This is a genomic window from Acrocarpospora macrocephala, from assembly GCF_009687865.1.
Lineage (GTDB): Bacteria > Actinomycetota > Actinomycetes > Streptosporangiales > Streptosporangiaceae > Acrocarpospora > Acrocarpospora macrocephala.
The window spans coordinates 1-49119 of the sequence record NZ_BLAE01000025.1; the positions used below are offsets into that span (position 1 = coordinate 1).

Annotated in this window: 42 protein-coding genes; 16 read left to right on the plus strand and 26 right to left on the minus strand. The window is 69.3% G+C overall.

Annotation, left to right across the window (positions count from 1 at the left end):
• The first annotated feature begins 557 nt into the window (after window positions 1-557).
• Window positions 558-1112, plus strand: a complete 555-nt coding sequence (locus Amac_RS21910) for a calcium-binding protein (RefSeq protein ID WP_155356262.1) — start codon at window positions 558-560, stop codon at window positions 1110-1112.
• 224 nt (window positions 1113-1336) lie between these two features.
• Window positions 1337-1603 carry a GTP-binding protein gene (locus Amac_RS21915; protein WP_218041218.1) on the plus strand — a complete coding sequence of 89 codons (267 nt, stop codon included), beginning with the start codon at window positions 1337-1339 and terminating at the stop codon, window positions 1601-1603.
• Window positions 1604-1657: 54 nt separating this feature from the next.
• Here the strand turns inward: Amac_RS21915 and Amac_RS21920 are convergent, their stop codons facing one another.
• Genes Amac_RS21920 through Amac_RS21950 form a run of 6 tightly spaced genes read right to left on the minus strand, consistent with a single transcriptional unit; the run spans window position 1658 to window position 8295 of the window.
• Window positions 1658-3118: a benzaldehyde dehydrogenase gene (locus Amac_RS21920; RefSeq protein WP_155356263.1), complete on the minus strand. Its 1461-nt coding sequence runs from the start codon at window positions 3116-3118 to the stop codon at window positions 1658-1660.
• A gap of 16 nt (window positions 3119-3134) precedes the next feature.
• Complete coding sequence (locus Amac_RS56310) at window positions 3135-5102, minus strand: thiamine pyrophosphate-dependent enzyme (RefSeq protein ID WP_246268571.1); 1968 nt, start codon at window positions 5100-5102, stop codon at window positions 3135-3137.
• A complete protein-coding gene (locus tag Amac_RS21935; protein WP_155356264.1) occupies window positions 5099-5857 on the minus strand; it encodes an ABC transporter ATP-binding protein in 759 nt (252 codons plus the stop codon). The genes Amac_RS56310 and Amac_RS21935 overlap by 4 nt, the downstream gene beginning before the upstream one ends.
• Window positions 5850-6587, minus strand: coding sequence for an ABC transporter permease (locus tag Amac_RS21940; protein WP_155356265.1), 738 nt, complete (start codon window positions 6585-6587; stop codon window positions 5850-5852). Before Amac_RS21940 ends, Amac_RS21935 begins: the two co-directional genes overlap by 8 nt.
• The gene (locus Amac_RS21945; RefSeq protein WP_218041219.1) at window positions 6584-7360 is read right to left on the minus strand and encodes an ABC transporter permease; all 777 of its coding nucleotides are present in this window, start codon (window positions 7358-7360) and stop codon (window positions 6584-6586) included. The genes Amac_RS21940 and Amac_RS21945 overlap by 4 nt, the downstream gene beginning before the upstream one ends.
• On the minus strand, window positions 7357-8295 hold the full coding sequence (locus Amac_RS21950) for an ABC transporter substrate-binding protein (protein WP_155356266.1): 939 nt from the start codon (window positions 8293-8295) through the stop codon (window positions 7357-7359). Before Amac_RS21950 ends, Amac_RS21945 begins: the two co-directional genes overlap by 4 nt.
• 154 nt (window positions 8296-8449) lie before the next feature.
• Here Amac_RS21950 and Amac_RS21955 point away from each other — a divergent pair, with 154 nt between their 5' ends.
• The gene (locus Amac_RS21955; protein WP_155356267.1) at window positions 8450-9229 is read left to right on the plus strand and encodes an IclR family transcriptional regulator; all 780 of its coding nucleotides are present in this window, start codon (window positions 8450-8452) and stop codon (window positions 9227-9229) included.
• A gap of 32 nt (window positions 9230-9261) precedes the next feature.
• On the plus strand, window positions 9262-10254 hold the full coding sequence (locus Amac_RS21960; protein ID WP_246268572.1) for a LacI family DNA-binding transcriptional regulator: 993 nt from the start codon (window positions 9262-9264) through the stop codon (window positions 10252-10254).
• Here the strand turns inward: Amac_RS21960 and Amac_RS21965 are convergent.
• Complete coding sequence (locus Amac_RS21965) at window positions 10251-11513, minus strand: MFS transporter (RefSeq protein WP_155356268.1); 1263 nt, start codon at window positions 11511-11513, stop codon at window positions 10251-10253. The two genes, Amac_RS21960 and Amac_RS21965, sit on opposite strands and share 4 nt — an antisense overlap.
• A 79-nt stretch (window positions 11514-11592) precedes the next feature.
• Here Amac_RS21965 and Amac_RS21970 point away from each other — a divergent pair, with 79 nt between their 5' ends.
• Together Amac_RS21970 and Amac_RS21975 are read left to right on the plus strand one after the other, a co-directional pair.
• Window positions 11593-12573 carry an ArsR/SmtB family transcription factor gene (locus tag Amac_RS21970; RefSeq protein WP_218041220.1) on the plus strand — a complete coding sequence of 327 codons (981 nt, stop codon included), beginning with the start codon at window positions 11593-11595 and terminating at the stop codon, window positions 12571-12573.
• A 3-nt stretch (window positions 12574-12576) separates the two neighbouring features.
• Entirely contained in the window at window positions 12577-12885 is a 309-nt protein-coding gene (locus Amac_RS21975) for a hypothetical protein (RefSeq protein WP_155356269.1), read from the plus strand.
• On the opposite strand, the gene Amac_RS21980 is transcribed toward Amac_RS21975, so the two are convergent.
• From Amac_RS21980 to Amac_RS22000, 5 genes are all read right to left on the minus strand, one after another.
• Window positions 12875-13684 carry a carbohydrate ABC transporter permease gene (locus Amac_RS21980; protein WP_246268573.1) on the minus strand — a complete coding sequence of 270 codons (810 nt, stop codon included), beginning with the start codon at window positions 13682-13684 and terminating at the stop codon, window positions 12875-12877. The genes Amac_RS21975 and Amac_RS21980 overlap by 11 nt on opposite strands.
• The gene (locus Amac_RS21985; RefSeq protein WP_155356271.1) at window positions 13681-14574 is read right to left on the minus strand and encodes an ABC transporter permease subunit; all 894 of its coding nucleotides are present in this window, start codon (window positions 14572-14574) and stop codon (window positions 13681-13683) included. The genes Amac_RS21980 and Amac_RS21985 overlap by 4 nt, the downstream gene beginning before the upstream one ends.
• 45 nt (window positions 14575-14619) lie before the next feature.
• Window positions 14620-15906, minus strand: coding sequence for an ABC transporter substrate-binding protein (locus Amac_RS21990; protein ID WP_155356272.1), 1287 nt, complete (start codon window positions 15904-15906; stop codon window positions 14620-14622).
• 117 nt (window positions 15907-16023) lie between these two features.
• Window positions 16024-16806, minus strand: a complete 783-nt coding sequence (locus Amac_RS21995) for an AMP-binding protein (RefSeq protein WP_155356273.1) — start codon at window positions 16804-16806, stop codon at window positions 16024-16026.
• 423 nt (window positions 16807-17229) lie between these two features.
• Entirely contained in the window at window positions 17230-19635 is a 2406-nt protein-coding gene (locus Amac_RS22000) for an ATP-binding protein (RefSeq protein WP_155356274.1), read from the minus strand.
• A 179-nt stretch (window positions 19636-19814) separates the two neighbouring features.
• Between Amac_RS22000 and Amac_RS22005 the strand changes: the two genes are divergently transcribed.
• Window positions 19815-21752, plus strand: a complete 1938-nt coding sequence (locus tag Amac_RS22005) for an ABC transporter ATP-binding protein (protein WP_155356275.1) — start codon at window positions 19815-19817, stop codon at window positions 21750-21752.
• A gap of 99 nt (window positions 21753-21851) precedes the next feature.
• Here Amac_RS22005 and Amac_RS22010 read toward each other — a convergent pair whose 3' ends face one another.
• From Amac_RS22010 to Amac_RS22020, 3 genes are all read right to left on the minus strand, one after another.
• Window positions 21852-23270: a peptidoglycan D,D-transpeptidase FtsI family protein gene (locus Amac_RS22010; RefSeq protein WP_170322589.1), complete on the minus strand. Its 1419-nt coding sequence runs from the start codon at window positions 23268-23270 to the stop codon at window positions 21852-21854.
• Window positions 23271-23351: 81 nt separating this feature from the next.
• Complete coding sequence (locus tag Amac_RS22015; RefSeq protein WP_155356277.1) at window positions 23352-23729, minus strand: MerR family transcriptional regulator; 378 nt, start codon at window positions 23727-23729, stop codon at window positions 23352-23354.
• Window positions 23730-23928: 199 nt separating this feature from the next.
• On the minus strand, window positions 23929-24582 hold the full coding sequence (locus Amac_RS22020; protein ID WP_155356278.1) for a TetR/AcrR family transcriptional regulator: 654 nt from the start codon (window positions 24580-24582) through the stop codon (window positions 23929-23931).
• A 67-nt stretch (window positions 24583-24649) separates the two neighbouring features.
• Here Amac_RS22020 and Amac_RS22025 point away from each other — a divergent pair, with 67 nt between their 5' ends.
• On the plus strand, window positions 24650-25942 hold the full coding sequence (locus tag Amac_RS22025; protein ID WP_155356279.1) for a GH1 family beta-glucosidase: 1293 nt from the start codon (window positions 24650-24652) through the stop codon (window positions 25940-25942).
• A 171-nt stretch (window positions 25943-26113) separates the two neighbouring features.
• Here the strand turns inward: Amac_RS22025 and Amac_RS22030 are convergent, their stop codons facing one another.
• Complete coding sequence (locus Amac_RS22030) at window positions 26114-26404, minus strand: hypothetical protein (RefSeq protein WP_155356280.1); 291 nt, start codon at window positions 26402-26404, stop codon at window positions 26114-26116.
• Between the two features lie 94 nt (window positions 26405-26498).
• Between Amac_RS22030 and Amac_RS22035 the strand changes: the two genes are divergently transcribed.
• Window positions 26499-26975 (plus strand): hypothetical protein, encoded by a 477-nt coding sequence (locus Amac_RS22035; protein ID WP_155356281.1) that lies wholly within the window; start codon window positions 26499-26501, stop codon window positions 26973-26975.
• Here the strand turns inward: Amac_RS22035 and Amac_RS22040 are convergent.
• Window positions 26962-29001, minus strand: coding sequence for a hypothetical protein (locus Amac_RS22040; RefSeq protein WP_155356282.1), 2040 nt, complete (start codon window positions 28999-29001; stop codon window positions 26962-26964). The genes Amac_RS22035 and Amac_RS22040 overlap by 14 nt on opposite strands.
• Before the next feature lie 205 nt (window positions 29002-29206).
• Here Amac_RS22040 and Amac_RS22045 point away from each other — a divergent pair, with 205 nt between their 5' ends.
• Window positions 29207-29740 (plus strand): hypothetical protein, encoded by a 534-nt coding sequence (locus Amac_RS22045; protein ID WP_155356283.1) that lies wholly within the window; start codon window positions 29207-29209, stop codon window positions 29738-29740.
• Window positions 29741-29762: 22 nt separating this feature from the next.
• On the opposite strand, the gene Amac_RS22050 is transcribed toward Amac_RS22045, so the two are convergent.
• On the minus strand, window positions 29763-30647 hold the full coding sequence (locus Amac_RS22050; protein WP_155356284.1) for a coiled-coil domain-containing protein: 885 nt from the start codon (window positions 30645-30647) through the stop codon (window positions 29763-29765).
• 219 nt (window positions 30648-30866) lie between these two features.
• Between Amac_RS22050 and Amac_RS22055 the strand changes: the two genes are divergently transcribed.
• Window positions 30867-32303, plus strand: coding sequence for an aldehyde dehydrogenase (locus Amac_RS22055; RefSeq protein WP_155356285.1), 1437 nt, complete (start codon window positions 30867-30869; stop codon window positions 32301-32303).
• A gap of 104 nt (window positions 32304-32407) precedes the next feature.
• On the opposite strand, the gene Amac_RS22060 is transcribed toward Amac_RS22055, so the two are convergent.
• Window positions 32408-33142 (minus strand): alpha/beta hydrolase, encoded by a 735-nt coding sequence (locus Amac_RS22060; protein ID WP_155356378.1) that lies wholly within the window; start codon window positions 33140-33142, stop codon window positions 32408-32410.
• A 208-nt stretch (window positions 33143-33350) separates the two neighbouring features.
• Here Amac_RS22060 and typA point away from each other — a divergent pair, with 208 nt between their 5' ends.
• Both typA and Amac_RS22070 read left to right on the plus strand, forming a co-directional pair.
• Entirely contained in the window at window positions 33351-35204 is a 1854-nt protein-coding gene (gene typA, locus Amac_RS22065; protein ID WP_155356286.1) for a translational GTPase TypA, read from the plus strand.
• Window positions 35205-35364: 160 nt separating this feature from the next.
• On the plus strand, window positions 35365-35976 hold the full coding sequence (locus Amac_RS22070; RefSeq protein WP_155356287.1) for a superoxide dismutase family protein: 612 nt from the start codon (window positions 35365-35367) through the stop codon (window positions 35974-35976).
• 177 nt (window positions 35977-36153) lie between these two features.
• On the opposite strand, the gene Amac_RS22075 is transcribed toward Amac_RS22070, so the two are convergent.
• From Amac_RS22075 to Amac_RS22085, 3 genes are all read right to left on the minus strand, one after another.
• Window positions 36154-36777: a DUF2461 domain-containing protein gene (locus Amac_RS22075; protein WP_170322590.1), complete on the minus strand. Its 624-nt coding sequence runs from the start codon at window positions 36775-36777 to the stop codon at window positions 36154-36156.
• A gap of 71 nt (window positions 36778-36848) precedes the next feature.
• The gene (locus tag Amac_RS22080) at window positions 36849-37658 is read right to left on the minus strand and encodes a polysaccharide deacetylase family protein (RefSeq protein WP_373869828.1); all 810 of its coding nucleotides are present in this window, start codon (window positions 37656-37658) and stop codon (window positions 36849-36851) included.
• A gap of 39 nt (window positions 37659-37697) precedes the next feature.
• Window positions 37698-38003, minus strand: coding sequence for a hypothetical protein (locus Amac_RS22085; protein ID WP_155356289.1), 306 nt, complete (start codon window positions 38001-38003; stop codon window positions 37698-37700).
• Between the two features lie 218 nt (window positions 38004-38221).
• Between Amac_RS22085 and Amac_RS22090 the strand changes: the two genes are divergently transcribed.
• Together Amac_RS22090 and Amac_RS22095 are read left to right on the plus strand one after the other, a co-directional pair.
• Window positions 38222-39046 carry a DMT family transporter gene (locus Amac_RS22090; protein ID WP_246268576.1) on the plus strand — a complete coding sequence of 275 codons (825 nt, stop codon included), beginning with the start codon at window positions 38222-38224 and terminating at the stop codon, window positions 39044-39046.
• A gap of 17 nt (window positions 39047-39063) precedes the next feature.
• Window positions 39064-40005: an anti-sigma factor RsbA family regulatory protein gene (locus Amac_RS22095; RefSeq protein WP_170322591.1), complete on the plus strand. Its 942-nt coding sequence runs from the start codon at window positions 39064-39066 to the stop codon at window positions 40003-40005.
• Window positions 40006-40029: 24 nt separating this feature from the next.
• Here the strand turns inward: Amac_RS22095 and Amac_RS22100 are convergent, their stop codons facing one another.
• Entirely contained in the window at window positions 40030-40623 is a 594-nt protein-coding gene (locus Amac_RS22100) for a sigma-70 family RNA polymerase sigma factor (RefSeq protein ID WP_155346215.1), read from the minus strand.
• Between the two features lie 254 nt (window positions 40624-40877).
• Between Amac_RS22100 and Amac_RS22105 the strand changes: the two genes are divergently transcribed.
• Window positions 40878-41948 carry a PLP-dependent cysteine synthase family protein gene (locus Amac_RS22105; RefSeq protein WP_155356292.1) on the plus strand — a complete coding sequence of 357 codons (1071 nt, stop codon included), beginning with the start codon at window positions 40878-40880 and terminating at the stop codon, window positions 41946-41948.
• Here the strand turns inward: Amac_RS22105 and Amac_RS22110 are convergent.
• The 3 genes from Amac_RS22110 to Amac_RS22120 form a co-directional block, all read right to left on the minus strand.
• A complete protein-coding gene (locus Amac_RS22110; RefSeq protein WP_155356293.1) occupies window positions 41926-43728 on the minus strand; it encodes a tetratricopeptide repeat protein in 1803 nt (600 codons plus the stop codon). The genes Amac_RS22105 and Amac_RS22110 overlap by 23 nt on opposite strands.
• Before the next feature lie 269 nt (window positions 43729-43997).
• Complete coding sequence (gene ftsY / locus Amac_RS22115) at window positions 43998-45143, minus strand: signal recognition particle-docking protein FtsY (RefSeq protein WP_155356294.1); 1146 nt, start codon at window positions 45141-45143, stop codon at window positions 43998-44000.
• Window positions 45144-45238: 95 nt separating this feature from the next.
• Entirely contained in the window at window positions 45239-48664 is a 3426-nt protein-coding gene (locus Amac_RS22120; protein WP_155356295.1) for a chromosome segregation SMC family protein, read from the minus strand.
• Window positions 48665-49119 lie beyond the last annotated feature (455 nt).

Sequence of the window (49119 nt, forward strand, 5' to 3'; positions counted from 1 at the left end):
CCTTGATTTGTTTCCGGGGCTGCGCCCCGCCCCCCGGGGGTTGCCCGCTCCGGGGGCTCCGCCCCGCCCTTCGGCCAGCGCAAACCCGGACACCACATCCGTAAGGACCACCCACCCCCAGGGCTCCGCCCCGCCCTTCGGCCAGCGCAAACGCGGACACCCATCCGTGAGGACCACCCACCCCGAAGGCTCCGCCCCGCCCTTTGGCCAGCGCAAACGCGTTCGACACGTCCGTGGCTGCGATCAGGCTTTGTCTTCAAGGGACCGGTGCGAAGTACACGGCGGGGTGCCCGGAGCACCGCTGCCGCTGGATGTCGTGAGACCGGCGACTGCGTACCTTCGCCCGCGACGCTAACTCGGTAAGAACTACCGATTCGCCCATGGCCCGCAGACGCGACTCTCTTTACAGAAGGACACAAACCAAGCGACCCGCCATTGATGGGGATCCACCCTCACCGACGGCGTGAGCGTGTGTCGCCACGAGCCTTTCCGGCCTCGCGCGGGCGACCGCGACCAAGGTAGCCAAACTTTCAACTATCACGCACAGGAGATTCATCATGAACATTTCCATGTCCGCCAAGCGCGCGTTGGCGCTGTCGGTGGGGCTGCTTGCCCTTCCCCTGACGGTGCTCAGCGCCACCCCGGCGCACGCCACCACCGGGGTGTCACTCGCCGGTGGCGGCAAGCTCATCGTCAGCGCGAGCGACGTCGACAACGACGTCACCGTGAGTGTCGATGGCCGATTCATCGTCGTCAGGAACTCCAAGGACAACCTCACGGCGAACTCCGGCTGCGTGAAGCTCGACGCCAACACCGTGCGCTGCCCCGGTGAGGGAATCACCAACCTCCAGATCTCCACGGGGAACGGCAGCGACAGGGTCGCCAACGAGACGGCACTGCCGTCCAAGGTCTTCCTGAACGGAAGCGTCGACATCTTCTTCGGGGGCTCGGCCCGTGACACCGTCTTCGGGGACGACGGCACCGACTTCATCTTCGGCAACGGGGGCAGCGACATCCTCGTGGGCGGGGCCGGCAACGACAGCGCCAATGGCAATGACGGCACCGACTTCTGCTCGGCCGAGTCGGAGACCAACTGCGAGGGCGACGCGTAACTCTCAGGGCCATCCCACGGCGGGATGGCCCTTTTCCGAAAATCGGTTCGCCTTCCGGGCGTGTCGCTGGCCAGCCCCTTCCGCCAAGGCACGCTCCTGGGAGGAGGACACCATGCAAACGGCATGACCTGCTCCTCGTGTCGTCGTACGCCCGGCTTCGGCTCTCCTGATCGCGCCATTCTTTCCGCTTGAGATCCCCTTGCTAGCCGAGGAAGGCCACGGCCGTGCTGTCCAGAAACATCGGCATCCTCGCCCACGTCGACGCCGGTACGACCACCGTCGCCGAACGATCCCTCTACGCCACCGGCACCACGTACAAACAGGGCGAAGTCCACGACGGCACCACCATCACCGACTTCGACCCGCAGGAACACGACCGCGGCATCGCGATCTTCGCTCACAGGACGACAGCAACGGCGCAGTGGTTCTCACCAACCCATGGGCCGGAGGCGAGGCCACCCCGTGATCAGCGGCCACGCCTCAGAACCTAGCCCGCCATCGACTGCCGACCGGCCCCAAGTCCAAGGCCGACCGGTAACTGCCGGTCAGAACGGATAGCCGGCGATGTCGCCCTGCATGGTCAGCCACTGGGTGTGGGTGAAGGCGTCGGCGTTGGCGTGGACGCCGCCGAAGCGGGAGCCGGTGCCGGAGGCGGCGACGCCGCCGAAGGGGGCCACGGCTTCGTCGTCTACGGTTTGGTCGTTGATGTGGACGATGCCGGAGGGGATGCGTTCGGCCAGGTCGACGGCCTTCATGACGTCGCGGCTGAGGATGCCGAGGGACAGGCCGTACTCGCTGTTGCCGGCTAGGGCGGCGGCTTCGTCGGGGGTGCTGAAGGGCATGATGGGGGCGACCGGGCCGAAGACCTCGTTGGCGTAGGCGGGGCTGTCGGTGGTGACTCCGGTGAGGACGGTCGGGCGGTAGAAGAGGCCCTCGTAGGTGCCGCCGGCGGCCAGGCGGGCGCCGGCGTCGACGCTGCCGGTGACCAGGGCGTGGACCTTGTCGCGCTGGCCGGCGGAGATCAGCGGGCCGAGGGCGACGCGCTCGGTGGCCGGGTCGCCGACCGGGAGGTGGTCGGCCTTCTCGGCGAGGCGGGCCACGTACTCGTCGGCGATCGAGGCGTGCACGAGGTGGCGGCCGGTGGTCATGCAGATCTGGCCCTGGTGCAGGAAGGAACCCCAGGCTCCGGCGGAGGCGGCCAGGTCCAGGTCGGCGTCCTCCAGCACGATCAGCGCCGAGTTGCCGCCCAGTTCCAGGTGGGCGCGCTTGAGCAGGCGTCCGCAGGCTTCGCCGACCTTGCGTCCGGCGGCGGTGGAGCCGGTGAACGAGATCACCGGCACGTCGGGGTGAGCGACCAGGGCTTCGCCCGCTTCGGGTCCGCCGGGCAGGACGTGCAGCAGGCCTGCCGGGAGTCCCGCCTCCTCGAAGACCCGGGCGATGGCGACGCCGCCGCAGACGGCGGTGCGCGGATCGGGTTTGAGTACGACGGCGTTGCCGAGCGCGAGCGCGGGGGCGACCGAGCGGGTGCCGAGGATGAGCGGGAAGTTGAACGGAGCGATCACGCCGACCACGCCGACCGGGATGCGCCGGGCCAGGCTCATCCGGCGTTTGGCGGTCGGGATGATCTCGCCGATCGGGGCCGAGGCGAGCGCGGCGGCCTCGTAGCACTCCTGCGAGGCGACATGGGTTTCCACACCCGCCTTGGGCGGGATCGACCCGGCCTCCCGGATGATCCAATGGTGGATGTCCTCGGCGTGCTGCTCGAACAGGTGGCCCGCCCGGCGGAGCACGGCGGCGCGCTCCTCGAAGTTGGTGGCCGCCCACTCTCGCTGCGCGGCCTTGGCCACGGCCACGGCCGCCGCGATGTCCTCGGCGTCCGCGATGCCGGTCCGGCCGATCTCGTGGCCGGTGGCGGGCTCGACGACGGCCGCGTCACCCGCGCGGGAGTTCGCCCAGCCACCGCTGAAAACTTGGCCGGTCCAGATCTTGGGGTCCATGAGCGACATGTGATCCTCCACAGGGTCAGGGGTGGAATTCGGTGTCGGGAACCACGGCCACGTCGAGCAGCAGGGGCTCCTCCCGAGAGTGCAGCGTGGGCACGATCTCGTCCAGCGCCGCCACCAGCGCGTCGTAGCCGGTCACCCGGCGCGCCTGGCAGCCAAAGGACTTGGCCAGACCGGCAAGGCTGACCTCGTCGAACGGGACCCAGGGCGCTTTGCCCCGCCCGCTGCGTTCGGCCAGCCGGTCCAGCACGGCGTACCTGCCGTTGGCGAGAACGACAAAGAGCGCGCCGACCCGGTAGTGGGCGGCGCTCCACAATGCCTGGATGCCGTAAATGGCGGACCCATCGCCGACAACCGCGACGATCGGCCGGTCCGGGAGCGCCATCCGCAGGCCGACAGCCGCCGGAAGGGCGAATCCAAGCCCGCCCATCGCCGCCGACAGGAAGCCCAGCGGTCGGCGCGCGGGCAGCAAACGATGCAGGTCAGGCCGCGACGAAGGGGTCTCCTCGACCACGATCGTCTCGGGCGGCAGCCGTTTCGCCAACTCCCGGAGCACATGCGAGGCCCGCAACGGCACAGGAGACAAACCATCCAAAGCCGCATCCGACACACTCGGCCCACTTGAACCGACTGCGACGGATGTGCGCCCTTCCATGGCCATGGACGTGCGCGATGCCCGGGATATATCCGACGTGCCCGAGTCGGCCGCACCTCGCCCGCTTGAGTCGACCGCAGCGGATGTGCGCCCTTCCCCAGCCATGGACGAGGACGATGCCTGGGACATATCCAACGTGCCCAAGTCGGTCACACCCGGCCCACTTGAGTCGACCGCTACAGATGCGCGCGCTTCCCCGGCCATGGAGGTGGACGATGCTAGGGACATATCCGAAGTACCCGAGTCGGCCGCACCCCGCCCGCTTGAGTCGACCGCAGCGAATGTGCACCCTTCCCCAGCCATGGACGTGCGCGAGCCCTGGAACATGTCCGAAATTTCGGTAGATGCGGGTCGTACCAGAGCAGTGAGGCGGGCGCAGGCGCGGGCGGGGTCGGCGAGGAGAGCGAAGGCGGCGGGGCTTCGGTGGGCCTCGGCGGGGTCGTCGGTGATGATCGCGACTTTGGTGCCCGGTTCGACCAGCGGACCCGGTTCGTACGGATACTGCCGGAACACCGGAGCCCCCACCGCCAGCACGACATCATGCGCCGAGAGCGCGACCCGCAACCGCGTACGATCAGCGGGCAGAATCCCCGCGAACCGGGGATGATCCTGCGGAAACCCGGCCCGAGCCCCAAAGGACTCCTGCCAGACCGGACACCCCAGCAACTCGGCCAATCCCACCAAACCATCCCACGCGGCCTCCGAATCGGCCCCCGCACCGACCACGAGCACCGGCGACACGGCCTCGGCCAGCAACGTCACGAGCGGGACGAGATCATCGTCATCCACCCCGCTTCCCCGCACCAGCACCGCGGGCGCCGCCGGCGGAAGCTCATCGGCGGGCGCGTCCCAGTCGTCCATCGGCACGATGACCAGCGCGGGACCCCGCCCGGTCACGGCCTCATGCCGGGCCCGCGCGATCGCCCCAGGAACGTCCTGCGCCCGCACCGGCTGATTCGTCCAGACCGGATAGTCCCCGGCCAGCCCCTCCAGCCGCCCGGTCAGGAACGGCTCCAACGCCAGATGCCGCCGATCCTGCTGCCCGACCACGACCACGAGCGGCGCCCGGTTCACCCGCGCGGTCGCCAGTGCCCCGACCGCGTTCCCCAGCCCTGCCGTCGTGTGCAGCAACACCAGTGCCGGAGCCTCGTGCGCGATCGCCCAGCCGGTGGCCATCCCGACCACGGACCCCTCATGCAACGCCAGCACGAACCGGAGATCATCCGGCCACCCGCCCAGCAGCGGCACCTCGGTCGACCCCGGATTGGCGAACACCGTGGTCAGCCCGGTCCGCCGCAGCACCTCGAACGTCGCCTCGCGAACCGTGGTCATCGCGCCCCCTTCGCCCGCTGGATCTGCGCGTACACATGCCCGCGCAGGTCCGCGAACCGGGGCAGCGCCCGGGTGGTCAGCTGATCCCGCTCGGCCGGTAGGTCGATCTTGAGATCCTCCAGCACCACGGTCGGCGACGAGGACAGCACCACCACCCGCTGCCCCAGATAGACGGCCTCATCGATGTCATGCGTCACGAACAAGGTGGTCGTGCCCAGCCGCTGCCACAGCGCCAGGATCAGATCCTCCAGTTCCGCCCTGGTCTGCGCGTCCACGGCCGCGAACGGCTCATCCATGAGCAGCACCTGCGGCTCGTACGCGATGGCCCGCGCGATCGCCACCCGCTGCTGCATGCCACCGGACAGCTGCCACGGATACGCCCCCGGCACATCGCCCAAACCCACCGCCGCCAGCGAATCGAAGACCAGCCGCTCCCGGAAAATCCGGGCAATCCGGCGCTCCTTCAGCGGCAACTCGACGTTCTCCCGCACGGTCAGCCACGGAAACAGACTCCGCCCGTACTCCTGGAAGACGACCGCCATGTTCGGCGGCGGCCCGCTGACGCGCTCGCCCGCCACGGACACCGTGCCCGCGGTGGCGGGCAGCAGCCCGGCGACGCAGCGCAGCAGCGTAGTTTTGCCGCAGCCGGACGGCCCGACCACGCAGACCAGCTCACCCCGGTCCAGCGAGAACGTGAGATCCCTGACCGCCTCCCGGCCGCCGTACTCCTTCTTCAAACCGGTGATTTCAAGCACGGTTGCTCCAATGCCAGAACAGGATCCGGCGTTCGAGCCACCGGAAGGCCGTGGACAGCGCGAAGCCCAGCAGGCCGAGGAGGAGGATGCCGCTCCACATCTCGGCGATCTGGAAGCCGCGCTGGAACAGCACGATCGTGAAGCCCAGCCCGCTGCTGCTGGCGAACATCTCGCTGATGACCATGAGGATGATGCCGACCGAGAGAGACTGCCGGAGCCCGGCCATGATCTGCGGGCTGGCGCCCCGCAGGATCAGGTGCCAGCGGGAGATGCCATACATCCGGCACGTGTCGGCCAGCACCTCGTCCAGAGCGCGTACGCCCTCGACGGTGTTGAGCAGGATCGGCCACACGCACCCGGACACGATGACCAGCACCTTCATGGTGTCGTCGATACCGACCAGCAGCATGATCAGCGGGACCAGCACGGGCGGCGGGATCGCCCGGAAGAACTCCAGCACCGGCTCCGCCGTGGCCCGCAGCCGTGTGGACAGCCCGATCGGCACGCCGAGCCCGACCCCGATGACGGTGGCCACCACGTATCCGGCCGCCAGCCGCCCGACGCTCGGCAGCGCGTCGTCGAGCAGGCGCTGCCCGAACCAGGTGTCGGCGAAGGCCTGGGCGACCCGGAGCGGATCCGGCACGTAGAAGTTGTCCGCCACCGCGCTGTACGCCCACCAGGCGAGCACCAGCAGCACGGGCAGCCCGAACACCCGCACGATCCCTCTCACCGCGTCGCTCCCCGCACCGAGGGATGCCAGGCCAGAACTCGCCGCTCCAGCATCCGGACGCCGGCGTTCACCGCGATCCCGATCAGGCCGGTCAGCACTACCAGCGCGTACACGGTCGGCACCGCGCCGCCGCTCTGCGCGGTCTGGATCTCCAGCCCGAGCCCGGGACTGCCGATCACCAGCTCCGCCGTGATCGCCAGGATGAAGGCCACCGCCGCCGCCAGCCGCAACCCCGTCATGATGTACGGCAACGCGGTCGGCCACACCAGGTGCCGGATGACGGACCACCGGCCCAGGCCGTACGAGCGGGCGGTGTCCCTGGCCACGGTGTCCACGTCGGCGACGCCGTACAGGACCTGGATGAGGACCTGCCAGAAGGCCGCGTACACGACCAGCAGCAGGGTGGAGCCGAGGGACGCGCCGAACAGCAGGGTGGCCAGCGGGATCAGCGCCACCGAGGGGATCGGCCGCAGGAACTCGATGGTCGAGTTGGACGCGGCCCGCAGCCCGGGGATCAGGTCGATGACCACGCCCACCGCGACCGCGGCCACGAACGCGACGCCCAGACCGAGCGCCCAGCCGCGCAGGGTCTCGGCCAGCGCGATCCACAGCTCGGGCGTGGCCAGCAGCCCGCCGAGTTCGGCCAGGATCTCCGAGGCGGGCGGCAGGAACCGGGCGTCCACCAGGCCGAGCCGGGGCACCGCCTCCAGCACGGCCAGCAGCGCGGCCAGACCGGCCGCGCCATAGGCGGCGCCGGAGATCGTTCTGCTCACGGCAGGAGCGCCGCGATGTCGGCCTTGTTCTTGAGCACGCCGTCGCCGAGGGCCGCGTCCGCGATGGCCTGGACGGAGTCGCGGTTGACCTGCGCGGGCCACTTGGGCAGCGTGATCTGGGCGATCACCTCGGGGGCGATCTTCGTATAGCTCTTGAGGATCTCCCTGGCCTCCTCGGGGTGGGCCTGCGCGTAGTCCAGCGACTCGTTCATCGCGGCGGTGAAGCGCTTGACCAGGTCGGGGTCGGTGTCAGCGCCGGTGAAGTACATGGCCACGGTCAGGTCGGGAGTGGCTTCGGCGTAGTTCCAGGCGACCGCGCGGGCGCCCTGCGAGATGGCCTGGCTGACGAACGGCTCGACCACCCAGATGGCGTCGACCCGCCCGTTCTGCAGCGCGGCGGGGGCGTCGGGGAAGGCCAGCTCGACGAACTCGATCGTGGCGGGGTCGGCGCCGGCCTTGCGGACGACGGCCCGGATCGTGGTGTCGCCGATGTTCTTGAGCTGGTTCACCGAGACGGTCTTGCCCGGCAGGTCGGCGGCGGACTGGATCGGGCTGTCGCCCTTGACCAGGACGGCGCTGAAGTCCTTGCCCGTCTCGCCGGTGGAGTTCACCCCGTTGGCCACGACCTTGAGCGGCAGGCCCTGCTCGCGCGCGGTGAGCAGCGAGGTGGTGTTGGCGAACGCGAACTGGAACTGGCCGCTGACCACGCCGGAGATGCTGGCCGCGCCGCCCTGCACGGCGGTGATGGCCAGGTCGATGTTCTGCTTGTCGAAGAAGCCCTTGGCCTTGCCGAGGTGGATGGGCGCGGTGTCCACGATCGCGATCACACCGGCGTTGACCTTGTCTTTTCCGCCTTCCTGAGCGGCGGGCGCGGGATCGGTGGATCCGCAGGCGCCGACGAGGAGCAGGGCGGCGAGAAGGAGGGGACGTCGCATGGGTTCACTCCAATGTTCGTAATACGAACGAGAGTTCTCTTAGAGAACGTAGGCCTCAGGGCTTACACCGTCAACGACAAGCCTCCTGTTGCGTTCGCATTATGAACATGTGTCCGATATTGGGGTGAGATGGAGGCGCTAGAGTTGCGGCATCATGGCTGAGGAGTACGTCCAGTCGCTGGCCCGCGGCCTGGCGGTGATCCGCGCGTTCGACGCGGTCACGCCCGAGCTGACGCTGAGCGACGTCGCGCGCAAGACCGACCTCACCCGCGCCGCGGCGCGCCGATTCCTGCTCACCCTCGTCGACCTGGGCTATGTCAGGACCGACGGCCGGCTGTTCTCGCTCTCGCCGCGCGTGCTCGAACTCGGGTACGCGTACCTGTCCAGCCTGTCGCTGCCCGAGGTGGCGCTGCCGCACCTGGAACGCCTGGTCGCCGAGGTGCACGAGTCGGCCTCGGTGTCGGTGCTGGACGAGGCCGACGTGGTCTACGTGGCGCGGGTGCCGACCACCCGGATCATGCGGGTGACCATCGCGATCGGCACCCGGTTCCCGGCGCACTGCACGTCCATGGGGCGGGTCCTGCTGGCCGGACTGTCCCCCGCCGAGCTGGACGCGTTCCTCGCGGGCAACCCGCTGGAGCGGCTCACCCCGCGCACGGTCACCTCGCCGGTCGCGCTCCGGAGCGAGCTGGACCGGGTGCGCGCGCAGGGCTGGGCGATGGTCGACCAGGAGCTGGAGGAGGGCCTGCGCTCGATCGCCGCGCCGATCAGGAACCGGGCCGGGCGCACGATAGCCGCGGTCAACCTGTCCTCGCACGCCAGCCGGACCACGCTGGAGTCGGCCCGCCGGGACCTGCTGCCGCCGCTGCTGGCCACCGCGGCCAGGATCGAAGCCGACCTGCACGCGGCCGCGAGCCGGGAAGCCACGCCCTGACCGGTGACAACGTTGTCAGCTAGGATCGGGGCGTGGGACGGCCGACGATGAACGACGTGGCCGCGGCAGCGGGCGTCGCGCTGAAGACGGTCTCGCGCGTGGTCAACGACGAGCCGGGCGTCAATCCGGCCACCGCCGACCGGGTCAGAGCCGCCATCGAACGGCTCGGCTACCGCCGCAACGACAGCGCCGCGACCCTGCGCAGCGGCAGGACGGCCAGCATCGGCCTGGTCATCGAGGACGCCGCCGACCCGTTCTACTCCGGGCTCAGCCGGGCCGTCGAGGATGTCGCGCTCCGGCACGGCTACCTGATGTTCACGGGTTCCTCCAGCGAGGATCCGGCCAGGGAACGCGAACTGGTGCTGGCCTTCTGCGCCCGCCGGGTGGACGGCCTGGTGATCGTCCCGGCCGGAAACGACCACGAGTACCTGACCCCCGAACTGGACGCGGGCATCTCCGCCGTCTTCGCCGACCGCCCGTCCGGTTCCGGCCGCGACCTGGACACCGTGCTCTGCGACAACGCGGGCGGCGCCCGCTCCGGCGTGGCCCACCTGATCGCGCACGGCCACCGCCGGATCGGCTTCATCGCCGACGCGCCGTCCATCTTCACCGCCACCCAGCGCTGGTACGGCTACCGCGAGGCCCTCACCCAGGCAGAACTCCCCTACGACCCGGCCCTGATCGCGATGGGCCCACCGGAACCCACCCGAGTCCTGGCCGACGTGGAACGCCTGCTCGCCCTGCCCGACCCGCCAACCGCCCTGTTCACCGGCAACGGCAGGACGACCGTGGCCACCCTGCGCGCCCTGAACCGGCCGATCGCGCTGGTCGGCTTCGACGACTTCGACCTGGCCGACCTGCTGGGCATCACGGTGGTCGCGCAGAACCCGGCCGGCCTCGGCAAGGCCGCCGCCGACCTGCTGTTCAGCCGCCTGTCCGGCAACCGGGATCCCGCCCAGCGGCGCGAACTACCGACCCAGCTGATCGCGCGCGGCTCCGGGGAGGGCGTCTTCCGCCTGTTCTAGAGGTGCTTGCGCAAGGCGATCGCGGAGAGCAGGACGGCCACCCCGGACAGGGCGATCGCGGGCGCGGGCCCGGTCAGCTCGGCCATGCCTCCGGCGATCACGCCGCCCAGCGCCTGGCAGGTCATCATCCCCGATTGGGACAGGCCGAACGCCTGCCCGAGCGTCTCCCCTGGCACCGCCTCGACGAACCTGCGCTGCAACCCCAGGTTGTAGGAGAGCGCGCTCCCGGCCAGGAACGCGAGCCCGGCCGCCGCGAGGGGACCCGGCTCGACCAGGAACCCGAGCAGCGGCAGGCCGAGCAGCACGACCAGCGGCAACGTCAGCCGTTCGCGCAGCGCGGGCGGCGCGAACCGGCCGACCACGAACTCCCCGACGCCCATTCCGGCCGCGGTCACGGCCAGCACGATCCCGGCCGCCGACGCCGTCCCCCGCTCGGTGAAGTACGGAATGAACACCGCCTCCGCCCCCACCATGAACATGATCGGCACCCAGCCGGCCAGCATCAGCCCGCGCACCCGGCGATCGGCGAGCAGGGCCACGTTCACCCGCAGGCTGGCGCGGACCACGCCGGCCGTGGCGGCCACCGCGCGGGCGGCGCGGTCCCGCAGCCCGAACCTGAGCACCAGCGCGCCGCAACTGGACAGGCTCGCGGTGAGCAGCAGCGCGTGATTCGGCCCGATCAGGGCGAGCACGCCACCGCCGACCGCCATCCCGGCGATCTGGGCGCCCGCCGCCGTCATCGTGAAGATCGCACGCCCCAGCACGAAGCCGTCCCCCGCCAGGATGTCGGGCAGGATCGCGTTGCGGGCCGCCGCGAAGATCGACGCGGGCACGCTGGTCACCAGGACCACCGCCAACATTGCCCACACCGAAAGCCCGGCGAACGCCAGCACCAGGCACACGGCGACCCGCAAGATTTCGCCCGCCACGATCACCGGCCGCGGCCGCAGCCGATCGGCCAGCGAGAGCAGGAAGACCCCACCGACCGCGTGCGGCAAGAACCCAATCATGTACGCGGCCGCCGACAACCCGGCGGACTCCGTCTGCGTGTAGACCAGGACGGACACGGCGAGCATCTTCACCGACTCGCCCAGAACCATCAGCAACTGCCCGGCGAACAACACCCGGAACTCAGCCACCGAAAACACTTCACGAAATGTCGCCGCACGTTCCGGGATGGACTCAAGCCCGACCGCCCCGGCGGGCGCATTCTCCACCGGTTCGGAGTCCCCTGAAGCCGACGAAGAACCGTCTGCCATGACACCTCCCGCATCAGATGCTCGGGAGGCCCCACCCTCTTTCGCTAATATTTCGGAAATATCCGAAAGGTGTGGGTAGATGATCCGGATCGAGGTGAGCCCGCAGGACATCGCCGCGAGCCGGTTCGCGATCTCGCCGGTGGTGGAGACAATGCACGCGCTCTGGGTGGTGTCGGGACGGCAGCCCGCCGGGCCGCTGCGGTCCTGGGTGGAACGGGCGCGAGAGCAGTACAGGCCCTTGGTGGCGGCCAATCCCGAGCTGCGGGCCTTGCACGCGCTGATGCGGGCCGGGGGCTACAACGCCGACTTCGTCGCGCCGCCACCCTCCGGGGTGAACGTGCGGTTCGAAGCCGAGATCGAGCGCATCAGGGCGACACCGCTCGCCCAGGCGCGGGCCGAGATCGCCAGGAACCTGGACGGCGTGGCCCGCCCGCCGGACGCGGTGATGGCCATCCTGAACGGGCCTGGCGTGGTGAACGCGCTCGCCGACGCCCTGGAACTGGCCTGGCGCTCGGTCCTCGCCCCGGACTGGCCGCGCTTCCACGCCATCCTGGAACGCGACGTGGTGCAGCGGGCCGGACGGCTGGCCACCTACGGCTGGGCGGCCGCGCTCGACGACCTGAACCCCAGCATCGGCTGGCGCGACGACGCCATCGAGATCCGCCACCGGGGCGACCCCGAGCACTACCGCCTCAACGGCCGCGGCCTGCTCTTCATCCCGAGCGCGTTCTCCCCCAAGGTGATCCCTTACCTGGAGGATTCCTGGCCCTACGCGGTGGTCTATCCGGCCCGGGGCACCGCCGTCCCCGCCCACACCGGCGGCACCACCGCCCTGACCCGCCTGATCGGCCGCTCCCGGGCGCGCATCCTGCTGGAACTGGCGACCCCGGCCACCACCTCCCAACTCTGCGCCCGCCTGACGCTCAGCCTCGGCGCCACCGGCGACCACATCTCCGCCCTCCGCGCGGCCGGCCTGATCACCGGCACCCGCACCGGCCGCACCGTCCGTTACCACCGCACTCAACTCGGCGACGCGCTCACCATCGGCGCCGCGCATTAGCATGTGTCCGCTTTCGCGACTCCCGCCGAACCCGGCCAACCGCTACGGGAGCGCGAGCGCAGAGTGATCCGGCAGGGGCGGACCATGCTGCTCGGCCATGAAGAGATCCATCGGGTCGACCAGGTCGACCCGCACACCTACACCGTGCTCGTCCAGGGGCCCGCCGCGCGAGGGTTCAGCACCTGTTACGACTTGGTCAGCGGAACCAGCAGGCAGGTTTACGACCTGCGGAGCAGGCTCCCCGGCACGCTGGCGCACCTGTCCATGAGCCGGCTGCAGCCGGTACGGAGCTCCAGCCGGGTCAGCCCTTGAGGGCGCCCGCCATCAGGCCGCGCATGAAGAACCGGCCGAGCAGCACGTAGATGATCATGGTGGGGATGGAGGCGAGGATCGCGGCGGCCATCTGCTGGCTGTAGGGGACGGTCTGGGCGCCCGCGATGTTGTTGAGCATCACCGTGGTGGGCCAGGAGCTCGGGCCGGTCAGGAAGATCGCGAACAGGAAGTCGTTCCACATCGAGGTGAACTGCCAGATGATCACGACCGCGAAGGCGGGACCCGAGACCGGCAGCACGATCGAGGCGAAGGTCCGCAGCATGCCCGCGCCGTCCACCCGGGACGCCTCGATGAGCTCGTCCGGGATGGTCACGTAGTAGTTGCGGAAGATCAGCGTGCAGATCGGGATGCCGTACACGACATGGGCCAGGACCAGGCCGGGGATGCCGCCGTACACGCCGAGGTTCACCATGAGCTGGACCAGCGGGATCATCACCCCCTGGTACGGGACGAACATGCCGAACAGGAACAGCGTGAACACGAGTTCCGAACCGGGGAAGCGCCACTTCGACAGGACGTAGCCATTCATCGCGCCCAGCGCGGCCGAGATGAGCGAGCCGGGCACGGCCAGCAGGAAGCTGTTGACGATGCCGGGCTGCAACTTCTCCCAGGCCACCCCCCACGCCTCGGTCGTCCAGACCCGCGGCAGGTTCCAGGCCTGGCTCGGGTCGGCCTCCGACAGGGGCTTGAAGCTGGTCACCAGCAGCACGTACACGGGCAGCAGGAAGAGCAGCACGAAAAGCAGAAGCAGTGCGAAACGCACATGCTTGGTGGTCACGTTCGATCTCCCCGGCGGGCGTTCCAGATCAGGTACGGCACGACGAACACGCACACCGACAGCACGATGTAGGCCGCGATAGTGGCCCCCTTGGCCGGATCGTGCGAGTCGAAGACGGCGGTCCACATGAAGATCGCGGGCACGTCCGTGATGATCTGCTTGCCGGACACGGCCACGATGAGGTCGAACACCTTCAAGCTGATATGCCCGAGAATGATCAGCGCCGCCAGCGTCACCGGCCGCAGGAACGGCAGCACGATGTGGCGGTAGACCTGCCACTCGGTGCACCCGTCCACCCGCGCCGACTCGCGCAGCTCCTCCGGCACCCCCCGGAACCCCGCCAGAAACAAAGCCATGACATATCCGGACATCTGCCAGACGGCGGGGAGGGCCATGGCGGCCATTCCCCAGTCCTGGTCGCGGAACCAGCCCCACTGCAGGAAATCCAGCCCCAGATAGCCGAACAGGCCGTTCAGTCCGACCGCGCGCTCGCCGGTGCCGCTGTTCAGCAGCCAGCGCCAGACCACGCCGGTGGCGATGAACGAGACGGCCATCGGGAACAGGTAGATCGCCCGGAACCCGCCCTCGCCCCTGATCCCCTTCTCCATCAGGAACGCCAGGAACCAGCCGAGCACCAGCGCCCCGGCCACGAAGACGACCGTGAAGACGATGGCGTGCCGGACCGAGAGGCCCCAGCGTTCCTCGGACCAGATGCCGGTGAAGTTCTCCAGGCCGACGAAACTCCCGGCGGAGATCTCGTCGTGCTGGTCGGTCAGGGCGACCTTGAAGTTCCAGCCCAGCATGCCGTACACGAAAACCGCGATGGCGATGATCGACGGTGACACCAGCAGCAAGCCGGGCAGCCACCTGCGGACCCTCGTCACATTCATCCTTTCCGTGGGGGTACGGCACCCGCCGTACCCCCAGGTGTCAGATCACTGGCCGCTGTTCTTGGCGGCGTCGGCGAGGGACTGCTGGAACTTGGCGACGTCGGAATCCTGCTGGAACAGGCCGACCGCGTCGTTGATCGCGGCGCGCCAGGCGTCGTTGGCGACCACGCCGTGCTGGATCGAACCGGCCAGCTTGTTGCTCGCCCACTGGGCCAGGTCCCACTCCAGGTAGTCCTTGTAGAGGGACTTGTCGGCGTCCTTCCGGGCCGGGATGGAGCCCTTCAGCGGGTTGAACGCGTCCTGGCCCTCCTTGCCGGCCGCCACCTTCAGCCACGCCACCGCGCCGTCGCGGTTCGGCGCGCCCTTGGGCAGGGTGAAGCTGTCCGACAGCCACATGAAGGTGCCGTCGGTGCCGGGCGCGGGGGCCCAGTCGAAGTCGGTCTTGGAGACCTTGCCGAGGCCGCCGTCCGGCGGGTTGTGGAAGTAGCCGTAGGCCCAGTCGCCCATGATGTTGAAGGCGGCCTGGCCGTCCGCGACCTGCTTGGCGGCGGGCTGCCAGTCCTCCACGGGGGTGCCCGCGTAGGACAGGATGGTCTTGAAGTCGGTCAGCGCCTTGGTCACGTTCGCGCCGGACCAGTCGGCCTGGGCGCTCCACAGCTGGTTGTAGGCGTCGGTCCCGAGCGAGCCGAGCAGCACGCTCTCCAGCAGGTGCACCACGGTCCACTGCGAGCCGATGGACAGCGGGATCTTCCCTGCCGCCTTGACCTTCTCCAGGTCGGCGATGAACGCGGGGATCGTGGCCGGCGGGCTGGTGATCCCGGCCTCCTGGAGCACCGACGGGTTGAACCAGAGCACGTTGGAGCGGTGGATGTTCACCGGCACCGAGTAGATCTGGCCCTGCACCGAGATCTGGTCGATCAGCTGCTGCGGGAAGACGTCCTTCAGCTTGAGCTCGTCGTAGAGGAAGTTCAGCGACTCCAGCTTGCCCGCCTTGATGTAGCCCTGCAGCTCGGCTCCGGCGTGGCCCTGGAAGGTGTCCGGGGGCTGGTTGGCGTTGAGCTTGCTGGCCAGCAGGGCGCGGGCCTGGTCGCCCGAGCCGCCCGCCACGGCCGCGTCCACGAACTGCTGGCCGGGGTTCTCCCGCTCGAAGATGGCCCGCATCGCCTTGAGGCCGTCCGCCTCACCGGGGCCCGTCCACCAGGAGAAGACCTCGACCTTGGCGTCCGGGGTGCCCCCACCGCCGGTCCCGGCGCTCTCCCCGCTCCCGCAGGCGGTCAAGGTCAGCAGTCCGGTCAAGGAAACCGCGAGGGCCGCCATCCACCGTCGTCTCATCGCAACATCCTTTCGGGGTAGTGAAACGGTCATGTCATCCCCGACTGACAACGTTGTCAAGACGCCAATCAACCCACCCTTCACCATCCCGCGTCAAGGTATGTGCGGATAACGTCTCTATATAGAGCGCTCTCCGACCCGGCGCATCACGCGGCATTCGCGCTCGTCCACCAGGGCGGTGACCGTCACCCCGAAATCGTCCAGGGCGCCGGGCAGTTCCACCGAGGCCAGGCCGGGGCGGGCCACCACCAGCGCGCCCCGGCTGAAGGCGAGGCTGGCCAGCAGCGCGAGCTCGGCGTCGGGACCGGGCGGCCAGGTGACCAGCACGACGTCGGAGCCGACCAGGCCGACGCCGTCGTCCAGCCGGTCCATCCCGTCCAGGAACGCCTCGTGGGTGAGCCGGTCCTCCTCAGTGAGCAGGACCGCGCCCGCGGTCGGGCAGATCCGGGGCAGCGGGACCGGTTCGAGGGCGAGCAGCGCGCCGAACTCGATCGTGTCCACCGCCGGGCCGAACGAGACCACCTGGCGCACCCGCGAATGATCGGCGGCCTCCACCGCGGCGGGCGCCAGCTTCTGGGTGGTGAACAGCAGCCGGGCGTCCCAGCGCAGCAGCGCCGCCGCGTCGGCCACGCAGAGCGGGAGCGCCACGCCGCCGGCCGCGATCACCGTGTGCAGCGCGGTCAGCTGGGTGGCCACCCCGTCCACCAGCACGCCCGCGACCTGGCCGACGCTGGCCCCGCGCCGTACCAGCCCGGCCGCCGCCCCGACGACCGTGCTGGCGAGCGCGCGGTAGCTGAGCACCGCGCCGTCGCCCAGATCGACCAGCGCCGGACGATCCCCCCGCTCGTGCGCGCCACCGAACACCGCCTGAGTGACCAGCGGCTGAGTCGTCGACTCCATGTTCAGGACGGTACGGCCCGACGACCGGTTCGCGGATCCGCATATGTATGTAGTCGCATGTGTAAGCCGTCTCTCCGCTCAGGCGGACCCGGGCCCTGCGCGACCCAGGCCCGCGGCTTCTCTGTTCGGGCGGACCCGGGTCCTGCGCGACCCGGGCCCGCGGCCGCATGCCCCTCGGCCCGGGTCTCCACCCCTCCGAGGTGACCTCGACCGACTGGATGAGGCACGCGGCGTGTCCAGATGCCTCTGCCGGACCCCTTTGGCGGAAGGCATCCGCCTGCGTACCGGCCTGAGTTCGCTTCCCCCCTGCCGGTCACACCGCAAAACTAGGCGGCGAGCCCGGGCGGTCACATCCACACGAATGCCCACTCGACGGTGTATTCGCATCAGCCGATCATGTGTAGGTGCGCCCTTTTGAGAGGCCTACACATCCGGGCGGGCATGCTCGACGACCCACGTCGCCACCTGGGTGCGTGAGGCGAAGCCGAGCTTGGCCAGAATGTTGGCGACGTGGCGGGCCACGGTGGCCTGGCTGATCACCAGTTCGTCGGCGATGGCCCGGTTGCTCAGGCCGCGGGCGATCAGCTCGGCGATCTCCTGCTCGCGGGCGGTGAGCGTGCTCTGGGGGGTGAGCGCGGCGGGCTGGACCACCGGCCGGGCCGCCGGCATGGCCTCTTCCAGCGCCAGCCGGACCGCCTGGTCGAGGGTGAGGCCGAGCCCTTCGGCCCAGAGGGCGGCCACCGTGGCCTCGCCGAGCACGTCCCTGGCGGGCGCCAGCACGTTCTCCAGCCGGGAGCCGGCGGAACGACGCTGGGCGGAGGACGCGGCGGCCAGCAGGACCGCGCGGCGCGGGTCGCCCTCGCGGGCCGACAGCAGGGCGAAGCCGGCCAGCCGCCTGGCGGTCTCCATCCGCAGCCCGGCGTCCCGGCCGAGCCGCAGCGCCTCGTCGAAGCGGCGGCGGGCCTCCGCCAGGTCGCCGCTCTCCAGCGCCACCGTGCCGAGCCCGGCCAGGCAGCTGATCAGCGACTGCCGGGCGTCGAACCCGCGCAGCAGCTCCATGGCGCGGGTGAAGTGCCGGCGGGCGGCGGCCAGGTCGCCGCGCTTGCGGGCGGCCTGGGCCAGACCGGTCAGGCCGATCACCATGCCCAGGTGGTTGTCCAGCGCGGTGGTGAGCTCGACCACCCGCTCGCTGGCCCGCTGGGCCTCCCTGATCCTGCCCTGCCCCAGCGCCAGGAAGGCGCGGAAGCCGTGCGCCTCCGCCTCCAGCAGCCGCTCGCCGATCTCGACGCCGATGGTGACGGCCTGGTCGAGCCGCTTCTCCGGCGCGTCCGGGTCGTCCTGGTCGGTGACGGCCAGCACCATCAGGCCCAGCGCCTCCCCGCCCCGGTGACCGCCGCTCCGGCACAGCTCGACCCCGCGTGACGCCCGGCTCCTGGCCCCGGCCAGGTCGCCGGAGTTGACCGCCAGGTTGGCGGCCAGGAGCAGCGCCCGGCCGCGGGTGGCCGCGGGCAGCTCCGGGGAGGCGAGGGCGAGCAGCCGGTCCAGCCAGGAGATCATCTTGGTCTGGTACCGGCCCGCGCCGATCAGCGCCCAGCGCATCTCGACCAGGGCCTGGAGCATGGGATCGGTGTCACCGGCCGCGGCCGACCATTCGACCGCGCCGCGCAGATCCCCCTGGAGCCGCTCCAGCCGGTCCACCCGGCGTTTCAGGTCGGGCCAGGGCACGCCAAGGGTGGCGGTCTCCCAGTCCCTGCCGAGGTGACAGAAGTAGTCCCGGTGGCGGCGGCGCACGTCCTGCTCCTCGCCGGCCGCGTCGAGCTGCTCGGTCGCGTACTGCCGGATGGTGTCGAGCAGGCGGTAGCGGGCCTCACCGGCGAGCTCGCCGTCCACCACGACCAGGGACTTGTCCACCAGGGCGGTCAGGTGGGCCAGCACGTCGTGCGGCGGCAGGCCGTCCCCGGAGCAGATCCGCTCGGCCATGTCGAGGGTCCAGCCCGCCCGGAACGCGGTGGCCCGGCGTAACAGCAGGCGTTCGGGGTCCGACAGCAGCCGGTAGCTCCAGTCCACCGTGGCCCGCAGGGTGCGCTGGCGCGGCGGCGCGGTCCTGTCCCCCGCCGCCAGCAGGTGGAACCGGTCCCCGAGCCGGGAGACGAGCTGCGGCATCGACAGCACCCGGGTCATCCCGGCGGCGAGTTCCAGGGCCAGCGGCAGGCCGTCCAGGTCGCGGCAGAGCCGGGCCACCACGGCGGCGTTTGCCTCGGTCAGCGCGAACCCGGGGGCAGCGGCGGCGGCCCTGGTCAAGAACAGCCGCCCGGCCTCCGAGTCGCACACGTCGGCCGGCTCCGGTGAGGCGGGCAACATCAGCGGCGGCACCCGCCAGACGGTCTCGCCGGGCACCCGCAGCGGCTCCCGGCTGGTGGCCAGCACCCGCACCTCGGGGCAGGCCTCGGTCAGCCGCCGGACCAGCCGCGCGCACTCCTCGACCACGGTCTCGCAGTTGTCCAGCAGGAGCAGCATCCTCCGCCCGGCCAGCACCTCGGCCACGGTGTCCCGCAGCGACCGGCGCGGCTCCCCCTCGACCCGCAGGATCGTGGCGGTCCTGCGGACCACCTCGTCCGGCGGGGTGCCCTCGGGGAACTCCACCAGCCAGGCGCCGTCCGGCAGATCGCCGGCGAGTTCGGCGGCGACCCGCAGGGCCAGCCTGCTCTTGCCGATCCCGCCCATGCCGCTCAGGGTCACCACCCGGGTGGCCGTGATCAGCTGGACCAGCTCCGCCACGTCGGGCTCACGGCCGACGAAGGCGTTCGGCTCCAGCGGAAGATTTCCCACGTGCGCGTGCGAAGTCTGAGTCATCGGCCCTCGGGGTCGCCGGCTGCATCCGTCACAGGCAGTGTTACACCAACTACGGGAAGCTGCCCAGACGCAACCGAGTTTCATTCCTGGACCGCCACCAGGATCGGCCGTAAATGCCATGGCGAATTGTCAGTGGCGGCAGCCACACTGACGGCATGGCCACCGCCCCCCTCGAAGAGAACCGGGAACGGGACCCCGAATCCGATCGGGATTCGGGGCCGGACGAGGGCAGGATAGACGATCTGCCGGACTTCTCCGATCTGACCACCCACAACTGGCACGCCCACGACGACACCATGAGCGGCGTCGGATTCGTCACGATCGCCAGGCGACTGCCCGCGCTGATCGGGCAGGCGGTCCGGATGGCGTGGCAGGCCAGCCCGCGCGACACGGTCGCGACCGTGGTGCTCAACCTGCTCGCGGGCGTGTTCACCGCGTTCGGCCTGCTGGCCACCACCGGCGTGCTTGAGGCCCTGTTCACGGCGGGCCCCACCCCCGACCGGGTGCGCGCCGCGCTGCCCAGCCTGCTCCTGGTGGGCGTGGCGGCCGTGCTGCGCACGCTGCTCCAGGCGGGCGCCGGCTGGGCCCAGGCTCGCCTGGAACCCCAGGTCGACCGCATCGCCCAAGAACGGTTGTACGGGCTGACCAGCAAGGTCGAGCTGATCAGGTTCGACGACCCCGACTTCCACGACACGCTGCAGCGGGCCAGATCCCGCGGGGTGAGCTCGGCCGACATGGTGGTCGGCTCCGCCATCGACGTGCTGACCGCCGGGATCAGCCTGATCGCGGCGGGCGGCGTGCTCGGCGTGCTGCACCCGATCCTGCTGCCGCTGCTGGTGATCGCGGTCCTGCCGGACGCGTGGGCCACCGTCCGCGCGGCCCGGATGCGCTACGCCACGATGTTGTCCCTGCTCCCCACCTACCGCCGCAAGTGGATCATCAGCGAGCTGCTGGCCGACCGGGACACCGCCGCCGAGGTGCGCTCCTTCACCATGCGGGGCTTCCTGCTGCGCGTCTACGACCTGGTCGCCAGGACCGAGCAGAACGTCATGGTCCAGCTGGCCCGGCGGCAGGCGGTGGCCCGGCTGGTCGGCGAGGCGCTCGGCGGCGCGGGCGCCGCGCTGGTCTACGTCGCGCTCGGCCTGCTGCTGGCCACCGGCGCGGTCCCGCTCGCCATCGCGGGCACGGCGGTGCTGGCCGTGCGCTCCGGCCAGGGCTCGCTCACCAACCTGCTCTACGCGGTCAACCGGCTCTACGAGAACGGCCTCTACTTCACCGACTTCATCGACTTCTGCGAGGCCAACGAGTCGGCGCCGGAAGCGGAGCGGGGACGGCCCCCGGCCGGGTTCGACCGGATCACCGTGGACGACGTCACCTTCACCTACCCGGGCAAGGACACCCCCGCGCTGGCCGGGGTGTCGATCCACATCGACCGGGGCGAGGTGGTCGCGCTGGTCGGCGAGAACGGCTCCGGCAAGACCACCCTGTCCAAGATCCTCGCGGGGTTGTACGCGCCGGCCGGCGGCCGGGTGCTCTGGGACGGCACCGACCTGGCCGAGGTGGAACCGCACCTGCTCCGGAGCAACATCGCGGTGATCGCCCAGGACCACACCCGGTGGCCGCTGACCGCCCGGCACAACATCACCATGGGCCTGGAGAAGGGCGAGGACGCGGTGGTCCGGGCAGCCGGGGTGGCCGGGGCGGACGAGGTGATCGCCGAACTGCCGAACGGCTACCAGACCCTGCTGGACCGCAGGTTCAAGGACGGCCAGGAGCTGTCCGGCGGGCAGTGGCAGCGGATCGCGGTGGCCCGCGGCTTCTACCGGGACGCGCCGCTGCTGATCTGCGACGAGCCGACCGCCGCCCTGGACGCCCGCGCCGAGCACGCCCTGTTCGACCGCATCCGGCAGCATTCGGACGGCCGGACCGTGCTGCTCATCACCCACCGGCTGGCCAGCGTCCGGCACGCCGACCGGATCTACGTGCTGGACCACGGCCTCGTGGTCGAGCAGGGCACCCACGACGAGCTCGTCGGCGGGGACGGCATATATGCGGATCTGTACAACCTGCAGGCCCGCGCCTACAGCCGCTGACTATTCACCCCATAGACAGCCGCATGGGCGCGGCCCCGGGTCCGACCGCGATCAAGAAAGGCGAGGCGGCCAGGCCGGGCACCGACCAGCCGCGCTGTGCTACAGCAGGGCCTCGATGACCGCCTTGGCGATCGGGGCGGCCACCTCGCCGCCGAAGCCGCCGTGCTCGACCAGCACCCCGACCGCCACCCGGGGCCGCGAGGCGGGGGCGAAGGCGGTGAAGACCGCGTGGTCGGAGCCGTCGTTCTCGGCCGTGCCGGTCTTGGCGGCCACCTCGACGCCGGGGATGGCGGCGGCCGTACCGGTCCCGCCGGGCTGGGTGACGCTGACCATCATCTCGGTGAGCTGCTCGGCCACCCGCCCCGGCATGGTCTCGCGGTACTCCTCCGGATCGGTCATGCTCACCATCGTGCCGTCCGTCAGCCGGATCTCGTCCACCAGATAGGGTCGCATCAGCACCCCGTCGTTGGCCACCGCCGCCGAGATGAGCGCGAGTTCCAGCGGCGTCACCCGGTCGTCGAACTGGCCGATGGCCGACATCGCGGTCTGCGCCCGGTCCATGCGCTCCGGATACCGGCTGGCCACCACCGCGAGCGGCACGGTGAGGCTCTCGTCGCCGAACCCGAACGCGGTGGCCTGGCGGCGCAGCGCGTCCTGGCCGAGCACCAGGCCGAGCGTGGCGAACGCCGTGTTGCACGACATCTGGAAGGCCTGGGCCAGCGGCGGCGAGCCGTTCCCGCAGCCCCCGCCGCCCGCGTTGCCGAGGAAGACGCTGGTCCCGGGCAGCTTGAGCCGGGGCGGCGCGGTGATCGGGGTGCCCGGCGCGTACTTTCCGGAGTCCAGCGCCGCGGCGGCGGTGACCACCTTGAACGCGGAGCCCGGCGGGTAATTCTGGCTGGTCGCCCGGTTGAGCAGGGGTTTGGCCGGGTCGGCCTGCAGCTCCTTGTCGATCCTGGCCAGCTGCTCGGGGTCGAAGGTGGCGAAGTCATTCGGGTCGTACGCGGGAAAGGAGGTCATGGCCAGGATGGCGCCGGTGGCCGGGTCGACGGCCACGACCGCGCCGTGTTTACCGGTGGCGCGCAGGCCCTCGTAGGCGGCGCGCTGGGCGCGGGCGTCGAGGGTGAGCGTCACCGACGCGCCCCGGGCGGTGTCCTTGAGCAGGGTGCGGACCTTGACCCTAGGGTCGTTGCCGGACAGGGCCTGGTCCTCGGCCTGCTCGACGCCGGTGTCCCGGTAGAGCGAGACGAAGCCGGTGACCGCCGAATACAGCGGGCCTTCCGGATAGACGCGCTGGTAGCGGTACCGGCTGCGGACTTCCTTGCTGGTGGCGAGCACGGTGCCGTCGCGGAGCAGCAGGTCGCCCCGGGAGGTGTTGAACTTGGCGAGCATCACGCGCTGGTTGCGCACGTCCGCCTCCAGCGCGGCGACCTGGAAGATCTGGATGTAGCTGGCGTTCGCGAGCAGGGCGAACAGCATCGCCCCGCTGACGGCGGCGACCCGTCGCAGCGGGATGTTCATACGTCTGGCGCGAGGTCCTGCCACACGTTCTGGTGTAACAGGCGGCCGGGAAAGCGCGTCCCCGCGCGGAGCAAAGCGCGGTTAGACGCCTTGCGGGATGGCCATCACGTCCTTGTAATACTGGATCTTGTGCTGGATCGCGCCCTGCCGCCGGCGCAGGGTGGCGATCTGCTGCTCGACGCCGTCGTCGTGGGCTTCGAGCAGTTCGATCCGATCGCGGATGGTGTGGTCGCCTTGCCGTACGAGCTCGGCGAAGCGGAGCATCTCGGCGATCGGCATGCCGGTGTCGCGCAGGCAGCGGATCATGTTCAGCCAGCCGACGTCACCGTCGGTGAAGCGGCGCTGCCCGGCGGCGTTGCGCCCGACGTTGCCGAGCAGCCCGATGCGCTCGTAGTAGCGGAGGGTGTCCAGGCTGAAGCCGGTCTCCTCGGAAACCTGCCCAGGTGTGAATACGGCCATACTCCGATCCTGGCACCTGGAGTGTGCTCCAGGTCAAGACGCCCACCTCGGCCGGGAATCCGGGCTTGCCCTGGAGCGCGCTCCAGCTCGCACAGTGGGCGCATGACGAACTACCCAACTGTGCGTCCCGGCTGGTTCAGCACTCCCGCGCTGCTTCCACTCTGGGTCCGGGACGAGTACAGCACGCAGCCGCGCCGCGCTACCCGGCGAGATGGTCGGACAAGTAGCGGCGAACCAGCCGCTTACACTCCGCGATCAGTTCGGGGTCGCCGTCGGGATGCACGCGGAAAGCCAGCTTGAGCACCGCGTCGGCGGCCTCCACGGCCACCACGAGGGCGCGGGCCAGCGCGTCGCTGCCGGGCGCACCGAGCAGGTCGATCACGAGGGCGCGCAGCCGGTCGGCGACGACGACGTTGTTCTCCAGGGCCGCGTCGAGCATGCGCTGGGTGCCGGGCAGCGCCGGACCGCCGGGAGCGGCCAGCACCTCGCCGAAGTCGACCACGCCGAAGCCGGGCATGGTGCGCTTCATCCGGATGAACTCGTCGATGCCCAGGTCGACGGCCTCGGTCCAGTCGCCGGGGGCGGTCGCGCCGAGCCGGGTCGCCATCCGGTTCAGGAACGCGTCCAGATTGCGCAGCGCGAGCGCCCGGACCAGGCCTTGCTTGTCCGGGAAGAACTGGTAGAAGGTGCCGATGGGAACCTCGGCACGCCGGGCGACCTCCTTGGTCGTGAGCGCCTCATACCCCACCTCGTCCAGGAGCAGGGCGCACTCGTCGAGCATGCGCTCGACGCGTTCCAGGCTGCGGCGCTGAGCCGGGCGACGACGCAGCGTCCCGGCGGCGGCGTTTGTCATTGCTCCATTCTCTACCTGTTCGATTGCGGTCGGGTTAACATGAGTTGCACTCGCATCAGGAGGCCCGATGTTCCTGTGGGGTACGGCTACCGCCGCCTACCAGATCGAAGGGGCGGTCGCCGAGGACGGGCGCGGTCCCTCGATCTGGGACACCTTCGCGCATGAGCCCGGGCGGGTGCGGGATGGGCACACCGGTGACGTGGCCTGTGATCACTACCATCGGTGGGCCGAGGACGTCGAGTTGATGGCGGCGCTGGGGGTCAACGCGTACCGGTTCTCGGTGGCGTGGTCTCGGGTTCTGCCGTACGGGCGGGGGGCGGTGAACGCCAAGGGGCTGGATTTCTACGATCGGCTGGTGGACGGGCTGTGCGCGAAGGGGATCGCGCCGGCGTTGACGCTGTTCCACTGGGATCTGCCGCAGGCCCTGGAGGACGAAGGCGGCTGGATGAACCGCGATATTTCCGGATATTTCGCGGATTATGCGGCGATTGTGGCGGAGCGGTTGGGTGATCGGGTCAAGCTGTGGATCACGTTGAACGAGCCGTTCGTGCACATGGTGTACGGGTACGCGCTGGGGACGCACGCGCCGGGGAAGACGCTGTTTCTTGAGGCCCTGCCGGTCGCTCATCATCAGTTGCTCGGGCACGGGCTGGCCGTACGGGCCCTGCGCGCGGCCGGAGCCGAGCAGGTGATGATCACCAACAACTGCACGCCGGTGTGGGCGGCCTCGGACGCGCCCGAGGACGTGGCCGCCGCCGACGCGTACGACGTGCTGCACAACCGGCTCTTCAACGATCCCCTCCTCACCGGCACATACCCCGACATGTCGGCATTCGCGATCGACGAGATGCCCGGTGTGCGTCCCGGCGACCTGGAAACGATCGCGCAACCCCTCGATGGGCTCGGAATCAACTACTACAACCCCACCCGGATCGCCGCCCCCAGCACCGACTTCCTGCCGTTCGACGACGCCGGGATCACCGGCTACCCCACCACCGCCTTCGGCTGGCCGGTCGTTCCCGACGGCCTGCGCGAACTCCTGGTCTCCCTCAGGGCGCGCTACGACGCTCTCCCGCCCGTCTACATCACCGAGAACGGCTGCTCCCACGACGGCCTGGACGACCAGTTCCGCATCGACTACCTGCACGGACACCTAAAAGCCCTGCGCCAAGCCCAAACCGAGGGCGTCGACGTCCGCGGCTATTTCGCCTGGTCGCTACTGGACAATTTCGAGTGGGCCGAGGGCTACCACCAGCGTTTCGGCCTGGTCCACGTGAACTTCGACACCCAGGTCCGAACCCCGAAGGCCTCCTACCACGGGTTCCGGAGCCACATACTCACCAGCCAGAACGCCTTCTGAACGCGCCCAGGCACAGCCGCGCGAACGTCTTGCGAACGCATTGGAATCGCCCTACTGTCCCCGTTCGACATTCAATCGCCCTACTGTCCCGTTGGGCATTTGATCGCCCTACTGTCCCGTTAGGCATTTGCGTGAGCGCGGAGCGGTTGCAGGTGCGCGGGCCGGTGGCCCTCACCACGCGGCCGAGGGCCGTGCCACCCTCTCGGGCGTGGCCCGCAGCTCATTCTCCAGGTCTTCGACGATCCGCTGGGTGAGCACCCTTAACCGCGCCCGGCGCCCGGTCAGCTCCGCGGTGAAGTCCCGCGCCACCGGGCCCACCCAGACCGCCTTGCCGGTGAACGCCGCATGTGCCGGATCCAGGGCCGCCTCCAGCCCAGCCGCGTACATGCGCACCCTCGCCAGCGCTCGCAGCAATTCCTCTCTACGGGGGTTGAGCGCCATATCCTGTGGTTCAGGGGCCATAACGTTTCCCCATTCTCCCTGGAACAGCTTGCGCGGTCTCCCGGACCATATGAGATGGTGCGCTCAGACGGCCAGCTCCTTTGGAGGATATCCAATGCTCCGTTCCAACCGAAGCCTTTACCTGCGACTCGGCGCGACGCTCCTGGCAGCCGTTCTGGTCGCGGTGATCGCGCTGGTCGTGATCAACAGCGGGCAGCGGGAACCGGAACCGACGGCGGCCGAAGCGGGCGCGATCCTCAAGACACACATCCTGAAGCTTTTCGACGAACTACACGCGCGCGACATCCAGGTCACCGACCCAGGGGGTAAGGATGTTCCCTGCGGGGACGACGGGGCCAAACGCACCTTCGCCGCCAGCGGTCTGGATTCCGCTCCGGAGCGGAAACCCGATATTCTGAACAGCATCATGATAGGCGCTATGAACGGAGTCGCCGACTACAACATCACCGATAGCTCAGGTGCGACAATCCGCATGGAAAACGAGCCCACGAAGACGGTCATTCTGCTGGAGTCCACGGCGAACGGTAAGTACTCCGTGCGGGGCGAGACGCAGTGCCTCAGTCGGTCGTGAGCTCCGTGTTCGCATAATTAACCCTACGGTCATAGGCCTCCTCTTTGTTCCCGACAAAGTTATTTGCCTGCTGCGAGATCAGTTCCCCCAGGGACAGGGGGTTGCCTTTCCCCATACCGTTGTCAACCATCCATTGGTCAAAAGCCCTCACCCCCGCAGCACGCTGCCGCAGAATATCTTCGAATGGGCGAAGATGACCATTTGAGTCGGCGATGATACCGGCCGGAAGCGTCTGCGGGGCGAATCCCTGCTTCATAAGGAGCTCAGCCATAACGTGGCGACGCCCCAACGTCTCCGCCTCGTCGGACTCCAGGAGTTCGTCCACCTTCTCCTCCGGATTCCGACCGTAGGTGTAATAGGTGGAGACCCCGGTGGATAACACGGTCCAAGCTATAGGTATGGCCGTGAGGGGATAAGTTAGCCCAAGAGCCGCCATAGCGCCACCTATGACTGTGCTCTCAGCATCTGCGACGCTCTCTGCACGCTCGTCCTTGGGCTTGAGCACCCGAACGGCAGCCGCCAATTCGGCGCCCCGGACGCTCCCCAGAGCCTTGAACAAATTGTCAATTGAGTCGGTATTCCCGCTGCTCTTCACAGAGTTTGACACCGTGGGCAGAACTCTTTGGACGAATTCGCCCATGCTCTCGTCGAACCGAAGGCGCGCGTCGTCGTTACCGGCGAAGGTGGTCATGAAGCGGAAGGTGTCCTCGGGACTCAGGCGGAAGGTTCCTCGCAATCCCGGGATCGACGTCCACTCGAACAGGCCGGGAGCGACCTGCAGGGCGCTGTCCTTGGCCACGTCGGCATCGTTGAGGTTCGCGCCCAGGGTGATCTCCGTGGCGTAGGAGCCCGCGATCTCGGCCATGTGTATCCGGGTCGCGTCGTTCAACTTCCACTCATCGGCCGTGGTCATCACGGTGTAGGCGAAAAACGCCGCTTCCTTACTGTGTTTGCCGTCCTGCTCGTCATAGGCGCCGGAGGCCGCGGCCAGCAGCCGCCCGAAGGCGTCCGACTCCTCGGGGAACTTGTTCGCTCGCTCGTTGAGCCCTTTCAGGAACGCGGCCAGTTCGGGCCGTTTGTCCCATGCCTCCGGAGATGGTGGAAGCGGGCCGAGAGAAGGTAGGGGGAGCGCTGGCGGGGAGGGGAGAGGGCTCAAGCGGGCTGCCCGGCCGATCGCCAGGCGAGCCGCGGCCGGGTTGTTGCCCAGCGCGTTGAACAGCCCCGCCAGCGTCGGGCCGCTGATCCGGCTGTCGGGTCGCAGGGCGGGTGTGACGAGTTCGGCCAGCCATACATCCGGGTAGTTGCCATGGCTGAGCAGGGTGGCGAGCGCCTCCATGCCCTCGGCGTCTTCCGCCTTGATGTCCTCCACGGCTTTGATCACCGCTGCGAACCCGGGAACCTTCGCCCCGCCGCTGACCGCGGTGGCGAAAGCCGTACCAAGCGCGCGCCGGGCCTCTGGCCGATCCTCCTCCGGCAGCCGCCACAACGCCGGGAGCACCTTACGGGTCCCGGCCGGGCCGAGAGCGGCGAAGAACGCGGCGGTGAAGACCGCATCATGCTGATGCGCCTCCAGCTCGTCGAGGACCGCAGCTATCCGGTCGGAGGCATACGGTCCGACCAAACTGAACTCATCTGGATTGATGGCCTCAAATCGCCTGCCTAGGTCGGTGCCCAGGCGCTGTGCTTCGGCGGGAGTCAGCAGCGACGCTTCCCGATACGGTCGCAGGCCGGGACTGGACATGATGCCAAGGAGCCCGGGCACGGGAGCGGTGATGGCCGCCACCCGTTGCCGCAGCCGGGGCAGTTGCTGTTCAGCCCAGCCGCCGATCTCCCGGATCGGCGCGAGCCCGGCCGCGGGCAGGTCGACAGCGGCCAGCTCCCGGCGGATGTTCTCGGCCTGCTCGGCGATGACCTGACCGGCCCGTTCCAACTCAGTGATGAAGCTGTTCATCAACGCCGGGTCGATCCCGGAGAACTCCGGCGCGAGCGGTCCGGTCCCCGGTGGAACAGAGGGCTTCTCTGCCATGCGTCCATCATCGGCGACCTGTGGTCGGGCGTGAAGGTTTAGTGACACATTGGTCTGAGGCTCTTATACCTCACGATCGTATGGAGTCGCTTGGCCAAGCTGATCATTGGTGGAACGCCTGCCTGATGGCGGCACACACGCTAAGAAGCGAGACCCGCTGGATATGAGATGGCGCTCAGACGGCCAGTTCTTTGGAGGGTAGTCGATGCTGCGTTTCAACCGTAGCTTTCTCCGTTACAACCGTAACCCTCTCCTGCGCCTCAGCGCGGCGCTCCTGGCGCTCATGCTGATCGTGCTGCCCGCGCTGGTCTCCGTCGAGGGTGAAAAGGAGCCGGACCCAACGGCAGCCGAAGCGGGCGCGGCTCTCAAGAATCACATTCTTGAGCTTTTCGACGAGGTGTTCGCGCGAAACGTCCAGGTCACCGACCCTGGCGGTAGCGACATTCCCTGCGGGGACGACAAATTCAAACGCACCTTCGCCGCCACCGGTCTGGATTCCGATCCGAAGCACCCACCCGACCTTCTGAACAACAGAATGTTAGGCGTTATGCTCAGAATCGCCGACTACGACATCACCGATAGCTCAGACACGACATTCCGCCTGGAAAACGAGCCCACGAAGACGGTCATTCTGCTGGAGTCGACAGCGAACGGCACGTACTTCGCACGAGGCGAGACCCAGTGCCTCTGGTTACAAACTCCGCGTCCGCGTAATTCTTTCTACGGCCATCCATTTTAGAACCTCAACCTCAACCAGCAGATCAGAGCACCGACACGTGCACGTGGTCGTAGTGGTTGGCGGTGTTGCTGCCCCGGTTGGCCATCATCTTGGGCGCGGCCCCGGTCCGGATGTCGTAGTACTTCTGCTGCCAGATGATGTACATGATCCCGAGCCGCCGCCCATTGGCCACACACCACTGGGCCAGCGCGTCGCCGCGGGCCTTGGCGGAGGCGTCCGGCATCCGGCCGCCTGTGCTGATCATGAAGTCGCAGGCCCGGCCCTTGCCGTGCTCGCCGGAGTCACCCGCCCGGAAGCAGCCGACACCGAACGGCATCGGGAAGTTCTGCATGATCAGGTTGCGGATGGAGACCATGCGCGATGTGAGCCCGGTCCCGGCGTCGGGGGTCTGGAAGCCGAACTTGGCCAGCAGCTTCTCGACCTCGCGCTGCTTGCCCTGCAGCTCCTTGATGTCCTTCTTGAGCTGATCCACCCGCTGGTCGGCGGCTTCGGCGGCCTTCTTCTGCTCGGCGATCAGCCGGGTGACGTTGTTGAGCCGCTCGGTCTTGGAGTCGTTGAGGTAGGCCAGGGTGGCCACCGAGCTCAGGTCCGACTGCATGCTGAAGATCTGCGCGCTGTCGAACCCGCCGCCCATGTAGGCGGTCTGCGCGAACTGCGCGACCTTCTGCTCGGCCGTGATCAGGTCGGCCTTGAGCTTCTTGACCCGCGCGTCGGCCCGCTCGGCGGCCTTGCGGGTGTCGTCCAGACTGGCGATCTCCCCGCGGTACGCCTTGGCCAGCGCGGCCGCGTCCTTGGTGAGCTTGCGCAGTTGGGCCTGCCGGTCCGGTTCCGCGGTCACGGACGAGGGCAGCGCGAACATGCCGAACAGGCCGACCGCGATAAGCGCAGAGCCCGACCAGCGTCGCAACCCAACCTCCCCTCCCAGACGGACCGAAACTATAGAAGCTGATCTTGGTCACTGCCACCGGAACGGGGGAACTCGTGCGCCTTTGACGAAGTATCTACCAATTTGGAACCCCGCCGGTGCGGCCAGAACATGGTTCGGTCTGGGGGGTTGTCGGGGCCGACGCGAGCGAGAAGACTATCCAAGCAAGCACTCGTTCAGGCAGCCGCGGGAGGCAGAGCAATGCTCCAGCACGACACGCTGTTCATCGGGGGCGACTGGGTGGCCCCCGCGAGCACCGGGACGATCGAGGTTATCTCCCCGCACACCGAGGAGATCATCGCCCGGGTCCCGGACGGCACCCCGGCGGACATGGACCGCGCGGTGGCCGCCGCCCGCACGGCCTTCGACCACGGCCCCTGGCCACGGATGACCATGCCGGAGCGCGCCGCCGTGGTCGCCAGGCTGGCCGAGGTGTACGCCGCCCGCCAGGCCGAGATCGCCGACATCATCACCCTGGAGATGGGCAGCCCGATCACGTTCTCGCAGCTCGCCCAGGCGCCGCAGCCGCTCGGCATGCTGCAGTACTTCGCCCAGCTGGGCCAGACCTTCGAGGTCGAGGACCAGCGCCCCGGCATGTTCGGCCCGGTCACCGTGCGCCGCGAGCCGGTGGGCGTGGTGGCCGCCATCGTGCCGTGGAACGTCCCGCAGTTCGTCATCATGACCAAGCTGGCCCCCGCGCTCATCGCGGGCTGCACGGTGGTGATCAAGCCCGCGCCGGAGACCCCGCTGGACGGCTACCTGCTCGGCGAGATGATCAAGGAAGCCGGGATCCCCGACGGTGTCGTCAGCATCGTCGCGGCCGGCCGGGAGGCCGGGGAGCACCTGGTCGCCCACCCGGGCGTGGACAAGGTCGCCTTCACCGGCTCCACCGCCGCCGGCCGCCGGATCGGCGCGATCTGCGGCGAGCAGCTCAAACGCTGCAGCCTCGAACTCGGCGGCAAGTCCGCCGCGATCATCCTGGACGACTGCGACCTGCCCTCGGCGATGGGCTTCCTGTCCATCGCCTCCCTGCTCAACAGCGGCCAGGCCTGCGTCGCCCAGACCCGCATCCTGGCCTCCCACAGCCGGTACGACGAGGTGGTCCAGGCGGTGGCCGAGATGGTGACCGGCCAGACCGTCGGCGACCCCGGCGACCCGGCCACCGCGATCGGCCCGATGGTGGCCAAACGCCAGCAGGAACGCGTCGAGAACTACATCAGGATCGGCCTCGACGAGGGCGCCAAAGCCGTCGTCGGCGGCCTGGACCGCCCCTTCGACCGCGGCTGGTACGTCTCCCCCACCGTCTTCGCCAACGCCGCCAACGACATGCGCATCGCCCGCGAGGAGATCTTCGGCCCGGTCCTCACCGTGATCCCGTACGACGACGAGGCCGACGCCGTCCGCATCGCCAACGACAGCGACTACGGCCTGTCCGGCAGCGTCTGGACCGCCGACGCCGACCACGGCATGGACGTGGCCCGCCGGGTGCGCACGGGAACATATGGCGTCAACATGATGAACACTATGGAGCCGGGCACGCCGTTCGGCGGCTACAAGGCCAGCGGTCTCGGCCGCGAACTCGGCCCCGAGGGCCTGGCGGCCTACCTGGAGTACAAGAGCATCGCGCGCCTCGGTTAGAGGTTCCTGTCCGGTCCGGTACGGGAACCCGTACCGGACCGGAAGGACGCCCAGCGCGCCCCCGCGACGCTGGGCGAATTACATCCCCCTGTGGTAGACGCCCGTTATTCCATTTTGGTTCGCGCGGTCCACCGACCAATTCGGCGGATCAGATCCGGCGTCGCGGCCGACTCCGCATGTCCGTAACCCCGCTCGATCCAGAGCTCCTTGGGGTGCTGGGCGGCCTCGAAGAGCTCGTTGGGGTGTTCCAGCGGGAAAAACGTGTCCGCGTCCCCGTGCACGATCAGCAGCGGCGTAGGCGCGATCATGGCCGCGGCCTCGTACGGCGCCAGCGGGATCGGATCCCAGCGGCCGACCGCGATCCTGGTGCGTTTGGCCAGCCGGGCCGCGAGCCGGCCGGCCGGGTGCTCGATCGCCCAGTGCACCTGGCGCATCGGCCTGGTGCCCCGGTAGTACCAGCGGGCCGGGCCGCTCACCGCGACCACCGCGTCCACCCCGCCGTGCAGCGCGGCGTGCCGCAGGGCCACCGCCGCGCCCATGGAGAAGCCCACGGTGACGACACGCCGGTAGGCGGTGCGGGCATGCCGTACGGCGGCGTCCAGGTCGAGGACCTCCAGGTCGCCGACGGTGGACAGGCCCGAGGAGCGGCCGTGGCCGCGGAAGTCGATGGCCAGCACCCCGCCGTACCTGGCCAGGACGGCGGCGATGCGGCGGGTGGCCGGAGAGCGCCACGAGCCGGTGAAACCGTGGGCGAGCACGATGCCCAGCTCGCCGGTGCTCCCCATCGGGCCGGGCAGGTGCCCGGCGTCGATTCTGACCCCGTCGGAGGTGCGCAGCATGGCGCCGTAAACAGGTGTGATCACCACCCTCCCAAGGTTACGGATGGCTGGTTATATGCAGCGTCCAGTGGAGGTCAGGGTTTCCCGGGCGCATCGTGGTAACACGGATCAACTAAAATAGGAAGGCCGCACTCTCGCGGCAGGAGCGTCTCGCCGCAAAGTCCGGGACGCGGACGACAGCCCCGACGAACCAGAGCGAGACTCCACTATGCCTTTGAACAGCCGCGACGACCTGCGGAACCTCGCGATCATCGCGCACGTCGACCATGGCAAGACCACGCTGGTGGACGCCATGCTCTGGCAGTCCGGGGCGTTCCGCGCCAACCAGGACGTCGACGAGCGTGTCATGGACTCCAACGACCTAGAGCGCGAGAAGGGGATCACCATTCTCGCGAAGAACACGGCGGTCAAGCACGGCGGCCGCACCCTCAACATCATCGACACGCCCGGCCACGCCGACTTCGGCGGCGAGGTCGAGCGCGGCCTGTCCATGGTGGACGGCGTGGTGCTGCTGGTGGACGCCTCCGAGGGCCCGCTGCCGCAGACCCGCTTCGTGCTGCGCAAGGCGTTCGAGGGGAAGATGCCGGTCATCCTGTGCATCAACAAGGTGGACCGGCCCGACGCCCGGATCAAGGAGGTCGTGGACGAGGTCTACGAGCTCTTCATCGATCTGGACGCCACCGAGGAGCAGATCGACTTCCCGATCGTGTATGCCTCGGCCAAGGCCGGCCGCGCCTCGCTGAACCGGCCCGAGGACGGCGGCATGCCCGACTCCGATGACCTTGAGCCGCTCTTCGAGACGATCTACAAGACCATCCCGGCCCCCACCTACGACCCGTCCGCGCCGCTGCAGGCCCACGTCACCAACCTGGACGCCTCCAGCTACCTGGGCCGGATCGCGCTCTGCCGGGTGCACCACGGCACGATCAAGAAGGGCCAGCAGGTGGCCTGGTGCCGCACCGACGGCAGCATCCAGCGGGTGAAGATCACCGAGCTGCTGATGACCGACGCGCTGGAGCGCAAGCCGGCCGAGCAGGCGGGCCCCGGCGACATCATCGCCATCGCCGGCATCCCGGAGATCATGATCGGCGAGACCCTGGCCGACCCGGAGGACCCGCGCCCGCTGCCGCTGATCACGGTGGACGAGCCGGCCATCTCCATGACCATCGGCACCAACACCTCGCCGCTGGTCGGCCGGGTCAAGGGCTCCAAGGTCACCGCCCGGATGGTCAAGGACCGGCTGGACCGGGAGCTGGTCGGCAACGTGTCGCTGCGCATCCTGCCGACCGAGCGCCCGGACACCTGGGAGGTGCAGGGCCGCGGCGAGCTGGCGCTGGCCATCCTGGTCGAGCAGATGCGCCGGGAGGGCTACGAGCTGACCGTCGGCAAGCCGCAGGTGGTCACCAAGGAGATCGACGGCAAGCGGCACGAGCCCGTCGAGCGCCTCACCGTGGACTGCCCGGAGGAGTATCTGGGCGCGGTCACCCAGCTGCTGGCGGTCCGCAAGGGCCGGATGGAGCACATGACCAACCACGGCACCGGCTGGATCCGGATGGAGTTCGTGGTCCCGGCCCGCGGCCTGATCGGCTTCCGGACCGAGTTCCTGACCGAGACCCGGGGCACCGGTCTGGTGCACCACGTCTTCGACGCCTACGAGCCGTGGTTCGGGGAGCTGCGCACCCGGGCCAACGGCTCGCTGGTGGCCGACCGCTCGGGTCCGGTCACCGCGTTCGCGATGACCAACCTGCAGGAGCGCGGCATCCTGTTCGTCGGCCCGACCACCGAAGTGTACGAAGGGATGATCGTCGGGGAGAACTCGCGCTCCGACGACATGGATGTGAACATCACCAAGGAGAAGAAGCTCACCAACATGCGCTCCTCCACGGCCGATGTGACCGAGACGCTGATCCCGCCGCGCCAGCTGTCGCTGGAGCAGGCGCTGGAGTTCATCCGGGACGACGAGTGCGTGGAGATCACGCCGGAGACGGTCCGGATCCGCAAGGTCGTGCTGGACGCCTCCACCCGTGCCCGCTCGGCGGCCAGGGCCAAGCGCGGTAACTGAGGTCGCTTCGGAACGCCCGTCCCGGTTGGGGCGGGCGTTTCGCTTTTCTTCCCGCCGGAAGTTGGAACCCTGGGCTCGGGTTCCCGTCGTGGCGGCGAACCGTTCGCGCTGTGGTGTGCGACAGAGGAGACACCAGCGCAGACGGAGGAGAGCAACAGTTATGAGCCAGCGCGTCACGAACATCGTCCTGACCGCCACGATCGCCATCGGCTTGGGCGTGGCCGGGGTGGCCACGATGGCGCAGGCGTCCCAGCGCGACAAGCCGGTGCGCGTCGCCATCCGGGATGTGCAGGGCACCCGGATCGGCACGCTCGCCGTGGTACGCAAGGACGGGGCCCGATCCCGGATCACCGTCAAGGTCCACCACCTCGCCCCCGGATACCACGGCTTCCACATCCACGCCGTCGGCCTCTGCGATCCGAAATCCGTCGATCCGGCGACCGGGCAGGTGTCGCCGTTCTTCAGCGCGGGCGGGCATCTCGACCTCGCGCCCGGCGGGCACAGCCATCCCTCGCACTCCGGCGACATGCCGCCGCTGCTGGTCCGCAAGGACGGCACCGGGTCGGCCTCGTTCGTCACCGACCGGTTCCGGGCGGCCCAGCTCTCCGACGCCGACGGCAGCGCGGTGATCGTGCACGCCCTGCCGGACAACTTCTCCAATATCCCCGACCGGTACGCGCCCAAGGGCCCGGACGAGGCCACCCTCAAAACGGGTGACTCGGGACCGCGTGTCGCCTGCGGCGCTATTAAGCCGATCAAAGCGCCCAAGTAGGACACAAGTCATTTGCAATCCCCGTGCCGCACGCTCAATGGCAGAGGAAGGGGGCTGACGATGAAAATCGTGAGTGCAAGTTTCTACGTGGCGCTGTTCTGCGCCTGGGCGATCATCGCTGTGGTCGCTGTCGTGTTTCAGTACGTGCTGAGCTAATGGGCGCGGGGGCACACAGGGTCAGCTGAGTCTGACCCGCAACCAATCGACCAATGGGGTGAGGGTCCGCCAGGTCTGGCGGACCCGGTCGAGGGCCTCGGGGGTGTGGACCCAGGGTTCCGGTTCGTACTGGCGGGCGGCGTAGAGGGACTTGTGGCGGAGCAGGTCCAGGCGGGGGTGATCTTCAGGAACGCCGCGTGGGCGGGTCTTGAGCCGGTCTCCGGAGATCCTGAAATCCGAGCGCAGCCCGTCGACGATCTTTTCCAATTCGGACCCGATGACATCGTCCTCAAGAGCGGCCCGGAATCGGTTGGTCATCTCCCCCTGGGACCACCAACCACCCGCCACATAAAGCCCATCCGCACCGATATGCAGGTAATACCCCACACCATCGAGAATCTGGATGTAGCCACCCTGATGGTCCTTATATGGCGTTTTATCCTTTGAAAAGCGGACGTCTCGGTACGGCCGGAACAGGTGCGGCGTCCCGAACTCATCAGCCAACTCATCCAACATCGCAGCCACAGGCGCTTTGACCATCGTGTCGTACACCTGTTTGTTGGCATTCCAGTAGGACTTGGAGTTATCCACCTCCAAGCCCTCGTAGAACATGAACGCCTCATCCGGAATCCCACTGAACACCATGCACCCCACCGTATCGGTGATGGCGCGGGCGAGCGGAGCCCGAGGAGCATCCAAGGGTGGGAGAACCACCGTTACGTCGGGCGTTCCTTTCGCATGTGGAAGTACTCCTTGCCTGGGGTCGTCTCGCCGAACAGTTCGGTGACCGTGACGTAGGTGAAACCCTTCGCGTCCAGCAGGTCAAGCAGTTTGGGCACTGCCTGGACGGTGGAGGCGTGGATGTCGTGCATGAGGATGACATCGCCGGGTTTGGCCTTGAGGCAGCGTTTGGCCACCAGGTCGGCGTTTCGATCCCGCCAGTCCATGGTGTCGAGACCCCACAGGATCTGGGCCATGCCGTACCGCCGGGTCATCGCCGCCACCCCGGGGCTGGTCGCCCCATACGGCGGGCGCATCGTCCGCATCCGCACCCCGGTATACCTGCCCACCGCGAGCTGCGTCCTGACCAGCTGCTCCTTGAGGCCGGCCTCCGACAACGAGGGCAGCGCCGGATGGTCCCAGGAGTGGTTCCCCAGCTCGTGACCCTCAGTGACCATGCGCTGCAGCAGCCCGGCGGTCTTCTCGGAGACCATCCGGCCGACGACGTAGAAGGTGGCCTTGGCGCCATGCTCGGCGAGCCGGTCCAGGACCACGCCGGTCTCGTCGCCAGGCCCGTCGTCGAAGGTGAGCGCGACACACTTGAGCTTTCGGCAGTCGATGCCGCGCGGCTGCGGCGCGACCGGAAAGCGCGGCGCCGGCCACCCCGGCTGAATCGAGGCCAGCTGCCGCGCCAGCGTCGCCGGATCATGGACCGGTGGCGGCAGGGCGGGCAGGGACGCCAGTTTCCCCGGAGCGACCGCATTGGTAACGGCACCACTACAGCCGGTAACCGCAATGAGCAACACAAGTCCCAGCCGCATTCTTCCCCCCGAGGCAGGCGGGGACTAGGGATAGTCCTCGGCCGCGTCCCCCCGTAAGACCTTGGCCAAGTCCTCCCACCAGGGCGGCACGTCGGCCTGCAACTCGGCATACCGTCGGGCCACTCTGATGGCGCATCCAACCGGATCCGTACCCAGGTGGCGGCGTTTCACCGCGCCTTCCTGCCATCGGAAGAAGCCGTCACGGTAGCTCACGACAAGGCCGATCCAAACCGAGAGCGTAGCGTCATCGCCGATCTCGTACGCATCGTCCACTCCGACGTTGGTCAGTTCGGCACGGAGTTTCTCCACGGCGGCGCGAGACTCACTCACCGGCCACCCCCAGCTGACGTAGCGACGCGCACAAGGAGGGATGTACCCAGCATCGGGCCACCCCTCGCATGCTCATGGGGTAATCATGGGACTCCACCGCGTGACTTCGCAGCCTTATCCGGCTTCTGAGTGGTTGTAGGGCCGGTCGATGAGCTTTTATGCCCTTTTGTAAGGTATTGGGGTTCGCTTCACAATTACGGGGGGTTAGCGTGACGGCTGTGGCGCTCGCGACGGCGTGTGCGGTGATCTTCGGCACCGCCGATTTCTTCGGCGGGCTCGCGACCCGCCGATCCCGGGTGCTGGCCGTCGTGGTGTGCTCCCAGCTGGGGGGCATGGTCCTGGTTCTGGCGCTGATGCCGTTCCTGCCGGGGATCGCCAGTTCGGGCGCGCTGCTGTGGGGCATGGCCTCCGGGGTGGCCGGCGGGCTGGGGATCGTGCTGTTCTACCGCGGCCTGGCGATGGGCAAGATGTCGGTGGTCGCGCCGATCACGGCCACCACGGCGATGGCCGTGCCCGTGCTGTTCGGGTTACTCGCGGGCGAGCGGCCGTCCGTGCTGGCTCTGAGCGGGGTGGCGCTCGGGCTGCTCGCGGTGATGCTGGTGAGCAGGGAGCCCGGCGGCTCCGGCGGGCTGACGCTGGGCCCGGTGCTGAACGCGCTCGCCTCCGGGGCCGGGTTCGGCGGGTTCTTCATCCTGTTGAAGCTGGCGCCCGCCGACGCCGGACTGTGGCCTCTGGTGGGGGCGCGGATCGCGTCGATCGCGCTGGCGGCGGCGCTGGCGGTGGCGACGCGGCGGAGCATGCGCCCGGCCGCCGGGTCGTGGCGGGTGACGATCGCGGCCGGGGTGCTGGACATGGCGGCCAACGTGCTGTTCCTGCTGGCCGCCCAGCGCGGCATGCTGATCTTGGTGACCGTGCTGGTGTCGTTGTACCCGGCGAGCACGTTGCTGCTGGCCCGATATGTGCTCGGAGAACGGCTGAGTTCCACGCAAATTGCGGGAGTTGGCTGCGCTTTGGGGGCAATCGCGTTGATTGCGGCTTCCTAGTGCATTGTCATGAGCCGTTGGAGCTTGTTACGTTCGTCCCCGTGCAGGTCGAGCGGGCTCCTCTCGTCTCCGAGCCGTTCGCGCACGTGGCTGTGGCGTATGGCTCTGGTGAGGAATACCTGAAAACGGTCCTGCCCGCCCTGCTGGACGGGCTGCGCCGAGGAGAACGCACCATCCTGCTCGGCCCGGAAGAGAACCTCGAGCTGGTACGGGCCGCGCTCGGCGCCGACGCCACCCGGGTCGAGCTGGGGCTGAGCCAGGACTGGTACGGCCATCCGGCCCGGACCATGGCCGCCTACCTCGACTTCGCCCGGCGGAACGGCCCGGCCAGGATGATCTGCGAACCGGTCTGGCGCTCGGCCAGGGACGCGGCCGAGTGGACCAGGATCGAGGCGATCGCGAACGTGGCGTTCGCCGGGATCCGGACGACGATGCTGTGCGTCTACCGGAACCCGGGCGAGGAGGTGTTCCGCAGCCATCCCTGGTATCTGGACGGCGAGGTGATCCGGGCGAGCGAGCCGTACCTCCCACCGGAGCGGATGGACTGGGAGCAACCGGCGTTCGAGTCGCCTCCGGCGGAGGCCGAAGGGCTGGACTTCGATCTGCCCGGGGTGCGGCGCATGCGGGCGTTCGTCCGGGACCAGGCGTACGCGGCGGGACTGGAGCGGGACGAGGTGACCTCGCTGGTGCTGGCCGCGGCCGAGATCGCCGCGAACGCGGTCGAGCACGGGGCCGGGCACGGGCGGGTGGCGGTGTGGCGGGCCGGGGACGAGCTGATCTGCGAGATCACCAACCCGGACGCCGGGATCGAAGTGCCTTTTCCGGGATACATCCCACCGGAGCATGAATCGCTGCGGGGTTACGGCCTGTGGATCAGCCGCCAGCTCTGCGACGTCATGGAGGTCAGAACGCTGGACGGCAAGTCCTGCGTCCGCCTTCACATGCGTATGACCCTTTAAGCCGCTTTCAGCCGAAATTTCGGCCTACGCGGCTACGCTTTCCGACTCCCGGACGACGCCCTCCTCCCGGGCGTACTCCTCCAGCATGCCGCGCAGCTGCCGCCGCCCGCGATGCAGCCGCGACATCACCGTCCCGATCGGCGTGCCCATCCGGTCGGCGATCTCCTTGTACGCGAAGCCTTCCACGTCGGCGAGATACACCGCGACCCGGAAGTCCTCCGGCAGCGACCGGAGCGCGTTCATCACGACGTTGTCCGGCAGGGACTCCAGCGCCTCGGTCTCCGCCGACTTCAGCCCGGTCGACATGTGCGACTCGGCGGCGGCCAGCTGCCAGTCCTCGATCTCCTCGGCGGCCGACAGCTTTGGCGAGCGCTGCTTCTTGCGGTAGTCGTTGATGAAGTTGTTGGTGAGGATCCGGTGCAGCCACGCCTTCAGGTTCGTGCCCTCCCGGAACTGGTGGTAGGACGTGAACGCCTTGGTCACCGTCTCCTGGACGAGGTCCTCCGCGTCGGCGGGGTTGCGGGTGAGACGCATGGCCGATGCGTACAACTGGCTGGTCACGGGCACCACGTCGCGCTCGAACCAGGCCTGACGCTGCTCATCGCTCATCGAGATCATGTCATCCCCCCTGGAACTCTCTCCCCCGCTGCCCCTCCGGAACGAACCCATGCGGTTATGGCGAACCGTCGTGGTCATCGTCATCGTGTCAGGTAACCCGTAAGCGGGGTGTTAGCCGGCCAGAGGGGTTCAGACGGGAGCACCGGGACGGCAATGGCTTGATCACCCGCCTGCCGGACAAGTCTCATTATCATAACACTCTCGCCTCGTTCCGGAAGAAAGTGTGGCGTATGGCACTCGTTACAGTGACTCCCATGAAACACCTGGACCGGCACGACCCGGCGACGCGCGCGTGGGCGGCCGAGGCCATCCGGGCCGTGGAAGCCGACGCCAACCGCAGCTGCGACACCCACCTGCACGTCTTCCCCCTTCCCGCGCACTGGGGAGTGGACCTCTACCTGAAAGACGAATCGGTGCACCCAACCGGTTCACTCAAACATCGCCTCGCCCGCTCTCTGTTCCTCTACGGCCTGGCCAACGGCTGGATCGGCCCGCAGACCACGATCATCGAAGCCTCCAGCGGCTCCACCGCGGTGAGCGAGGCGTATTTCGCCCGCCTGCTCGGCCTGCCGTTCATCGCGGTCATGCCGGCCACCACGTCGCCGGAGAAACGCGACATCATCGAGTTCTACGGCGGCAAGTGCCACCTGGTCGACGACCCCGGAAAGATCTACGAAGAGTCGGCCCGGCTGGCGGCCGAGACCGGCGGCCACTACATGGACCAGTTCACCTACGCCGAGCGGGCCACCGACTGGCGCGGCAACAACAACATCGCCGAGTCGATCTTCGATCAGCTGGCCCTGGAACGGCACCCGGAGCCCACCTGGATCGTGGTCGGCGCGGGCACCGGCGGCACCTCGGCCACCATCGGCCGCTACATCCGCTACCGCCGCCACCAGACCAAGCTCTGCGTCGCCGACCCCGACGGCTCGGCCTTCTTCCCGTCCTGGGTCTCCGGCCAGGACGGTACGGCCCGCGGCTCCCGCATCGAGGGCATCGGCCGCCCCCGGGTGGAGCCGTCCTTCCTGCCGACCGTGATCGACCGCATGACCCAGGTGCCGGACGCGATGTCGATCGCCGCCATGCGGTGGACCCGCGAGGTCACCCATCGTGACGTGGGCGGATCGACGGGGACCAATATGGCGGCCGCCGTACAGATCATCAGGGAGATGCGGGCGGCCGGGGAGCGGGGCAGCGTGGTCACGCTCATCTGCGACGGCGGCGAGCGCTACCGGGGGACCTACGGCAGCGACGACTGGCTGGCCGGCAGGCGGATCGACATCGCGCCGTACCTTGCCGAATTCAGGGCTTTTCTGGCGTCCTGAGGGCCTCACGCACGTCCTCGTCGGCGGGGTCCAGCTCGGCCGCCCGCAGCAGGTCGGCCTGGGCACGCTCGTGCCGGCCGACCGACCGCAGCGCGATCGCCCGGTTGAAGCGCAGCGCGGCGTCGTCGGCCAGCTCGATCGCCCGGGTGAGATCGGCGATCGCGCCCTCCGGGTCGCCCAGCTCGAAGGCCAGCTCGCCCCGGCTGGCCCAGCCCGCGGCTAGCCCGGGATCGTGGAAGACGGCCGCGTCGTAGGCCTTGCGGGCCTCCGCGTACCGCGCCGTGGCCGCCTCCGCCTGCCCGAGCGCGCACAGCAGGTACGCGTTGCGCGGGTTCAGCGCCAGACCCAGCCGCGCGCCGGCCCTGGCCCGGTCGTACTCGCCGATCGCCACCAGCAGCCCGGCCCGGTTGGCGTACGCGTCCACGAAGCCGGGGTCCAGCTCGATCGCGTAGTCCAGGTCGGCCAGCGCGCCCGCGTGGTCCCCGTCGGCGAAGCGGATCTCGGCCCGGTTGTAGTGGGCCTCGGGGAACGGCGGCCCGACCCGCATCGCGGTCTCGTAGTCGGCGACCGCGTCCGCGGACCGGCCCAGCCGGTAGAGCAGGTTGCCGCGGTCGATGTAGTAGTCGGGGTAGCCGGGGTCGGCCTCGATCACCGCATCCAGGTCGGCCAGGGCGGCGGCCGGGTCGCCGAGCAGCACGGTCAGCTGGGCCCGGTTCGCGCGCAGGACCAGGCGGTGGATCGCGTGCTCGCCTGGTTCGAGGTCCCGGTCGGCCAGCTCGATCGCCTCCTGGACCAGGCGCAGGGCCGAGCGGTGGCGGCCCAGCCGGGTCTCGATCAGGGCCTTGCCGTTCAGGTCGAAACCCAGGTGGAAGGCGCGGGTCCGCTGGTCGGGGAGCAGCCGGGTGATCGTGACGGCCTCGTTGATCCAGGCTCTGGCCTCCTCGATGTCCCGTTTCTCGGGGTCGTGGTGGCGGGTGAGGAGCATCGCGGTGGCGTACGCGGCCGTGGCGCGGTTGACCGGGTCGGTGCTCTCCCTGCGGGCCAGGTCGAAGAGGGCGCGGGCGTCGTCCTCGCGGTCGGTGGCCGCCAGGGCGCCCGCCGTACGGTGGAGCAGGGCCCACCAGTCCTCGGTGTCCACGTGGGCGCGTTCGAGTGCCCGGGTTCCGGCCTCGGCGGCGGCGTGGTGGAAGCCTTCGGCGACGTATCGCCGTACCAGGTCGGGGGTGGGGGCCGGCCAGGTGTGCGCGGACGGCCCGCCGACGCCGGGCACGCTCTCCACGTGCAGGGGCAGGGCAGCGGCCAGCGGCGGTTCGGCCACCGGCGTGCACACCACGACGGTCAGCACGGCGGGGTCGAGCCGCCGGAGCAGCACGCCGAGCAGCTCGCTGTCGGTGTGGTCGGCCTCGTGCACGTTCTCCACGACCAGCGCGACCGGACCGGCTCCGGCCAGGTGGTCGCGGATGAACTCGGCGATTCCGTTGGCCAGCCGGAGTGTGCGGCGCGGGGCGGGCACCAGGATGCGCTCCGCTTCCGGGACCTGCGTGGCCAGGGTGAGCCGCCGGGCCGGGACCAGCTCGCGCAGGTGCGGCGCGGCCGCCCGGATCTCGATGTCGTGCCGCGCCACCAGTTCCGGCCGCGCCTCCGGCACCAGGACGGCGAGCAGTGCCGCCGCCACCGTGTAAGGGCCGCCGGAACGATGCGCGTCAATGGGCGCGAGCAAAAGGCGCGGCAGGTCTTTTTCCCCGTTCCAGCGGCTTCCTCGCACCCAAAGATGGCGCATCGTCCGACTCCCCTCACCGGTGAGGACCGGAACCCCGCGGCTCCGGCCCCACTGATCGATCAAGGAAGGTGCTTGGCGCTGGCGCTGCCGGACAGCTTGACTGGACCTGGCTTGTGCACGATGAGCTTCTTCATCAAACGGCCTTCCAGATGGTTTCGGGACTCGCCAATGTCAACACAACCGCCAAGGAATTAACAATACTTTGGCCGGTAATAGACATTTCCCGATAAATGCACTTAATTAGCTATTCAGTCACCCAGAAGCTTCGGTCACGCCTCTCCCAGAAGTGCGTCCACGAAGACTTCGGGGTCGAACGGGGCCAGATCGTCGGGGCCCTCGCCGAGGCCGGCCAGCTTGACCGGAACGCCCAGCTCCCGCTGGACCGAGATGACGATGCCGCCCTTCGCGGTGCCGTCCAGCTTGGTGAGCGCGATGCCGGTGATGTTCACCACCTCGGCGAACACCTGGGCCTGGCGCATGCCGTTCTGGCCCGTGGTCGCGTCCAGCACCAGCAGCACCTCGTCGACCTGGGCCTTCTTCTCGATGACCCGCTTGACCTTGCCGAGCTCGTCCATCAGGCCGGTCTTGGTGTGCAGGCGGCCGGCGGTGTCCACGATCACCACGTCCACCTTGTCGGCCATGCCGCGGGCCACCGCGTCGAACGCCACCGAGGCCGGGTCGCCGCCTTCCGGGCCGCGCACCACGGCCGCGCCCACCCGGTCGCCCCAGGTCTGCAACTGGTCGGCGGCGGCGGCCCGGAACGTGTCGGCCGCGCCCAGCACCACCGTTTTGCCGTCGCCGATCAGGGCGCGGGCCAGCTTGCCGGTCGTGGTGGTCTTGCCGGTGCCGTTCACGCCGACCACGAGCAGCACGGCCGGGCGCTCGCCCGGCGCGGAGGTGTGCAGCGTGCGGTCCAGGCCCGGGTTGATCTGGGCGAGCAGTTGCTCCCTGAGCAGCCCGCGCACCTCCGCCGGACTGCGCGTGCCGAGCACCTTCACCTTGGTCCTGAGCTCGTCCACCATGGCCCGGGTGGGCGCCACCCCCACATCGGCGGTGATCAGGGTCTCCTCGATCTCGTCCCAGACGTCGTCGTCCAGGCGGTCCCGGGAGAGCAGGTCGAGCAGGCCCTTGCCGAGCGTGCTCTGCGAGCGGGCCAGCCGGGCACGCAACCGGACCATCCGGCCCGCCGACGGCGGCGGGACCTCGATCTCCGGCGGCTTGACCAGCTCCTCCACCGGCGGCGCCAGCGTCGCCGTCGCGGTGCCGCCCGATTCCTCCTCCGCCCCGCCTCCCACCAGCGGCGTGTCAACGGGAGGAAGAGCCTTGCCCTTCGGCCGGAACATGAAGAAAAGACCACCGGACACCAGCAAGGCGGCCAGGATCACGACAATGGTGATGACCAGGTAACCATCCACAACGGTCAGTTTTCCAGATAACACCGGGGGACGGGGTCAGGCATGCTCGCGCATCCTCTGACAGGCCATCGCCGAGCGTTATCTGGCACCCAAGGTCAGGCGTGCTCGCGTAGCCGCTGACTGACCACCTGGGTTACGCCATCACCGCGCATCGATACGCCGTAGAGCGCGTCGGCGATCTCCATCGTGCGCTTCTGGTGGGTGATCACGATGAGCTGGGAACTCTGCCGGAGCTCCTCGAAGAGGGTCAGCAGGCGCTGGGTGTTGGTGTCGTCCAGGGCGGCCTCGACCTCGTCCATCACGTAGAACGGGGACGGGCGGGCCTTGAAAATGGAGATCAGGAACGCGACGGCGGTCAGGGAGCGCTCGCCGCCGGAGAGCAGGGAGAGGCGCTTCACCTTCTTGCCGGGTGGGCGGGCCTCGACCTCGACGCCGGTGGTGAGCATGTCGCTGGGGTCGGTCAGCAGCAGCCTGCCCTCGCCGCCGGGGAAGACCCGCTCGAAGATCTGCGAGAACTCGCGCTGCACGTCGTCGTAGGCGGCGGTGAACACCTGCTCGACCCGGTCGTCCACCTCCTTGACCACCAGCAGCAGGTCGCGCCTGGTCTTCTTGAGGTCTTCCAGCTGCGAGGTCAGGAACGTGTGGCGCTCCTCCAGCGCCGCGAACTCCTCCAGCGCGAGCGGGTTGACCTTGCCCAGCTGGGTCATCTGCTTGTCGGCGGCCCGAGCGCGTTTCTCCTGCTCGGCACGGACATACGGAACCGGGGGTTCGCCCGGAACCGGCACCGCCGGCCCGTATTCGGCGATGAGGGCGTCGGTCTCGACGCCGTACTCGTCCATGGCGCGCTCCTGCAGCTGCTCCAGCCGCAGGCGCTGCTCGGTCCTGGCCATCTCGCTGCCGTGCACCCGGTTGACCAGTTTGTCCAGCTCGACCCCGAGCTCCCTGACCCGGACCCGGACCATCTTCAGCTCGGCGTCCACGGCCTCCCGTACCGTCTCCGCCTCGTCCCGCTCGGCGGCGGCCCGCGCCAGCGAGGTCTCCAGCGCGCCCAGCGCCGTCTGGGCGCCCTTGACCACCGCCGCGGCCACCTTGGCCTGGATCCGCCTGCGCTCCCGCTGCGCCGCCGCCCTGGCCCGGTCCTCGCGTTCCCGGCGGGCCGCGCGCAGCAGGCCGTCGGCCCGGCCCGCGATCCCCCGCACCCGCTCCTCGGCCGTCCGCACGGTCAGCCTGGCCTCCATCTCGGCCTGCCGGGTGACCCCGCAGGCCGCGGCCAGCTCGTCGCGCAGCTCGGTGGTCGGCTCGGCCTCCAGCTCGTCCGCGTACTCCTCCTCGGCCAGCCGCTCCTCCAGCTCGGCGATCCCGGCCCGCGCCACCTCCCGGGCCTCCTCAGCCCCCTGCACGGCCGACGCCAGCCGCTCGCCCTCGTCCCGCGCGGCCTTCACCGCGGCCTCCAGCCGCGCCAGCTGCTTGGCCGCGTCCGCCAGCCGCTGATCCGCGTCCCGCTGCCGCCCCCGCACCCGATCGAGTACGGCCTGCGCCGCGTCCAGCCCGCTCCGCGCCGAGTTGACCCCGTTCTGGGCGACGGTGACCCCGGTCTGCGCCTCGTTCACCCGGCCCTGCGCGGCTTCCACGGCCTCCCGGGCTTCGGCTTCGGCCTCGGCGGCCTCCTCCAGGGCGGACGCGTGTTCGCCTGCGGTGGCCTCGGCCGCGCTGAGGTCGGCTACGGCCTGCTCCAGGGCGGCTCTGACCTGCCAGGTCGAGTTGTCGGCTGAGCCGGTGCCGGTGAGCGCGCCGAACATCGCGTCCGGGCCCATCACGGCGGCCAGGTCGGGGCGGTTGGCCAGCAGCTGCTCGGCGGTGGGGACGTCCTTGGCCAGCAGGACCGAACGCCGGGGCCCGGCCAGCTCGCCGGTCACCCATTCCAGCTCGCCGTCGCCGGAGAGGCTGAGTTCCAGGGCGTCCCTGCGGGCGGTCAGGGCGCTGATGGCGCGTTGCGCGTCCTGGTCGGCGGCTCGGGCCGTACTGACCTGGGAGGTGGCCGCAGCCAAGGCGGCGCGGGGGGCCGCGACGGCGGCCTTGGCCTCCTCTACCAGGCCTTTCGCCTGCTCCACGATGTCGCGGGCGGCGTCGACCTGGGCTCTGGCCAGTTCCACGCCCTCCTGGGCGGAGTCCAGCTCGGCGGTCAGTTCCGGGTCGGTCGCGGGTTCGCTCAGTTCCTGGGCGTCGTGGTCGGCCTGGGCTTGTTCGGCCCGCTTGCGGGCGTCGTCGAGGGACTTGGCGAGGCGGCCGATCTCCTCTTCGGCGGCACGCGCCCGGCTTCTGGCCGAATCCACCTGGCCGCGCAACCGCGCCAGCGCCTCCCGGCGGTCGGCGGCGGCCCTGGCCATGGCGGCCAGCCTGCGCTCCTCGGTAGCCAGCGCCTCCTCGGCCTCGCCCCGCGTCTCCACCGCGACCGCGAGCCGCTCCTGGGCCTCTGCCAGGGCTTCCTGGAGCTCCCGCTCCTGCTCCCTGACCTCGGCCGCTTCCCGCTCGAACTCCTCCGGGTCCCGGCCCCGGCGTTCGATGGACGCGGCGTCGGCCGCGTGCCGCTCCCGCTCGGCCGCCAGGCTCTCCACTCCGCGCAAGCGCTCGCGCAGGGCGGAAAGCCGGTAAAACGTCTCCTGGGCGCCTGTCAGCCTCGGCTGCGCCTCGTTGGCGGCCGTCTCCAGCGCGGCCTCGCGCTCCTGGCTCTCGGCGTGTTCCCGTTCCACCTGCGCCCGCCTGGCCTGTACGGCGGCCTCGTCCTGGGCCTCTCGCTGGAGGGTGTCGCGTAAAGTCACGACATCGTCGGCGAGTAGCCGGAGCCGGGCGTCGCGCAGGTCGGCCTGGATCACGGCGGCCTTACGGGCGATCTCGGCCTGGCGTCCCAACGGCTTCAACTGGCGGCGCAGTTCGGTGGCCAGGTCCTGGACCCGGGTCAGGTTGGCCTGCATGGCGTCGAGTTTGCGGAGCGCTTTTTCCTTACGCTTGCGGTGCTTCAGCACGCCCGCAGCCTCTTCGATGAACGCCCGGCGCTCCTCGGGGCCCGCGTGCAGGACCTGGTCCAGCTGGCCCTGGCCGACGATCACGTGCATCTCGCGGCCGATGCCGGAGTCCGAGAGCAGCTCCTGGATGTCCAGCAGCCGGCAGGTGTCCCCGTTGATCGCGTATTCGCTCTGCCCCGACCGGAACATCAGCCGGCTGATCGTCACCTCGGTGTAGTCGATCGGCAGCGCACCGTCGGTATTGTCAATCGTCAGCGTGACCTCGGCCCGCCCCAGCGGCGGACGCGACGAGGTCCCCGCGAAGATCACGTCCTCCATCTTCCCGCCACGCAACGACTTCGCGCTGTGCTCCCCCATCACCCAGGCCAGCGCGTCCACCACGTTGGACTTGCCGGAGCCGTTGGGGCCGACCACACAGGTGATGCCGGGTTCGAACCGTAGGGCGGTGGCGGAGGCGAACGACTTGAACCCACGCAGGGTGAGGGTCTTCAGGTACACTTCACGACCCCCTCCTGCTCCCCGCTCTGGGGGGAAGACTACCGGTCTTCCGCCCTATCAGCCGCGCCTTCCGCCCGGCTGTGCTTATGGCCGATCCTCCGGGTCGCTAGCTTGGCCGCTCCCTAGCCTGCGTCTTCCCTCGTCACTCCGGCCTGCGTTCCTCAGTCCAGACACAGGCGCGGGCCAAGCCACTGCCCCCATGCGACTGGGACAAACGGGAATCGACAGCCTCAGTACGGTGCTTGTCCCACCCGCCCAGCCCTTTTGTTCTCTCTCGGGCTCCGCCCGGCCCCGTCGTCGCCGTGGTCTCCACGCGAGGACGGCAGCGTGACGGTTCTCCACCCACTTTCCGATGTCGGGGCTCAGACCTACTCGGCAAGTCGTAGAGGAAACACGTCGGGGGCGGGCGGAGCCCGAGAGAGAACCACCGGACTGAGGCTGTCGTGGCGTGTGGG

Bases quoted from the DNA above. Each gene is read 5' to 3' on its own strand.
- Amac_RS22010 (WP_170322589.1), bottom strand. From the start codon at position 23,270: ATGAACATCCCGCTGCGACGGGTCGCCGCCGTCAGCGGGGCGATGCTG.
- Amac_RS21985 (WP_155356271.1), bottom strand. From the start codon at position 14,574: ATGAATGTGACGAGGGTCCGCAGGTGGCTGCCCGGCTTGCTGCTGGTG.
- Amac_RS21965 (WP_155356268.1), bottom strand. From the start codon at position 11,513: ATGGCAGACGGTTCTTCGTCGGCTTCAGGGGACTCCGAACCGGTGGAG.
- Amac_RS21950 (WP_155356266.1), bottom strand. From the start codon at position 8,295: ATGCGACGTCCCCTCCTTCTCGCCGCCCTGCTCCTCGTCGGCGCCTGC.
- Amac_RS21910 (WP_155356262.1), top strand. From the start codon at position 558: ATGAACATTTCCATGTCCGCCAAGCGCGCGTTGGCGCTGTCGGTGGGG.
- Amac_RS56310 (WP_246268571.1), bottom strand. From the start codon at position 5,102: ATGACCACGGTTCGCGAGGCGACGTTCGAGGTGCTGCGGCGGACCGGG.
- Amac_RS22060 (WP_155356378.1), bottom strand. From the start codon at position 33,142: ATGCTGCGCACCTCCGACGGGGTCAGAATCGACGCCGGGCACCTGCCC.
- Amac_RS22105 (WP_155356292.1), top strand. From the start codon at position 40,878: ATGAAACACCTGGACCGGCACGACCCGGCGACGCGCGCGTGGGCGGCC.
- typA (WP_155356286.1), top strand. From the start codon at position 33,351: ATGCCTTTGAACAGCCGCGACGACCTGCGGAACCTCGCGATCATCGCG.
- Amac_RS22040 (WP_155356282.1), bottom strand. From the start codon at position 29,001: ATGGCAGAGAAGCCCTCTGTTCCACCGGGGACCGGACCGCTCGCGCCG.
- Amac_RS22030 (WP_155356280.1), bottom strand. From the start codon at position 26,404: ATGGCCCCTGAACCACAGGATATGGCGCTCAACCCCCGTAGAGAGGAA.
- Amac_RS22020 (WP_155356278.1), bottom strand. From the start codon at position 24,582: ATGACAAACGCCGCCGCCGGGACGCTGCGTCGTCGCCCGGCTCAGCGC.
- Amac_RS22025 (WP_155356279.1), top strand. From the start codon at position 24,650: ATGTTCCTGTGGGGTACGGCTACCGCCGCCTACCAGATCGAAGGGGCG.
- Amac_RS21970 (WP_218041220.1), top strand. From the start codon at position 11,593: ATGATCCGGATCGAGGTGAGCCCGCAGGACATCGCCGCGAGCCGGTTC.
- Amac_RS22100 (WP_155346215.1), bottom strand. From the start codon at position 40,623: ATGATCTCGATGAGCGATGAGCAGCGTCAGGCCTGGTTCGAGCGCGAC.
- Amac_RS22070 (WP_155356287.1), top strand. From the start codon at position 35,365: ATGAGCCAGCGCGTCACGAACATCGTCCTGACCGCCACGATCGCCATC.
- Amac_RS22075 (WP_170322590.1), bottom strand. From the start codon at position 36,777: ATGGTGTTCAGTGGGATTCCGGATGAGGCGTTCATGTTCTACGAGGGC.
- Amac_RS21955 (WP_155356267.1), top strand. From the start codon at position 8,450: ATGGCTGAGGAGTACGTCCAGTCGCTGGCCCGCGGCCTGGCGGTGATC.
- Amac_RS22110 (WP_155356293.1), bottom strand. From the start codon at position 43,728: ATGCGCCATCTTTGGGTGCGAGGAAGCCGCTGGAACGGGGAAAAAGAC.
- Amac_RS22005 (WP_155356275.1), top strand. From the start codon at position 19,815: ATGGCCACCGCCCCCCTCGAAGAGAACCGGGAACGGGACCCCGAATCC.
- Amac_RS21920 (WP_155356263.1), bottom strand. From the start codon at position 3,118: ATGTCGCTCATGGACCCCAAGATCTGGACCGGCCAAGTTTTCAGCGGT.
- Amac_RS22055 (WP_155356285.1), top strand. From the start codon at position 30,867: ATGCTCCAGCACGACACGCTGTTCATCGGGGGCGACTGGGTGGCCCCC.
- Amac_RS22045 (WP_155356283.1), top strand. From the start codon at position 29,207: ATGCTGCGTTTCAACCGTAGCTTTCTCCGTTACAACCGTAACCCTCTC.
- Amac_RS21995 (WP_155356273.1), bottom strand. From the start codon at position 16,806: ATGGAGTCGACGACTCAGCCGCTGGTCACTCAGGCGGTGTTCGGTGGC.
- Amac_RS22035 (WP_155356281.1), top strand. From the start codon at position 26,499: ATGCTCCGTTCCAACCGAAGCCTTTACCTGCGACTCGGCGCGACGCTC.
- Amac_RS21990 (WP_155356272.1), bottom strand. From the start codon at position 15,906: ATGAGACGACGGTGGATGGCGGCCCTCGCGGTTTCCTTGACCGGACTG.
- Amac_RS22015 (WP_155356277.1), bottom strand. From the start codon at position 23,729: ATGGCCGTATTCACACCTGGGCAGGTTTCCGAGGAGACCGGCTTCAGC.